At 66.3% G+C, this 55,678-nt stretch carries 59 protein-coding genes (1 of these 59 cut by a window edge); 24 read left to right on the top strand and 35 right to left on the bottom strand.

Translation table 11 applies throughout. The features are described from left to right. The 8 genes from ACZY0B_RS12260 to eccCa form a co-directional block, all read right to left on the bottom strand. A protein-coding gene (locus tag ACZY0B_RS12260) for a type VII secretion target (protein ID WP_463764378.1) crosses the window boundary here: on the bottom strand, positions 1 to 187 show its 5' portion. The gene continues 131 nt to the left of window position 1, outside the view; the window shows 187 of its 318 coding nt (coding positions 1-187); the start codon lies at positions 185 to 187; the stop codon falls past the left edge of the window. A gap of 47 nt (positions 188 to 234) precedes the next feature. Then, positions 235 to 1,572, bottom strand: a complete 1,338-nt coding sequence (gene glmM, locus ACZY0B_RS12255) for a phosphoglucosamine mutase (RefSeq protein WP_463764377.1) — start codon at positions 1,570 to 1,572, stop codon at positions 235 to 237. A 146-nt stretch (positions 1,573 to 1,718) separates the two neighbouring features. Then, positions 1,719 to 2,216, bottom strand: a complete 498-nt coding sequence (gene rpsI / locus ACZY0B_RS12250) for a 30S ribosomal protein S9 (protein WP_463764458.1) — start codon at positions 2,214 to 2,216, stop codon at positions 1,719 to 1,721. 38 nt (positions 2,217 to 2,254) lie between these two features. Next, a complete protein-coding gene (gene rplM / locus ACZY0B_RS12245) occupies positions 2,255 to 2,698 on the bottom strand; it encodes a 50S ribosomal protein L13 (protein ID WP_463764376.1) in 444 nt (147 codons plus the stop codon). 224 nt (positions 2,699 to 2,922) lie between these two features. Beyond that, positions 2,923 to 3,219 carry a WXG100 family type VII secretion target gene (locus tag ACZY0B_RS12240; RefSeq protein WP_463764375.1) on the bottom strand — a complete coding sequence of 99 codons (297 nt, stop codon included), beginning with the start codon at positions 3,217 to 3,219 and terminating at the stop codon, positions 2,923 to 2,925. A 12-nt stretch (positions 3,220 to 3,231) separates the two neighbouring features. Next, on the bottom strand, positions 3,232 to 3,558 hold the full coding sequence (locus ACZY0B_RS12235; RefSeq protein ID WP_463764374.1) for a WXG100 family type VII secretion target: 327 nt from the start codon (positions 3,556 to 3,558) through the stop codon (positions 3,232 to 3,234). An 84-nt stretch (positions 3,559 to 3,642) separates the two neighbouring features. After that, positions 3,643 to 4,887 (bottom strand): type VII secretion-associated protein, encoded by a 1,245-nt coding sequence (locus tag ACZY0B_RS12230; protein ID WP_463764373.1) that lies wholly within the window; start codon positions 4,885 to 4,887, stop codon positions 3,643 to 3,645. Next, entirely contained in the window at positions 4,884 to 8,591 is a 3,708-nt protein-coding gene (gene eccCa, locus ACZY0B_RS12225; RefSeq protein ID WP_463764372.1) for a type VII secretion protein EccCa, read from the bottom strand. The genes ACZY0B_RS12230 and eccCa overlap by 4 nt, the downstream gene beginning before the upstream one ends. Before the next feature lie 125 nt (positions 8,592 to 8,716). Between eccCa and eccD the strand changes: the two genes are divergently transcribed. Then, the gene (gene eccD, locus ACZY0B_RS12220; protein ID WP_463764371.1) at positions 8,717 to 10,096 is read left to right on the top strand and encodes a type VII secretion integral membrane protein EccD; all 1,380 of its coding nucleotides are present in this window, start codon (positions 8,717 to 8,719) and stop codon (positions 10,094 to 10,096) included. Further along, positions 10,087 to 11,403, top strand: coding sequence for a type VII secretion-associated serine protease mycosin (gene mycP, locus ACZY0B_RS12215; protein WP_463764370.1), 1,317 nt, complete (start codon positions 10,087 to 10,089; stop codon positions 11,401 to 11,403). The genes eccD and mycP overlap by 10 nt, the downstream gene beginning before the upstream one ends. Here the strand turns inward: mycP and eccB are convergent. Beyond that, positions 11,368 to 12,762, bottom strand: coding sequence for a type VII secretion protein EccB (gene eccB / locus ACZY0B_RS12210; protein WP_463764368.1), 1,395 nt, complete (start codon positions 12,760 to 12,762; stop codon positions 11,368 to 11,370). The two genes, mycP and eccB, sit on opposite strands and share 36 nt — an antisense overlap. A gap of 155 nt (positions 12,763 to 12,917) precedes the next feature. On the opposite strand from eccB, the gene ACZY0B_RS12205 reads away from it, so the two are divergent. From ACZY0B_RS12205 to ACZY0B_RS12195, 3 genes are all read left to right on the top strand, one after another. Beyond that, positions 12,918 to 13,793, top strand: coding sequence for a cutinase family protein (locus ACZY0B_RS12205; protein WP_463764457.1), 876 nt, complete (start codon positions 12,918 to 12,920; stop codon positions 13,791 to 13,793). Between the two features lie 108 nt (positions 13,794 to 13,901). Continuing rightward, on the top strand, positions 13,902 to 14,486 hold the full coding sequence (locus ACZY0B_RS12200) for a cutinase family protein (protein WP_463764456.1): 585 nt from the start codon (positions 13,902 to 13,904) through the stop codon (positions 14,484 to 14,486). 84 nt (positions 14,487 to 14,570) lie between these two features. After that, positions 14,571 to 15,215 carry a cutinase family protein gene (locus tag ACZY0B_RS12195; protein WP_463764367.1) on the top strand — a complete coding sequence of 215 codons (645 nt, stop codon included), beginning with the start codon at positions 14,571 to 14,573 and terminating at the stop codon, positions 15,213 to 15,215. Between the two features lie 15 nt (positions 15,216 to 15,230). Here the strand turns inward: ACZY0B_RS12195 and truA are convergent, their stop codons facing one another. The 8 genes from truA to infA form a co-directional block, all read right to left on the bottom strand. After that, positions 15,231 to 16,094: a tRNA pseudouridine(38-40) synthase TruA gene (gene truA / locus ACZY0B_RS12190; RefSeq protein ID WP_463764366.1), complete on the bottom strand. Its 864-nt coding sequence runs from the start codon at positions 16,092 to 16,094 to the stop codon at positions 15,231 to 15,233. Beyond that, positions 16,069 to 16,671, bottom strand: a complete 603-nt coding sequence (gene rplQ, locus ACZY0B_RS12185; protein WP_463764365.1) for a 50S ribosomal protein L17 — start codon at positions 16,669 to 16,671, stop codon at positions 16,069 to 16,071. The genes truA and rplQ overlap by 26 nt, the downstream gene beginning before the upstream one ends. 32 nt (positions 16,672 to 16,703) lie before the next feature. Beyond that, positions 16,704 to 17,747, bottom strand: a complete 1,044-nt coding sequence (locus ACZY0B_RS12180) for a DNA-directed RNA polymerase subunit alpha (protein WP_463764364.1) — start codon at positions 17,745 to 17,747, stop codon at positions 16,704 to 16,706. A 78-nt stretch (positions 17,748 to 17,825) separates the two neighbouring features. Beyond that, positions 17,826 to 18,431: a 30S ribosomal protein S4 gene (gene rpsD, locus ACZY0B_RS12175; RefSeq protein WP_463764363.1), complete on the bottom strand. Its 606-nt coding sequence runs from the start codon at positions 18,429 to 18,431 to the stop codon at positions 17,826 to 17,828. Positions 18,432 to 18,442: 11 nt separating this feature from the next. After that, positions 18,443 to 18,862: a 30S ribosomal protein S11 gene (rpsK, locus tag ACZY0B_RS12170; RefSeq protein ID WP_463764362.1), complete on the bottom strand. Its 420-nt coding sequence runs from the start codon at positions 18,860 to 18,862 to the stop codon at positions 18,443 to 18,445. 7 nt (positions 18,863 to 18,869) lie between these two features. After that, entirely contained in the window at positions 18,870 to 19,244 is a 375-nt protein-coding gene (rpsM, locus tag ACZY0B_RS12165) for a 30S ribosomal protein S13 (RefSeq protein ID WP_463764361.1), read from the bottom strand. A gap of 168 nt (positions 19,245 to 19,412) precedes the next feature. After that, positions 19,413 to 19,526: a 50S ribosomal protein L36 gene (gene rpmJ / locus ACZY0B_RS12160; RefSeq protein WP_003879483.1), complete on the bottom strand. Its 114-nt coding sequence runs from the start codon at positions 19,524 to 19,526 to the stop codon at positions 19,413 to 19,415. Positions 19,527 to 19,576: 50 nt separating this feature from the next. After that, complete coding sequence (gene infA / locus ACZY0B_RS12155) at positions 19,577 to 19,798, bottom strand: translation initiation factor IF-1 (RefSeq protein WP_046182346.1); 222 nt, start codon at positions 19,796 to 19,798, stop codon at positions 19,577 to 19,579. Positions 19,799 to 20,055: 257 nt separating this feature from the next. On the opposite strand from infA, the gene ACZY0B_RS12150 reads away from it, so the two are divergent. From ACZY0B_RS12150 to ACZY0B_RS12110, 9 genes are all read left to right on the top strand, one after another. Beyond that, positions 20,056 to 21,732 carry an NAD(P)/FAD-dependent oxidoreductase gene (locus tag ACZY0B_RS12150; RefSeq protein ID WP_463764360.1) on the top strand — a complete coding sequence of 559 codons (1,677 nt, stop codon included), beginning with the start codon at positions 20,056 to 20,058 and terminating at the stop codon, positions 21,730 to 21,732. Between the two features lie 8 nt (positions 21,733 to 21,740). Further along, complete coding sequence (locus ACZY0B_RS12145) at positions 21,741 to 23,261, top strand: ATP-binding protein (protein ID WP_463764359.1); 1,521 nt, start codon at positions 21,741 to 21,743, stop codon at positions 23,259 to 23,261. Positions 23,262 to 23,298: 37 nt separating this feature from the next. After that, positions 23,299 to 24,150, top strand: coding sequence for an LLM class F420-dependent oxidoreductase (locus ACZY0B_RS12140; RefSeq protein ID WP_463764358.1), 852 nt, complete (start codon positions 23,299 to 23,301; stop codon positions 24,148 to 24,150). A gap of 23 nt (positions 24,151 to 24,173) precedes the next feature. Beyond that, entirely contained in the window at positions 24,174 to 25,040 is an 867-nt protein-coding gene (locus tag ACZY0B_RS12135) for an LLM class F420-dependent oxidoreductase (protein ID WP_463764357.1), read from the top strand. A gap of 26 nt (positions 25,041 to 25,066) precedes the next feature. After that, complete coding sequence (rfbB, locus tag ACZY0B_RS12130; RefSeq protein WP_463764356.1) at positions 25,067 to 26,062, top strand: dTDP-glucose 4,6-dehydratase; 996 nt, start codon at positions 25,067 to 25,069, stop codon at positions 26,060 to 26,062. Position 26,063: 1 nt separating this feature from the next. Continuing rightward, positions 26,064 to 26,675, top strand: a complete 612-nt coding sequence (rfbC, locus tag ACZY0B_RS12125) for a dTDP-4-dehydrorhamnose 3,5-epimerase (protein WP_463764355.1) — start codon at positions 26,064 to 26,066, stop codon at positions 26,673 to 26,675. Between the two features lie 168 nt (positions 26,676 to 26,843). After that, positions 26,844 to 27,971: an acyltransferase family protein gene (locus tag ACZY0B_RS12120; protein WP_463764353.1), complete on the top strand. Its 1,128-nt coding sequence runs from the start codon at positions 26,844 to 26,846 to the stop codon at positions 27,969 to 27,971. Between the two features lie 152 nt (positions 27,972 to 28,123). After that, on the top strand, positions 28,124 to 29,200 hold the full coding sequence (locus ACZY0B_RS12115) for an acyltransferase family protein (RefSeq protein ID WP_463764352.1): 1,077 nt from the start codon (positions 28,124 to 28,126) through the stop codon (positions 29,198 to 29,200). A 76-nt stretch (positions 29,201 to 29,276) separates the two neighbouring features. Continuing rightward, positions 29,277 to 30,383: an acyltransferase family protein gene (locus ACZY0B_RS12110; protein WP_463764351.1), complete on the top strand. Its 1,107-nt coding sequence runs from the start codon at positions 29,277 to 29,279 to the stop codon at positions 30,381 to 30,383. Here the strand turns inward: ACZY0B_RS12110 and ACZY0B_RS12105 are convergent. From ACZY0B_RS12105 to ACZY0B_RS12080, 6 genes are all read right to left on the bottom strand, one after another. Then, the gene (locus ACZY0B_RS12105) at positions 30,334 to 30,741 is read right to left on the bottom strand and encodes a hypothetical protein (protein ID WP_463764349.1); all 408 of its coding nucleotides are present in this window, start codon (positions 30,739 to 30,741) and stop codon (positions 30,334 to 30,336) included. The two genes, ACZY0B_RS12110 and ACZY0B_RS12105, sit on opposite strands and share 50 nt — an antisense overlap. Next, positions 30,738 to 31,646: a metallophosphoesterase family protein gene (locus ACZY0B_RS12100; RefSeq protein WP_463764455.1), complete on the bottom strand. Its 909-nt coding sequence runs from the start codon at positions 31,644 to 31,646 to the stop codon at positions 30,738 to 30,740. Before ACZY0B_RS12100 ends, ACZY0B_RS12105 begins: the two co-directional genes overlap by 4 nt. A 35-nt stretch (positions 31,647 to 31,681) precedes the next feature. Continuing rightward, complete coding sequence (locus ACZY0B_RS12095; protein WP_463764348.1) at positions 31,682 to 32,080, bottom strand: cupredoxin domain-containing protein; 399 nt, start codon at positions 32,078 to 32,080, stop codon at positions 31,682 to 31,684. A 71-nt stretch (positions 32,081 to 32,151) separates the two neighbouring features. Continuing rightward, on the bottom strand, positions 32,152 to 32,847 hold the full coding sequence (locus ACZY0B_RS12090) for a Rieske (2Fe-2S) protein (RefSeq protein ID WP_463764347.1): 696 nt from the start codon (positions 32,845 to 32,847) through the stop codon (positions 32,152 to 32,154). Continuing rightward, positions 32,844 to 33,386, bottom strand: a complete 543-nt coding sequence (locus tag ACZY0B_RS12085; protein ID WP_463764346.1) for an RNA polymerase sigma factor — start codon at positions 33,384 to 33,386, stop codon at positions 32,844 to 32,846. The genes ACZY0B_RS12090 and ACZY0B_RS12085 overlap by 4 nt, the downstream gene beginning before the upstream one ends. A 43-nt stretch (positions 33,387 to 33,429) precedes the next feature. Further along, entirely contained in the window at positions 33,430 to 34,845 is a 1,416-nt protein-coding gene (locus ACZY0B_RS12080) for an NAD(P)-binding protein (protein WP_463764454.1), read from the bottom strand. A 121-nt stretch (positions 34,846 to 34,966) separates the two neighbouring features. Between ACZY0B_RS12080 and ACZY0B_RS12075 the strand changes: the two genes are divergently transcribed. The 4 genes from ACZY0B_RS12075 to ACZY0B_RS12060 are packed head-to-tail and all read left to right on the top strand — an operon-like array spanning position 34,967 to position 38,968. Continuing rightward, entirely contained in the window at positions 34,967 to 36,487 is a 1,521-nt protein-coding gene (locus ACZY0B_RS12075) for a CoA-acylating methylmalonate-semialdehyde dehydrogenase (RefSeq protein ID WP_463764345.1), read from the top strand. A 4-nt stretch (positions 36,488 to 36,491) separates the two neighbouring features. Further along, positions 36,492 to 37,661, top strand: a complete 1,170-nt coding sequence (locus ACZY0B_RS12070; protein WP_463764344.1) for an acyl-CoA dehydrogenase family protein — start codon at positions 36,492 to 36,494, stop codon at positions 37,659 to 37,661. 10 nt (positions 37,662 to 37,671) lie between these two features. Then, complete coding sequence (gene mmsB / locus ACZY0B_RS12065; protein ID WP_463764343.1) at positions 37,672 to 38,550, top strand: 3-hydroxyisobutyrate dehydrogenase; 879 nt, start codon at positions 37,672 to 37,674, stop codon at positions 38,548 to 38,550. A gap of 49 nt (positions 38,551 to 38,599) precedes the next feature. Beyond that, the gene (locus ACZY0B_RS12060) at positions 38,600 to 38,968 is read left to right on the top strand and encodes a SpoIIAA family protein (protein WP_463764342.1); all 369 of its coding nucleotides are present in this window, start codon (positions 38,600 to 38,602) and stop codon (positions 38,966 to 38,968) included. A gap of 1 nt (position 38,969) precedes the next feature. On the opposite strand, the gene ACZY0B_RS12055 is transcribed toward ACZY0B_RS12060, so the two are convergent. From ACZY0B_RS12055 to secY, 10 genes are all read right to left on the bottom strand, one after another. Further along, complete coding sequence (locus ACZY0B_RS12055) at positions 38,970 to 39,470, bottom strand: MarR family transcriptional regulator (RefSeq protein WP_463764341.1); 501 nt, start codon at positions 39,468 to 39,470, stop codon at positions 38,970 to 38,972. A 58-nt stretch (positions 39,471 to 39,528) separates the two neighbouring features. Then, positions 39,529 to 40,566: a pyridoxal phosphate-dependent aminotransferase gene (locus tag ACZY0B_RS12050; RefSeq protein ID WP_463764340.1), complete on the bottom strand. Its 1,038-nt coding sequence runs from the start codon at positions 40,564 to 40,566 to the stop codon at positions 39,529 to 39,531. Further along, positions 40,566 to 41,585, bottom strand: coding sequence for a 3-oxoacyl-ACP synthase III family protein (locus ACZY0B_RS12045; protein ID WP_463764339.1), 1,020 nt, complete (start codon positions 41,583 to 41,585; stop codon positions 40,566 to 40,568). Before ACZY0B_RS12045 ends, ACZY0B_RS12050 begins: the two co-directional genes overlap by 1 nt. Positions 41,586 to 41,592: 7 nt before the next feature. Then, positions 41,593 to 42,240: an SRPBCC family protein gene (locus ACZY0B_RS12040; RefSeq protein WP_463764338.1), complete on the bottom strand. Its 648-nt coding sequence runs from the start codon at positions 42,238 to 42,240 to the stop codon at positions 41,593 to 41,595. After that, positions 42,221 to 43,966, bottom strand: a complete 1,746-nt coding sequence (locus tag ACZY0B_RS12035) for a thiamine pyrophosphate-binding protein (RefSeq protein ID WP_463764337.1) — start codon at positions 43,964 to 43,966, stop codon at positions 42,221 to 42,223. Before ACZY0B_RS12035 ends, ACZY0B_RS12040 begins: the two co-directional genes overlap by 20 nt. 73 nt (positions 43,967 to 44,039) lie before the next feature. Next, complete coding sequence (locus tag ACZY0B_RS12030) at positions 44,040 to 44,810, bottom strand: zf-HC2 domain-containing protein (protein ID WP_463764336.1); 771 nt, start codon at positions 44,808 to 44,810, stop codon at positions 44,040 to 44,042. Positions 44,811 to 44,878: 68 nt separating this feature from the next. Beyond that, complete coding sequence (locus ACZY0B_RS12025; protein WP_463764335.1) at positions 44,879 to 45,412, bottom strand: sigma-70 family RNA polymerase sigma factor; 534 nt, start codon at positions 45,410 to 45,412, stop codon at positions 44,879 to 44,881. A 52-nt stretch (positions 45,413 to 45,464) separates the two neighbouring features. Beyond that, positions 45,465 to 46,265 (bottom strand): type I methionyl aminopeptidase, encoded by an 801-nt coding sequence (gene map / locus ACZY0B_RS12020; protein ID WP_463764334.1) that lies wholly within the window; start codon positions 46,263 to 46,265, stop codon positions 45,465 to 45,467. Positions 46,266 to 46,267: 2 nt separating this feature from the next. Then, on the bottom strand, positions 46,268 to 46,813 hold the full coding sequence (locus ACZY0B_RS12015; RefSeq protein WP_463764333.1) for an adenylate kinase: 546 nt from the start codon (positions 46,811 to 46,813) through the stop codon (positions 46,268 to 46,270). Next, positions 46,810 to 48,135, bottom strand: a complete 1,326-nt coding sequence (gene secY, locus ACZY0B_RS12010; RefSeq protein WP_463764332.1) for a preprotein translocase subunit SecY — start codon at positions 48,133 to 48,135, stop codon at positions 46,810 to 46,812. Before secY ends, ACZY0B_RS12015 begins: the two co-directional genes overlap by 4 nt. A gap of 284 nt (positions 48,136 to 48,419) precedes the next feature. On the opposite strand from secY, the gene ACZY0B_RS12005 reads away from it, so the two are divergent. Genes ACZY0B_RS12005 through ACZY0B_RS11995 form a run of 3 tightly spaced genes read left to right on the top strand, consistent with a single transcriptional unit; the run spans position 48,420 to position 51,198 of the window. Continuing rightward, positions 48,420 to 49,331 (top strand): class I SAM-dependent methyltransferase, encoded by a 912-nt coding sequence (locus tag ACZY0B_RS12005; RefSeq protein WP_463764331.1) that lies wholly within the window; start codon positions 48,420 to 48,422, stop codon positions 49,329 to 49,331. Between the two features lie 11 nt (positions 49,332 to 49,342). Continuing rightward, on the top strand, positions 49,343 to 50,266 hold the full coding sequence (locus ACZY0B_RS12000) for a class I SAM-dependent methyltransferase (protein ID WP_463764330.1): 924 nt from the start codon (positions 49,343 to 49,345) through the stop codon (positions 50,264 to 50,266). Between the two features lie 2 nt (positions 50,267 to 50,268). Beyond that, positions 50,269 to 51,198 carry a class I SAM-dependent methyltransferase gene (locus ACZY0B_RS11995; RefSeq protein WP_463764329.1) on the top strand — a complete coding sequence of 310 codons (930 nt, stop codon included), beginning with the start codon at positions 50,269 to 50,271 and terminating at the stop codon, positions 51,196 to 51,198. A gap of 3 nt (positions 51,199 to 51,201) precedes the next feature. On the opposite strand, the gene ACZY0B_RS11990 is transcribed toward ACZY0B_RS11995, so the two are convergent. Together ACZY0B_RS11990 and ACZY0B_RS11985 are read right to left on the bottom strand one after the other, a co-directional pair. Continuing rightward, a complete protein-coding gene (locus ACZY0B_RS11990; protein ID WP_463764328.1) occupies positions 51,202 to 51,867 on the bottom strand; it encodes a GNAT family N-acetyltransferase in 666 nt (221 codons plus the stop codon). Between the two features lie 34 nt (positions 51,868 to 51,901). Then, on the bottom strand, positions 51,902 to 53,263 hold the full coding sequence (locus ACZY0B_RS11985; protein WP_463764327.1) for a xylulokinase: 1,362 nt from the start codon (positions 53,261 to 53,263) through the stop codon (positions 51,902 to 51,904). Between the two features lie 30 nt (positions 53,264 to 53,293). Here ACZY0B_RS11985 and ACZY0B_RS11980 point away from each other — a divergent pair, with 30 nt between their 5' ends. The 3 genes from ACZY0B_RS11980 to ACZY0B_RS11970 form a co-directional block, all read left to right on the top strand. Beyond that, the gene (locus ACZY0B_RS11980; protein ID WP_463764326.1) at positions 53,294 to 54,274 is read left to right on the top strand and encodes an NAD(P)-dependent oxidoreductase; all 981 of its coding nucleotides are present in this window, start codon (positions 53,294 to 53,296) and stop codon (positions 54,272 to 54,274) included. Beyond that, a complete protein-coding gene (locus ACZY0B_RS11975) occupies positions 54,271 to 54,936 on the top strand; it encodes an L-fuculose-phosphate aldolase (protein WP_463764325.1) in 666 nt (221 codons plus the stop codon). The genes ACZY0B_RS11980 and ACZY0B_RS11975 overlap by 4 nt, the downstream gene beginning before the upstream one ends. Then, positions 54,933 to 55,678: MBL fold metallo-hydrolase (locus ACZY0B_RS11970; RefSeq protein WP_463764324.1), on the top strand; the 746-nt coding region annotated here is incomplete at its 3' end. The genes ACZY0B_RS11975 and ACZY0B_RS11970, both read left to right, overlap by 4 nt.

The following is a 55,678-nucleotide window of genomic DNA, read 5'->3' as shown; positions in this document are numbered from 1 at the left end:
CCCGCAATGCATCACCGCGCGCGGTGTAGGCCCGCCCAGCCGTCGCGCCGCTAAAAGCCAACGCCGCCAGATGATCACAGACAGCGCGGTCGACGAGTTCGGCGGCAGCCCGCAGTTGGTCGGCGACCCGGTGCACCGCCGCGACGTCGATCCCGGCGCGGTCAAAAGTAGCGTGTCCTATTCCCATGCCTAATCCGACGCCGGACACCCCGTTGGGGTTCCCGCGCAATCGGATTAACGCGCAGCACTGACCGCTTCGGCCACGCGGGTGGCCACCCGCTGAGCAATGTCTTCTTCGGAAGCTTCCACCATGACCCGGATCATCGGCTCAGTTCCCGAGGGGCGCAACAGGATTCGACCGGTGTCCCCGAGTTCGGCCTCGGCCTCGTCGACCGCGCTGCGCACCGACGGCGCGGCTGCCGCGGTGGTCTTGTCGGCGACCGCGACGTTGATCAGCACCTGCGGGAACGACTGCATCGGCGCGGCCAGGCCGGCCAGCGAGGAGCCGGTCTGCACCATGCGCGTCATCAAGCACAGCCCGGTGACGATGCCGTCGCCGGTGGAGCCGTGCGCGGGCATCACGATGTGGCCGGATTGCTCGCCGCCCAGACTGTACTCGCCGGAGCGCAGCTCCTCTAAGACGTAACGGTCGCCGACCCCGGTCGTGCGGACCGTGACCCCCGCCGAGCGCATGGCCTGGTGCAGCCCGAGATTGCTCATCACGGTGGTGACCAACGTGTTGGAAGCCAGTTCGCCGGCTTCCTGCATCGCCAGCGCGAGCACGACCATGATGGCATCGCCGTCGACGAGCTCGCCGTTGGCGTCGATGGCCAGGCACCGGTCGGCGTCGCCGTCGTGCGCGAGGCCCACGTCGGCGCCGTTCGCGAGCACCGCGGAGCGCAGCGAATCCAGGTGCGTCGATCCGCAGCCGTCGTTGATGTTGAGGCCGTTGGGCTCGGCGTTGATCGCGATGACCCGGGCACCGGCGGCGCGGTAGGCGCGCGGCGCAATCGAGGATGCGGCGCCATGTGCGCAGTCGACGACCACGGTCAGGCCGTCGAGCGGCTGCGTGCTGGCCTTGCCGACGTGGCGCAGGTAGCGATCGGCGGCGTCCTCGGCGTCAATGACACGACCGAGCGCGGCGCCAACGGGGCGCATGCCCGGGCCGGCTGCGACCAGTTCTTCGATCTGGTCCTCGGTGTCGTCGTCCAGCTTGCGGCCGCCGGGTCCGAAGATCTTGATGCCGTTATCGGGCATCGGGTTGTGCGACGCGGAGATCATCACGCCGAAGTCGGCGTCATAAGCGCCGGTCAGGTAAGCCACCGCGGGGGTGGGCAGGATCCCGACCCGCAACGCGTCAACACCCTGGCTGGTCAGACCGGCGATCACCGCGGCTTCCAGCATCTCGCCGCTGGCCCGCGGATCGCGGCCAATCACGGCGACGTGCCGGCCCGGTTTTCCCGGGCCCGCCAGGCGCCGCGCCGCTGCGGTACCCAGCGATAGTGCCAGCTCAGCGGTCAACTCGCGATTGGCGACCCCGCGAACACCGTCGGTGCCGAATAGTCGACCCATCGCACAAACCTCTCACAGTGACGTCACGCGCACAAAGTGCACTTACTTTTGTGACCGCAACCGCGCACGTTTATGCGACGACACGCCGAAGACGGCGGACAAAGACGCGCAAAGATGCGCAGTCGCGGCCAGAAAGTGATCCCTGATCAGCGCTTGCTGTACTGAGGGGCCTTACGGGCCTTCTTCAGGCCGTACTTCTTGCGCTCGGTGGCACGCGGGTCACGGGTGAGGAATCCGGCCTTCTTCAGCGGGGGCCGGTCCTCGGGCTGGACCAGAATCAGCGCCCGGGCGATGCCCAGACGCAGCGCACCGGCCTGCCCCGACGGGCCACCACCGTGCAGCAGCGCGTAGATGTCGAAGGTCTCCGCCCGATCGACGGTGACCAGCGGGGCCTTGATCAGCTGCTGGTGCACCTTGTTGGGGAAGTAGGCCTCCAGGCTGCGGCCGTTGAGGTCGAACTTGCCGGTGCCGGGCACCATGCGCACCCGCACCACGGCCTCCTTGCGGCGGCCGACGGTCTGGATGGGCCGGTCGAGCACGATCGGCGCGCTGGGCTGGGCCGCAGGAGTCTCCCCAGTGGTCTCGGCAGGAGTCTCCGCAGTGGTCTCGGCCGGGGTCTCGGCCGGGGTCTCCTCGGTGGTCACCTCGACGACCACCTCGGTCGTTTCGTCGTTGGTTTCGGTCACTGGGCCACCTGCTTGATCTCGAACGGAACCGGCTGCTGCGCGGCGTGGGGGTGCTGCGGGCCGGCGTAGACGTGGAGTTTGCGCTGGATCTGACGGCTGAGCTTGTTGTGCGGAAGCATGCCGACGATCGCGTTCTCGACGACGCGGGTGGGGTGCTTTTCCAGCAGCTCGCCGATGCTGCGGCTGCGCAGACCGCCGGGATACCCCGAGTGGCGGTAGGCCAGCTTGTTCTGCAGTTTGTCGCCGCTGAGGGCGACCTTGTCGGCGTTGATGATGATGACGAAATCGCCGCCATCAACATTGGGCGCGAACGTCGGCTTGTGCTTACCGCGCAACAGGGTGGCTGCCGCGACGGCAAGGCGTCCAAGCACTACGTCCGTGGCGTCGATGACGTGCCACGACCTCGTGGTGTCACCCGCCTTTGGCGCGTAGGTGGGCACAGCGCTTACCTTCTTCTCTCTCGGGTGGATCCCGGTTCGAGCCGGGTGCCGGTCAGGCGTCCACGGTTGGGGTTTGGTCTCGGCGACCGACATCGACCCGAGTCCCCGGCGTACCGCACGCCAACGGAGCAGCATACCGACCCACATCCCCGCAGGTCAAAATGACTGTGTGGTCCCGACGGCTCTCCTTCCGCCGGGACCACACAGGGGCTCAATGATTGCGGCTACCTTGCCCAGACGCCGGCCGCCCGGCGATCGGCGTTCGCTACCTCGTCCGCGCCGTCGCGGACGGCGTTTCCCAGGTCCACCAGGATCTCGTTCAACGCAGTGGCCGCCTGGTGCCACTTGAGCTGCTCGGCCTGGTACGCGGCCGCCGCTTCACGGGTCCAGAGCTGCTGCAACGGGGCGATTTGAGACCTGAGCTCGTCAAGCGCGGCATTGAGGCGAGCCGACGTGGTGTGGATCTCCTGGCGCACCGAGTATTCGATTTCGCCGAAGTTATAGGACAGCACTGGGTCCACAGGAACGCCCTCTCACAAATTTCCGCCGGCAGCGCCGATGTGGTGTGCATGGTTCTGGCCGGCGTCCTGGAGCGTGAGCTCGTTGTGCCGAATGGTGTCGGCGATCGTGTGCAAAACGTGGTAAAGCCGCAACGACTCGGCATTCCAGCGGTCCACCACTTCCTTGAACCGTGCAGCCGCAAGCCCGCCCCACACCGACGGCGGCACACTGCTCATCCGGCCGATGAACGCCTGCAGCATCGCCCGGATCTCTTCGTTGCGAGCGTCCGTCGTGCCGGCGACCGAGCGCATCAGATCAAAGTCGGTGCTCAGCGTGTTCGCACCTGGCGGTGTAGTCACCCTTCTCCTTCCCTTCTGATACCAAGTACGACCGCCCAGGGCTCCATTCGGTTCCAGCCGATTTTCTCGACTCGTCCCCGAGACTCATCCGATCGCGTGGGCGGAACGCACCGCCTGCTCGCACGGGATGCGGACGGCTTCCTCACCGCCAGGCCTGCTCTGGCATCCGACGCTGATCCGAACCGATCCATCAACCAACACCGTCCATCGCACGTGATGACTTGCGCGGACTTCGCGATAGCTCACCGCGGGCCGACCGGCGGTGACTCCGGATGGGTTGAAGTCGACAAACACACCGGGGGGCTCGGTGTCGATCGCACGTTTCAACCGGTCGGCAGTGGCACTGAGCGTTTCATCGGGAATAGGCGACTGTGTGATGTGCAGCGCCACTTCAGGATCTGATGGCGAAGTCACCTGCACCCGAGCCGAACCCGGCCCCGCGACCACGCGCGCTGTCCGCCAGGTCGCCGGCACGGTCAGCGCAACTCGTCCTTCCACCAGAAATGTCGTTGGCGCCGCATCGATGGACGACACGGCGCGATGCCCGACCGCGGTCATCGCCGGAACCGTTGCGGCCAGCACGACGGCAGCGGCTGCCAATCCACCACGTATCCCGACGCGCGATCGCACATGACGGGCATCGACAACCGACGGCGGACGGGGCGACTCATCCTGGGCCTTGGCAATCGCCGAGGCCGTCAGCCGCGACAGCCGCGCGTCGTCGATCTCCACTGCTCTGAGACCAGTTCGCCGCACTTTTTCGGCGATCAACGCCGCAAGCGGTTGCGCCCCGTCGACCGTGCCAGGGGCATCGATCAACACGGAAGCCGCTGTGCCGAAATCTATTTCGGTGAGAAGACGCGCAATCTCCTCGGCAACGGCGTCCGGGTCTCCCCGGCGCGGTACGGCAACGACTTCCCCAGCCGAGATCGCCACCAACCGCTCAGCGATCTCCACCACCGGCGCTTCCGGCTGTGCATTCGATGCCTGCCTGAGCAACCACGACCGCGGGCGTTGCTGCACATCTCCAGACAGGGTCGCTGCAGCCGCAGTCACGACATCGGTCCGCGACGACGGCCACCACGACGGATGCACCACCTGAATTACTTTCTGCGCGTGTAGGTTCTCGCAGACCAATGGCCGCAGCACGCTGCGCCACAACGAATCGACGGCTACCGGCCGCCCATCCACCAACGCCACCTGATCGTCAATCGCATCGAGCGCCGCGTGAAAAATTTCGGACGTTTCGTCGTCGACTCTTCCTGTACCACAACATAAGCGGCGGATCGTCCCCGGACCGGTCGCGATGATGGTGGGGTGCGTGCTCACGGCGCCGGACTCCAACCCACCTGGATTACCTGTTCGTCGCCGGCCTGACTGATCAAAACGCCACGTCCCGCAGGCAACCGTGCCGGACGTCCCGAAGCCAACAGGGAACCGTCCTCCGGACGCGCACTCATCATCAGTCCCAGGCAGCCGATCTCGCGCAGGCCCGCCAGCACCGGCTCGAAGACGCCGCGCGCTGCGCCTCCGCTGCGCCGCGCCACGACCATGTGCAATCCCAGATCGCGTGCATGCGGCAAGTATTCGAGCACGGATAGCAGCGGGTTTCCCGCCGGCGTAGCGACCAGGTCGTAGTCGTCGACCACGACGTAAACGTCTGGGCCCGACCACCAGGATCTGGCCCGCAGCTGCGCCTGAGTCACGTCTGGCGGGGGCATCCGGCGCCGCAGCACGTCGAGTAGATCCGGCATCAGCGACCTGAGCGCAGTCGGCGACATGGCATAGCCGCCGAGATGTTCTGACTCCACGACACCGAGCAGCGTGCGCCGAAAGTCGACGATCAGTATTTGTGCCTGCGCAGCCGTCTTGGTCCGAACAATTTCGCGGCACAAGGTGCGCAACGTGGTGGTCTTCCCGCACTCGTTGTCGCCGAGAACCAATAGATGCGAATTCCGTTCGAAATCCACTGCGACCGAGCGCAATCGCCGCTCTTCAAGACCGAGGAGGGTTTGCTTCCCGCCTTCGTCGCCCGCCTGGTCGACGACGACATGGTGGTCGATGTGCTTGGGCAGCAGCGGTATTGGCGGGGCGGCCAACTCACCATGACGACATCGCAGCGCGTCCACGTCGATAGGCGGGGAAATGACCATCTGCAGTCCGTCCCGGGACAGACCGCGGCCGGGTCGGTCGAGGGGCACCTCGCGTGCTCGTTTGCGGTCAAGCTCGGAATCGGCTGGATCGCCCAGCCGCAACTCGATGCGGGTGCCGAGCTGATCCTTCAGCGACGGCCTGATGTCTGCCCACCGCGACGCTGAAAGCACCACGTGCACTCCGAACGAAAGCCCCTGGGCCGCAATGGCAGCGATCGATTCCTCAACCTCCTGGAACTCATGGCGCAGGCTCGCCCAACCGTCGATGACAAGAAAAACCTCACCGAACGGATCTTCGCCGTCGATGCGCTGCCCGCAATAGTCAGGCTCCCGGGAGCGCACGAGGGACTCAATCTCGGCGATCACGCGGCCGACAAGCCGCGGCTCGGCTCTGCTGGCGACCGCACCCACGTGCGGCAATGCACGCAGCGACGCCATCGCTCCACCGCCGAAGTCCAGGCAGTAAAACTGCACCTGACCCGGATCGTGAGCGGCGGCCAACGCGGTGATCAACGTCCGCAGTGCTGTCGACTTGCCCGTTTGAGGTGCACCCACGATCGCGACATTGCCTGCAGCACCTGACAAGTCGACCATCAGCTCTGTGCGGCACTGCTCGAAGGGGCGGTCGACAATGCCGATGGGTACAGCCAGACGGGCCGATGCGGTGTCGCGTAACAGACTCTCCAGCGGCGGCGCCACGTCCAGCGGGGGTAGCCAGACGCGGTGCGCGCGCGGCCCGTGTCCGGACAGGCGGTCCAGGACGGTCCGCAGAATCGTGGGTGCGGGCGATCCATCCGGCTCGACGACGCGCGCGATCGGTCCGACGGCCTGGGTGGTGAACGTTCGCACCGATGCCGGCGTCTCCTGGTGTGCGGGTAGGTCGCCACGAGCCAGCCGTCCTGCCTGCAGCGGTCCCGACACGAACGCGGTTTGGAAGCGGATCAGCTCGCCGCTGCCGGAACGCAGAAAGCCCGCGCCGGGCATGTTCGGCAGCTCGTAGGCATCGGGTGTTCCCAAGACGATTCGTGATTCGCTCGCGGACAAAGTCTTCAAGCACACCCGATAAGACAGGTGGGCTTCCAACCCGCGCAGCCGGCCCTCGTCGAGCCGCTGGCTAGCGAGCAATAAATGCATGCCCAGTGACCGGCCCAGTCGACCGATCGCGACGAACATGTCGGCGAAATCGGGATGCTGGCTGAGCAGTTCGGAGAACTCGTCGACGATGATGAACAACGCGGGCAAGGCGGGCATCCGCATTCCGGATCTACGTGCGTGCTCGTATGCCGTCATGCTGACGCAGCGCGCCATCCGCAACAACTGTTGCCGACGGTTCATCTCACCGGCCAGTGCGTCTCGCATCCGCGCAACCAGGGGCGCCTCCTCCGAGAGGTTGGTGATGACCGCGGAAACGTGCGGCGCCTGCGTCAAGTCGAGAAACGTTGCCCCGCCTTTAAAGTCAATAAGGAGCAGGTTCAGTACTTCCGGGGAGTTTCGCACCATCATCCCGAGTGCGACGGTGCGCAGCAGCTCCGACTTGCCCGACCCGGTTGCGCCCACGCAGAGCCCATGTGGCCCCATGCCATTTTCGGCGGCCTCCTTGATGTCCAGCTCGAGAGGCACTCCGTCGACCGTGTTTCCGATCGGAGCGCAAAGGCGATCGCGGGGGTCTTGGCTGCGCCACAGCGTGATCGGGTCAACATGGGCAACGTCGTCAAGCCCGACAAGGCCCGGCCAGTCCTTGCCGCCGGCCCGTTCAGACGCGGCGCCTACCCGGTATCCGGCAAGCCGGCGCGCGCATATCTCCGCGTCGAGCAGATCCATCCGGTCGGGGTACGTCAACGCGTGAACCTCGTCGCCGTGCGTGATCGTCAACGGCGAGCCGCGGCGACAAGCGCCGGTCTCGAGCATCGTCGCACCCGTGACCACGCTGGCGCCATCGGCGTCGCCGCGGCGCGGTAGGTCGCAAATCACCACGACACGCGCCGGCAGTCCGGTACCGGCTAGCGCGGTCTGCGCCTCACCCGCGCTGCGGTACACCATGCGGGCGGGCCCCACCGAATCGCTGGCCACCGGATGTTGATTGTGCGGCAACCACTTCAACCAATCCCAGTGGGCTCGATACTGGCTCCCGACCACACCGACGATCAGCACCTGATCCGGAGGGTGTAGCACGGCCAGCTGGCAGATCATCGCGCGTAGCAGTCCGCGTACCTCGGCGGCATCGCCATCGATGGTCACGGATGACCCTGCACCCAAATCAACTGCGATTGGCACGTCCGCGATCGTGGCGTGTGTGTGGATGAACCGACCCGCGGCCGCGACGGTGACTGGATCGGAGCGCTCGTCGGCGTCGATTTCGGGTGCCACCAGGCGGGTCGAAAGCGCCTGATCACCGATCCCGATACGAACCCGACAGAAGTCGGGGTCGGATGCTCGCCGCTCCCACATTCGCGGGACGCCGATCAATGTCCACAGTGCGGCCGGATCAGGGTGAGCCCAGTTAAGTGATGCGCGCTGCGCCGCAGCGGTTTCGGTCACTGCCGCACGAAGGCGACCAAGGTAGCCCAGGTAGTCGGCTCGGTCAGCGTTGATCTCGCCTCCCCGCCGGTGGCCACGTCGGGTGACCGCAGTCAGCACCATCGAACCCAGCATCATCATCGGGAACGCCACAAATGCGGGGTTGCGGGTCACGGCCGAACCTGAAAGCAAGGTCACTGCCATGACGCCCAAAGTCGCGAAGGACATGCCGACTGGAAGCATGCGCACCAACAGGTTTGGAGAGTCGGGGCGCGGGAGCTCAGGCGGTGCGGCAACGACGATGTCTTCGGTCGCGGCTTGCGGTGGCAGCTGCCGCACGGCAGGCACGAACCCCTGAGTCATCCCGGCCCCTCTCAGCGTGCGACGACGGTAAGCAGCGGCGTAAACGTCCGCAACTCACCTGTGGACAAGCGAATACCGATGGATCGGAATCGCGTTAGCGTCTGGATCATCCGAATCTGAAGAGGGTGACGTTGTCTGTATCCGATCCGGGGCTATGCCGCGTATCCGTGCATGCCGGCACTGCCGTCGTCGACGTGGCGCTACCGTCCGGGATGCCTGTTGCCGCCCTACTCCCGCCGATCATCGACATCCTCAAAGCCCACGGGGTCAGCGATCTGGTCGGGGCGCGGTACCAGCTGACAATCCCCGGCACGGCCACTTTGGATTCCTCAATGACGTTGGCGCAAAACGGCGTCTGTGACGGCGATCTCCTCGTCGTGAGCAGGTCCGCAACCCCGCTGCCCGCCTTTCGCCACGACGACGTAGCGGAGGCGGTGTCGGAGACGCTAAACGGCCGGACCTCGAGTCCGTCCCGGATTCGCCGGGTTACGCGGCTCAGTGCCGCGCTGGCGGCCGGCAGCCTTACCGGCATTGGGGACCTGGCACTTATCCGAAACACTTTCACGGCCAACGCGGAAGGCTACTTTGGCGAGACCGCGGGAATCGCGGCACTTGTCGCGTTCGTCGCCGCGATGACGGCGACGCTGGCGCGGCGCGCCTATCGTGACGCGATGGCCGGGCTCACGCTGAGCCTGATTGCCACGGCATTCGCCGCGACAGCGGGCTTTCTGGCGGTGCCTGGCGCCCCGGGTCTGCCTAACGTGCTGCTGGCCGCTGCAGCAGCGGCGGTCGCGGCGGTGCTGGCGATGCGCGTATCAGACTGTGGGGAAATCACATTGACCGCAGTGTCGTGTTTCGCGACACTTGTTGCTGTCGCGGCGTTCGGGGGTGTGGCCACCGGCGCCCCGTTGTACGTGGTCGGCGCGGTATCGGCGTTGGTATCGCTGGGCCTGCTTGGCGTAACGGCACACGCTGCTGTCGTCCTGGCCGGATTGTCACCGAAGCAAGCCGGCTCCGCCACCGCTGGCTGCGATTTGGGCGCCAAGGCGCTCCGCGCTGATGCCTGGCTGTCCACTCTGCTGGCCGCATTCTCGTCCTTGGCAGCCATCGGCGCGATCGTCACCGTATTGGCGGGCACACCGCGATCTGGTTGCACTGCCTTCGCGGCGGCGACCGGCGCGCTACTGTTGCTACGCGCCAATTCGGCCGATACGAATCGGAACTTGGTGTGTGTCATCGGCGCGGTGGTGGCTATCGGAACAACGTTCGGCCTCAACGCGATCAGAGCCCCAGAGCACGGCCCGTGGATCGCCGCAGGGACCACGTTGGCGGTCGCCGCCACCGTCTACCTGGGGTTCGTCGCTCCCGGGATATCTTTCTCACCCATCGCGCGAAAGACTGTCGAGCTGTTGGAATGTTTGGTCCTGATCGCGATGGTGCCATTGACCTGTTGGATATGCGGCCTTTACGGCGCCGCTCGAGGTGTGCATCCGATATGGAGTTGAGCACTTCACGCGCCGTGCGGTTGATGGCGGTATCGGTGCTGACCGTGCTGTCGCAATTCGGAACACCATCGGCACAGGCGGTTTCGCCGCCGGAGATCGACGACAGGTTGCTGCCCAAGCCCGCGTTGCCGGCACCGCCGCGACCGACCGTGCAACGCGAGGTCTGCACCATGGTGGCAGGAGGCCCGGGGCCTGGCCGCAATCAGCTCGCGGACCTCGATCTTCCCCGTATCTGGCAGCTCACCCGCGGCGCGGGCCAACGGGTCGCGGTCATCGATACCGGTATTTCGCGACACCGACGGCTGCCGGATGTGGTACCGGGAGGCGACTATGTGTTCACCGGTGACGGCACCCAGGATTGCGACGCGCACGGAACTCTGGTCGCCGGAATCATCGCCGCCGCAGCCGATTCCAAAAGCGACACTTTCAGTGGTGTGGCGCCCGACGTCACGTTGATCAGCATCCGTCAGTCCAGCGGGAAATTCGCACCCGCAAGCGCCCCGGCGAGCCCGGGGATCGGTGATGTGGACACGATGGCGAGAGCGGTCCGGACCGCCGCGGACCTAGGCGCGTCGGTCATCAATATTTCGTCGGTGGCGTGCGTTCCAGTTGCCTCGGCTCTCGATGACCGGGAACTAGGCGCCGCGCTGGCCTACGCGGTCGACGTCAAGAATGCCGTTGTCGTTGCCGCGGCTGGAAATACCGGTGGCGGCGGGCAGTGTCCGCCGCAGCGCCCGGATGCGACCTGGCAGACCATCTCGGTCGCGGTCAGTCCGGCCTGGTACGACGACTACGTGCTGACGGTCGGTTCGGTGAACGCAGGCGGGGCGCCGTCGGCCTTCACCCTGGCGGGCCCCTGGGTCGACGTCGCGGCGACCGGCGAGGCGGTGACGTCGCTGAGTTCTGCACCGTTGTCCGGCACCAGCTACGCCGCACCAGTCGTCAGCGGGCTCGCCGCCCTGATCCGGGGGCGGTTCCCGGCGCTGACGGCCCGGCAGGTGATGCAGCGCATCGAGTCGACCGCGCACCATCCACCCGCGGGATGGAATCCGTTGGTCGGCAACGGCACTGTCGATCCCCTTGCCGCGGTGAGCACCGACTCGGGCGCGCCCGGCAACATCGCCAAACCACCGCCGGCGCGCGTGCCGATCGCCGCGCCACCGCCATCCAGTCCAACGAATTCTCGTGCGCGTGACACCGCGTTGCGCGGCGCAACCCTGTGCGTGGTCGCTTTGATGTGCGCGCTGATCGTCGGTGCGGCCAGGCGGCGGTTAGGGAAGTCCAGGGATGACGTCGCGGGCGACTGACGCGTTCGCCCGGCTGAGTTCCGGCCCGGACGGCAACACCGCAAGCATCGGCCACGGCACCGGGACAGCGTCCGTCCGCAGACCGAGATCGTGTGCGGCATCGTTGTCGTGAATCGCGAACCGTACCCCGGTGTCGGTGACGAGGTAGCGTGCCCCGGCTCCGCCACTTCCCCGCACGTAGGCGTTGCGGCCGGGCGGTATGTAGAAGCCATCGAGTGCAGGACCGCGACCGTCGGCTTGCGATAGGGCCACCGGCGCCTGACCGGCCGGCATCGGCAGACCGCTCCCGGCAAGCAAGGCGACCCCGGCATGGTCGGATGGCGGCGGCCCCGAACTCGCGCACACGGTGGTAGTGGTGCCGCTCGAGCTGCCGTCCCCGGGTGCGCGTTCGGGAAACGTGTCTACCGGCAGCGTGTTCGAGATCGGCGCGCCCCGCAGCACGTCTGGTGCCACGGCGATGACGTCGGCGGCGCCCCGCGAGTCGCGGAAACGCAAAAGATCCGCGGCCACCTGGCCCACGCGCTGGACCCCGGTGCTCAAGACGGCGTAATACTCGTCACCGTCTCCGCGCGTGATGCGCAGCACACTGCCGACTGGAAAGGCGGGAATTCCAGCCGCCTTGCTGCCCGCGCCGCGAATCCGTGGAGCCGTGATCGGGGGCGCCTCCGGGACCGCGTTCAGCAATGCCTGCGAGACGACGAGCGGCGCGTGACCTTCCAGTCGCAGTGCACGCACTACGGCGGTGTCCGCAAGGTCGACCACGGCGCGCTGCCCGTCGTAGAGCAAGTAGGCCGGCGGACCGGTACCCGGCGTGACCAGGAGTGCCTGATCGCGGGCGAGGCGATGGGCCATCAACCCCCCGGTCGACCCGACGACGACGGTCGTGGCCGTTCCGCCAGCCGTATCGCAGATCGTCCAGGCCGCTTCGTCGCCGGACAGTAGGGGGCCGAGAAGCTGCGGTGCGCCCGGAATGCCCAGCAGCGGACCGCGTTTGGTGCGCCCCAATTCTGACTCGGGCACGATCTGCGGATTGGCATCAGTCGCCGCGATCAACCGCGCCGAGGCCAGGTTCAGCGCCGGGTGCCAGGTATCGCCGACTCGCACGTACAGCGCTCCGGTTTCCTTGCCCATGACGATCTGAGCGTGATCCAGCCGTAACTGGGGCCGCAGCGCCCCAACAAACGCGCATCCCACCACCACGATCGCCGCCAGCACGCAGCCAACCGTCAGGGGTCCCGTCCGCGCCCGAAGCGGCTCACTGGACGCACGGGTATCCCCGCTCAGCAATGCGCGCTCGATGCGACGCAGCAGGAATCGGTAGCCGCTGACGTGCACCCAAGTCGTTGGTTGGTGGGGCACTGACCCTCCCAAAATCCGCGAACCCGCTGGTCACGTTAAACCGCGAACCAGCCCGCTTGCCGCCGGTTATCCACAGGCGGACAGGTTTCGGCAGGTCTCAAAGTGGGTAAAATTGCCGGGTGATTTTTCACCGCATACGTAGCCCTCGGGCGGGCATCGTGCGGTCAGCCGGTCGCTGGGTCGGCCTGGGCGCTGCCGCCCTGGTCACGGCCTCGGGCCTGCTCGCCACGCCGAGTGCCCCCGTCGCGCACGCCTTCGACTGCCCCGACGTCGAGGTCATCTTTGCCCGCGGCACCAACGAGCCACCCGGCCTGGGCCGAGTCGGGGATGCTTTCGTCGACTCGCTGCGCCAGCAGACCGGCGGACTGAACATCCTGCCCTACGGCGTGAACTACGCCGCCAGCAAACTGCAGCTGCACGGCGGTGACGGCGCCAATGACACCATCGACCGCGTCAAGAAGAGCGTGGAAACCTGCCCGAACACCAAGATCGTGTTGGGCGGCTACTCCCAAGGCGCGTCGGTGATGGACATCGTGGCCGGCGTTCCGATCGGCGGCATCAGCTGGGGCAGCTCGCTCCCGCCGCAGTACGCCACCAACATCGCCGCCGTGGCCACCTTCGGCGACGTGGCCGACCGCTCCGGCGGCACCCTGCCCAGCCAGAGCGCAATGCTGGGCTCCAAGGCGATCGACCTGTGCAACCCCAACGACCCGATCTGCCACGCCGGCCCCGGCAACGAGTGGAGCGGGCACACCGAGGGCTACGTCCCCGTCTACACCACCCAGGCGGCGGCGTTCGTCGCGTCCAAACTGATGGCCGGCACCGGTTCGTCAGTGCCCGGGTACGGGCCGTCGGCCCCGGGTGCTGGCCCGCAGACCCCCGGTTACGGCCCGCAGACCCCCGGGCAGGCGCCCGGTCCTGGGCCGCTGACGGCGGGCCCGCAGACACCGGGATCTGCCCCGCAGGCGCCCACCCCGCCGCTCCCCGGATCCACCACGCCGGGCACCGACGTGGTTGCCGCGGTTCACTGACGCACTGCCAGTAACCCGTACCATCGCGGCATGAGTTTTGCCGCAATAAGACCCCGGGCGCACAGATGTGCCAGCTTGGCGGCCGCCGCATTCCTCGCTGCGGCCGCAATGCTGTTCGCAGTCCCGCTGATCCCCCGCGCCTGGGCATCATGCCCGGACGTCGAGGTGGTGTTTGCCCGGGGAACCGATGAGCCACCCGGCGTCGGGAAGGTCGGCGGGGCCTTCATCAACTCCCTGCGCCAGAAGACTGGCCTAAATGTGGGGGCGTACGGAGTCCACTATCCCGCCAACGATGACTTCCTGGCCGCCACCGAAGGCGCGAACGATGCCAGCGCCCACATCCAGCACATGGCCGACAACTGCCCCAACACCAAGCTGGTGCTCGGCGGCTACTCCCAGGGCGCCGCCGTCGTCGACATCGTCACCGCCGCACCCCTGCCCGCCCTCGGTTTTCAGGACCCGCTACCGGCCGTGGCCGCCGATCACGTCGCGGCGGTCGCCCTGTTCGGGAATCCGTCGGGCCGGGCCGGTGGTCTGATGAGCGCCCTGAGCCCGGATTTCGGCGGCAAGATCATCGATCTGTGCAACAGTGGCGACCCGATCTGCTCCGACGGCGACCAGTGGCAGGCCCACCTCAACTACGTGCCCGGATTGACCAACCAAGCAGCACATTTCGTTGCCGACAAGATGTAGCGATGCAAAGATCCGGTCACATCGGGGTCGCGGAGTGGCCACAGCCGTTCACTAATCCCCGGCGATGATGCGTACCATCGGCTCATGGGGGTTAGACCGTTCGGCAACGCATTGCTCGCAGCTTTCATGACCATCGGCCCGGCAGCGGCCTTGGCTCCGGTCGCATCGGCGGCACCGCCGTGCCCGGGCGCCGAAGTGGTGTTCGCCCGCGGCCGCGAGGAACCGCCCGGCGCCGGGCTGGTCGGCGATGCGTTCGTCAATTCGCTGCGCTCCAAGACGCAGATGCCGGTCGGCGTCTACGGGGTCAACTACCCCGCCGACGTCGATCCCGCGAAGGGCTCCAACGACATGAGCGCCCACGTCCAGTACATGGCCAAACACTGCCCGGACACCCGCGAGGTGCTCGGCGGCTACTCGCTCGGGGCCGTGTCGGCCGACCTGGTGATCGCGGTGGCCCAGCCCTCGTTCGGGTTCAAGAACCCGCTGCCGCCCGGCATGGATCAGCACGTCGCAGCCGTCGCGTTGTTCGGCAACGGCACCCAGCGCGTTCTCGGCCCGGTGCCCGGCTTCAGCCCCGCCTTCGCCGGTAAGACGATCGAGGAATGCGCCCCCGGCGACCCGATCTGTTCGGGCACCGGCAAGGCGGTATGGGCGTCGCATCTGCAGCCGTCCTACATCGACTCCGGACTGGTCGATCAGGCCGCGGCCTTCGCCGCCGGCAAGCTGTAGCGATACCGAACGGCCCTAGCGGGTGCGCAGATCGCGGGTGATCAGGATGCGCGACGCGAGCTCGCCGTCGGGGGGGTAATCCACCCCTACCAGCGTCAGGCCCTGCGCCGGCGCGGCCGCGAAGTCGCTGGATCGTGCTGTGGCACTGAGCAATTCACCACACCACTGCGGTGTGCGCCGATGCTCGCCGACGGCCAGCAGTGCCCCGACCAGTGAGCGCACCATCTGCCAGCAGAACGCATCGGCGCTGACGTGCGCGGTGATCAAGTCACCCTCGCGTGTCCAGTCCAGGCGCTGCAGGTCGCGAATCGTGGTGGCACCGGGGCGATGACGGCAGAACGCGGCAAAGTCGTGCAGCCCCAGCAGATCTTGTGACGCGAGACTCATCGCGTCCACATCCAAGTCACGGGGCCAGGCGGTGATGTAGCGCGCCTGCTGCGGCGCCACACCGTAGGCGGCCGTCGACAACCGGTACTCGTAATGACGCCGCAGCGCCGAGAACCGCGCATCGAAACCCGATGGGGCGCGGGTAATTCCGAGCGCCCGCACGTCGGTGGGCAAAAAGCGGCCGAGGCGGCGCAGCAGCGGCAAAAACTCGGGCTCACCGGCGCGCGGCGATCGCGGGTAGGCATTCGGCAACGCGGCGGCGGGCACATCGACGTGGGCCACCTGACCGGTGGCATGTACCCCAGTGTCGGTGCGCCCAGCCGCCCACAGCCGTACCGGCGTGCGGAAAACCGTCGTCAGCGCGTCACCGATGACGCCGGCGACAGTGCGCTGCCCGGCTTGAGTTGCCCAGCCCGCGAAATCTGTTCCGTCATAGGCGATGTCGAGCCTAAGACGGACGTCTTCGCTACTTGTCGGTGGACTCGTCGTCACCCTCGTCGGCGGCCTCCGCCTTGGGCTCCTCGGCCGGTTCGGCCTCGGTGGCAGACTCAGCCTCGGTGGTCGTCTCTTCGGACTCGGCTTCGGTGACCTTGACCTCTTCGGCCTCAGCCTCGTCCGCCGGTGCCGTCGCCGCGACAGGTGCTTCTGCCTGTTCGGGAGCCTTCTTCGAAGACTTCACCCGACGCGCACGGTCGGCCTCCGACGTCACGGTCTTTTCCTGCACCAGCTCGATCACGGCCATCGGGGCGTTGTCGCCCTTGCGCGCCTCGACCTTGATGATGCGGGTGTAGCCGCCGTCACGATCGGCAAAGAACGGCCCGATCTCCGCGAACAGGGTGTGCACGACATCCTTGTCGCGGATCTTCTTCAGAACCTCTCGACGGTTGTGCAGCGTGCCCTTTTTCGCGTGCGTGATCAGCTTCTCCGCGTACGGCCGCAGCGCACGCGCCTTCGGCTCGGTCGTCTTGATGCGACCGTGCTCGAACAGCGACGTGGCCAGGTTGGCCAGCAGAGCCTTCTGGTGCGAAGACGACCCGCCGAGGCGAGGGCCCTTGGTGGGCTTGGGCATTGCAGACGCTCCTGTCTAGGGGTTCAAAAGCCTTAGAGCTGTTCGGTTTCGGCGTAGTCCTGGTCGTCGTAAGCACCCTCGGTGGACCAGGTGCCGGTGGCGACGTCGTAACCCGCGACCTCCGACGGGTCGAAGCTCGGCGGGCTGTCCTTGAGCGACAGGCCCAGCTGGTGCAGCTTGACCTTCACCTCGTCGATGGACTTCTGGCCGAAGTTGCGGATGTCGAGCAGGTCGGACTCGGTGCGGCTCACCAGCTCGCCGACGGTGTGCACACCCTCGCGCTTGAGGCAGTTGTAGGACCGCACGGTCAGGTCCAGGTCGTCGATCGGCAGCGCGAACGAGGCGATGTGGTCGGCCTCGGCCGGCGACGGCCCGATCTCGATACCCTCGGCCTCGACGTTGAGTTCGCGTGCCAGACCGAACAATTCGACCAGGGTCTTACCCGCCGACGCCAGTGCGTCACGGGGGCCGATCGAACTCTTGGTCTCGACGTCCAGGATCAGCTTGTCGAAGTCGGTGCGCTGCTCGACACGGGTGGCATCCACCTTGTAGGTGACCTTGAGCACCGGCGAGTAGATGGAATCGACTGGGATACGGCCGATTTCGGCACCCGAGGCACGGTTCTGCACGGCCGGCACGTAACCACGACCACGCTCGACGACGAGCTCGACCTCGAGCTTGCCCTTGTCGTTCAGCGTCGCGATGTGCATGCCGGGGTTGTGCACCGTCACGCCGGCCGGCGGCACGATGTCACCCGCGGTGACCTCACCCGGGCCCTGCTTGCGCAGGTACATGGTGACCGGCTCGTCCTCCTCGGAGGACACGACCAGACCCTTGAGGTTCAGGATGATGTCGGTGACATCCTCTTTGACGCCGGGCACGGTGGTGAATTCGTGCAGCACGCCGTCGATGCGAATGCTGGTGACGGCCGCGCCGGGGATCGACGACAGCAGCGTGCGCCGCAGCGAATTGCCAAGCGTGTAACCGAATCCCGGCTCCAGCGGCTCGATGACGAACTGGGACCGGCTGTCGGTGAGGATTTCCTCGGACAATGTGGGTCGCTGAGAAATCAGCATGGTGTTTCTTCTTCTCCTTCTCGGCACCCGCTATTTGATGCCGTTAGGGTTTCCGAACCGGCCGGCTCGGAAAGTCCGTTACTTCGAGTAGTACTCGACGATGAGCTGTTCAGTGAGCGGCACGTCGATCTGTGTCCGCTCGGGCAATTGGTGGATCAGGATGCGCTGACGCTCCCCCACCACCTGCAGCCAGCTCGGGGTCGGACGGTCGCCCGAAGTCTCCCGCGCTATCTGGAACGGCACCGTGTTCAGCGACCCGTCCCGCACGTCGATGATGTCGTACTGCGACACCCGGTAGCTGGGGACGTTCACGTGCACGCCGTTGACGCTGAAGTGCCCGTGGCTGACCAGCTGGCGGGCCATCCGGCGGGTGCGCGCCAGCCCGGCGCGGTACACGACGTTGTCCAGCCGGCTTTCCAGAATCTGCAGCAGGTTCTCACCTGTCTTGCCGGTGTGGCGCACGGCCTCTTCGTAGTAGCGGCGGAACTGCTTTTCCATCACGCCGTAGGTGAAGCGGGCCTTCTGCTTCTCCTGCAGCTGGAGCAGGTATTCGCTTTCCTTGATCCGCGCGCGGCCGTGCTGGCCGGGCGGGTAAGGGCGCTTCTCGAACGCTTGGTCGCCGCCGACGAGGTCGGTGCGCAGCCGTCGCGACTTACGGGTCATCGGTCCGGTGTAACGAGCCATGATCTACCTCCCTAGACCCTTCTCCGCTTGGGCGGACGGCAGCCGTTGTGCGGCTGCGGGGTGACGTCCGAGATCGCGCCGACCTCCAGGCCGGCGGCCTGCAGCGAACGGATGGCGGTCTCGCGGCCCGAACCCGGGCCCTTCACGAACACGTCGACCTTCTTCACTCCGTGCTCTTGGGCCTTGCGGGCGGCGTTCTCGGCAGCCAGCTGCGCGGCGAACGGCGTCGACTTCCGCGAGCCCTTGAACCCGACGTGACCCGACGACGCCCAGGCGATGACGTTGCCCTGCGGGTCGGTGATCGTCACGATCGTGTTGTTGAACGTGCTCTTGATGTGTGCAGCACCGTGGGGAACGTTCTTCTTTTCCCGGCGACGGGTCTTCTGCCCCTTCTTAGGGGCCGAGGCTGCTGCCTTCTTGGCTGGTGGCATGGGGCGGTTACCTGGCCTTCTTCTTGCCGGCGATGGTGCGCTTGGGGCCCTTGCGGGTACGCGCGTTGGTCTTGGTCCGCTGGCCACGCACCGGCAGGCCGCGGCGGTGCCGCAGACCCTGGTAGCAGCCGATCTCGATCTTGCGGCGGATGTCTGCCTGCACCTCGCGGCGCAGGTCACCCTCCACCTTGAGGTTGGCCTCGATGTAGTCACGCAGGTGGGTCAGCTGGTCGTCGGTCAGGTCCCTGGTACGTAGGTCCCTGTCGATCCCCGTTGCTTCCAGAATCTCGTTGGAACGGGTTCGGCCGACACCGAAGATGTACGTCAGCGCGATCTCCATCCGCTTGTCACGCGGCAGATCGACGCCTACTAGTCGAGCCATAGGTGGCGTTTCCTCTTTTTCTAGGCGGAGGTCTGTTCCCAGTCCGTTCCCGATCTGATCGGGGCCCGGCCTCCGACCGGACGTGGATGAGCTGGCCCATCTCTTTCAGATGCCAGCCGCTCAGTGGTGCTGGGAGGTCTGCATTCAGTTGTGGGTGCTGCGAGGCAATTAGCCCTGGCGCTGCTTGTGACGAGGATCGGAGCAGATCACCATGACCCGCCCATGCCGACGGATCACCCTGCACTTGTCACAGATTGGCTTGACGCTCGGGTTCACCTTCACGGCCGTATCGATCCTGTCTGTCTACTCGTAGGTTTTGCGGTTCGAGCTTTTTACTTGTACCGGTACACGATGCGGCCCCGGGACAGGTCGTAGGGAGACAACTCCACCACCACCCGGTCCTCGGGCAGGATGCGGATGTAGTGCTGCCGCATCTTGCCGCTGATGTGGGCAAGCACCTTGTGACCGTTCTCCAGCTCAATGCGGAACATCGCATTGGGCAGGGGCTCGACCACCCGGCCCTCGACCTCGATGGCGCCTTCCTTCTTGGCCATAACTTCTCGTCAAATCCCTCGTCGTTTAGTTTCGTTGCATCTGCGCCAACAACGGCACAGCATTCACACCGACTTTGGAACGTGAGCCGGTGACAGGAAATTCCTAGGGAACGGACACACAAGAAAGCCGGCGCGGATGACGCACCGTCGGTCCATGTTACCCGTTCCGACAGCATGGCCAAAATCCGTGATCACAGCGCTCGCGGGCGCCACCTCGACCCGCCACACGGCGCCTGACAAGCGCATACTTGAGCTCGATGACACGTCCCCTTGATGGCGCCGCGCAGTCGCGTAAGCCGGTGATACTGACCGTCGACGACGATCCCGCGGTCTCCCGCGCTGTGGCCCGGGATTTGCGGCGCAAATACGGCGAGGACCACCGCATCGTGCGCGCGGAGTCGGGTGCCGAGGCGCTGGACACCCTCAAGCAGCTCAAACTGCGGGGCGAAACGGTCGCGGCGATCGTCGCCGACTACCGGATGCCGCACATGACGGGCATCGAGTTCCTCGAGCAGGCGATGGACCTGTATCCGGCGGCGCGGCGCATCCTGCTGACCGCCTACGCCGATACCCACGCCGCGATCGACGCGATCAACGTCGTCGACCTCGACCACTACCTGCTCAAGCCGTGGGATCCGCCGGAGGAAAAGCTCTACCCCGTCATCGATGCGCTCCTGGAGGCCTGGCGCGCGGCGCCCGAACACCCGATCCCGCACACCAAGGTGATCGGGCATCGGTGGTCGGCGCGGTCCTGGGAGGTTCGCGACTTCCTGGCCCGCAACGGGCTGCATTACTCCTGGTTCATGGCCGACGAACCCGATGGCGAGCGGCTGCTCAACGCCGCCGGCGCCGACAGCCTGCGGCTGCCCGTCGTGGTCACCGAACACGGCGACCCGCTGGTGGAACCGTCCGACGCCGAGCTGGCCGACAAGCTGGGTTTGACCACCACGCCGTCGCAGGAGTTCTACGACCTGATCGTCATCGGCGGTGGGCCCGCGGGCCTGGCCGCCGCCGTGTACGGCGCGTCCGAGGGGCTGCGCACGGTGCTCATCGAACACACCGCCACCGGCGGCCAGGCCGGACAGAGTTCGCGGATCGAGAACTATTTGGGCTTTCCGGACGGCGTCTCGGGTGGCCAGCTGGCCGAGCGGGCGCGCAGGCAGGCCGAGAAGTTCGGCGCCGAGCTCATCACCGCGCGTAAGGCGATCGCCCTCGAGGTGAACGGGCCCAAGCGCACCGTGCGGTTCGGCGACGGCGGCTCCATCGACGCGCACGCGGTCATCCTGGCCACCGGGGTTTCCTACCGCCAGCTGACGGCCGAGGGATGCATAGAACTGACCGGCTGCGGCGTCTACTACGGGGCCGCTGTGTCGATCGCCTCCGATTGCGAAGGCGAAGTGGTCTACGTGATCGGCGGGGCCAACTCCGCGGGCCAGGCCGCCATGTATCTGTCGCGGACGGCCAAATCGGTCAACATCGTGGTGCGCGCCCCGTCACTGGAGGCGTCGATGTCGTACTACCTGATCCAGCAGATCGAGCAGAACCCGAAGATCAACGTTCTGACCTGCACCGAGGTGCAGCGCGCCACCGGCGACGGCCACCTGGAGAAGCTGACGCTGGTCAACAACCGGACCGACGAAACCGAGGAAGTCGCCTGCGCCCGGATGTTCATCTTCATCGGGGCCGCCCCGCGCACCGACTGGCTGGACGGGGTGCTCGCCCGCGACGACCACGGCTTCATCCTCACCGGCCCGGATCTGCGCAACGTGTGCGGTTGGACGCTCGACCGCCCACCGCATCACCTGGAAACCAGCGTGCCGGGCGTGTTCGCCACCGGCGACGTGCGCTCCACGTCCGCCAAACGGGTCGCGGCCGCCGTAGGTGAAGGGTCGATGGCCGTGATGCTGGTCCATCGCTACTTGGCCGAGAGCTAGGAAGGGCCATGACCGTCAACATGCCGTGTGAGCCCGACGAGCTGCGCAGCCTTTTCCTGTTCGAGGCCCTGACCGACGAGCAGCTCGCGGTGTTGTGCAGCCAGGGACACATCGAGAACTATCAGCCGGGCCCGATCTGCGTCGAAGGCGAACCGGCGACGTGCTTCTACGTGCTGATCGAGGGCGAGCTGATGATGTCCAAGCTCTCCGGCGGGCAGGACATCGAAACCAACCGCACCTCGCAGCGCGGCGTGTATTGCGGCGCCTGGCGGGCGTTCACCGGTGGGAAGCAGAAGAACTACGACGCCTCCGTTCACGTGACCAAGCCGTCGCGGTTCTTCGTGATGGACGCGCCCATCTTCGCGCAGTTCATGCGCGACCAGTTCCCGATGGCGGTGCACCTGCTCGACGGCATCGCCGTCGGCACCGACCGGACCCGCCGGATCATCGACAACCGGGAGAAGCTGCTGGCGCTGGGCCGGCTGTCGGCCGGGCTGACCCATCAGCTCAACAACCCGGCCGCGGCGATCTCGCGGGCCGCGTCGGATCTGCGCGAGCGGGTGGCCAACATGCGGCACAAGCTGGCGATGCTCGCCGACGGCACCGTCACACCCGAGGCGCTCAGCGCGCTGGTGCGGTTGCAGGAGCGGGTCGCCGAGCAGGTCGCCAAATCCGCGTCGCAGCACTTGAACGCGCTGGAGACCTCCGACCGTGAGGACGCCGTCGGCGACTGGCTGGAGGACCACGGCATCGACGGCGGGTGGGACATCGCCCCGACGTTCGTCGAGGGCGGCGTCGACACCGATTGGCTGGAGCGGATTTCCGCGGTCAGCGAAGAGCTCGCGTCGACATCGTTCGAGCAGGCGATCCGATGGATCAACTACACCATCGAGAGCGAGCTGCTGATGAACCAGATTCTGGAAGCCAGCAAACGGATTTCGGCACTGGTCGCCGACGCCAAGCAGTATTCGCAAATGGATCGGGCCCCGTTCCAGGTGGCCAACGTGCACGACCTGCTGTACAGCACGCTGGTGATGTTCGCCGACCGGTTGACCAAGGACCCGGGCAAGGAGGCCAGTAAGAACCCGGTGATCAACGTGGTCAAGGATTTCGACAAATCGCTTCCCGAAATCCCTTGCTATCCAGGCGATCTCAACCAGGTGTGGACCAACATCATCGACAACGCAATCGCCGCGATGCGTGATACGGGTGGCACGCTGACCGTCCGCACCTGCCGCTACGGCGAGAACATGGCCCGGGTCGAGATCTGTGACACCGGGCCGGGAATCCCCGCGGATATCCGCGAGCACATCTTCGAGCCGTTCTTCACCACCAAACCATTCGGCGAAGGCACCGGGCTTGGGCTGGATCTCGCCTTCAACATCGTCGTCAAGAAACATCGCGGGGATCTGCGCGTGGAATCGGTGCCCGGCGATACTCGGTTCGTCGTGTTGCTGCCGCTGGAGCGCCCGCCCGTCACGGATGTCGTCGCCGCGGACGACGACGTCGAAGAAGCCGACGCGGAATAGGCGGAATAGCGTCGCGATCGGCCCGGTTGGAGACGTCATGACCGACGCAGCTGCAAGCAAACCCAATCTCGGCCGGTTCGGATCGTTCGGGCGGGGCGTGACGCCCCAGCAAGCCAAAGAAATCGAGGCCCTCGGCTACGGAGCCGTCTGGGTGGGCGGTTCCCCGCCCGCCGAGTTGGCGTGGGTGGAGCCCATCCTGGAAGCGACGACCACGTTGCAGGTGGCGACCGGGATCGTGAACATTTGGACCGCGCCCGCCGAGGCGGTGGCCGAGTCGTTCCACCGGATCGACAAGGCCTACCCCGACCGCTTCCTGCTCGGTATCGGCGTCGGCCACCGCGAGGTGATCAGCGAATACCGCAAGCCCTACGACGCCCTGGTCGAGTACCTGGACCGCCTCGACGACTACGGCGTCCCCGCCCATCGCCGGGTGGTGGCCGCCCTGGGCCCGCGGGTGCTGGGACTCTCGGCGCAGCGCAGCGCAGGCGCGCACCCGTATCTGACCACCCCGGAGCACACCGCGCACGCACGTGAGCTGATCGGCCCGTCGGCGTTTTTGGCGCCCGAGCACAAGGTGGTGCTGACGACCGACGCCGAGAAGGCCCGCGCGGTAGGCCGCAAGGCCCTGGACATGTACTTCAACCTGGCCAACTATCGCAACAACTGGAAGCGGTCGGGTTTTGCCGACGACGAGGTCACCCGGCCGGGCAGCGACCGCCTGGTCGATGCGGTGGTGGCCTACGGCACCCCCGACGCGATCGCCGCACGGCTTAACGAGCACGTCGCCGCCGGTGCCGACCATGTGCCCGTGCAGGTCCTGACCAAAGATGAAAACCTGGTCTCGGCACTGGCTGAATTGGCCGGGCCACTTGGACTGAACCGCTCGTAGACCAACCGCGTAGGGGGACCTCGATGACCGACGCAGTTTCACTCAAGCCCGACCTCGGTCGCTACGGCGCCTGGCTGCCTACTCGTTCGGTGACACCCGAGTTGGCCGCCAAGATCGAAGAGCTCGGGTACGCGAGCGCCTGGATCGGCGGATCGCCGGACGCCGAACTGGATTGGGTGGAACCGGCTTTGGCGCAGACCAGCTCGCTGCAACTGGCCACCGGCATCGTCAACATCTGGACGGCGGCGGCCAAACCCGTCGCCGAATCCTTTAAGCGCATCGAAAGTGCTTACCCCGGAAGATTTCTGCTCGGCATCGGAGTTGGCCACCCCGAGCACACCCAGGAGTACGTGAAGCCCTACGCCGCGCTGGTCGGCTACCTCGATGCCCTCGACGAGGCGCTGGTGCCGACCAGCCGGCGGGTGCTCGCCGCGCTCGGGCCCAAGGTGTTGGCGCTGTCCGCGGAGCGCAGCGCCGGCGCCCACCCGTACCTGACCACGCCGGAACACACGGCCAAGGCTCGCGAACAGCTCGGCAATTCGGTGTTCTTGGCCCCCGAGCACAAGGTGGTCTTGACCACCGACCGCGATGAGGCGCTTGCCGCCGGCCGCGGGCTCGTCGAGCACTATCTGGGGCTGAGCAACTACGTGAACAACTGGCTGCGGCTGGGGTTCACCGAGAACGACGTGCGCAAGCCCGGCAGCGACAGGCTGATCGAAGCGGTGGTGGCCTACGGCACCCCGGAGGCGATCGTGAAACGCCTCAACGAGCACCTGGAAGCCGGCGCCGACCACGTAGCGATTCAGGTGCTGGGCGGCTACAACGAAGAGACGCTGCTGCCCGCGCTCAGTGAACTTGCCGAGCCGCTTGGGCTAACCCCCGCAAGCTGACCGCGCCCCTCGGTTAGGGTTTGACCATGCGTCTGCTGGTCACCGGTGGCGCCGGTTTCATCGGCGCGAATTTCGTACACAGCACCGTGCGCGAGCGTCCCGACGTTTCAATGACGGTGCTGGACGCCCTGACCTACGCCGGACGGCGCGAGTCGCTGGCCGACGTCGACGATGCCATCCGGCTGGTCGAGGGCGACATCACCGACGCCGAGCTGGTTTCCCGACTGATCTCCGAATCCGACGCGGTCGTGCATTTCGCCGCCGAGAGCCACGTCGACAACGCGCTGGACAACCCCGAGCCATTTCTGCACACCAATGTGGTCGGGACGTACACGATCCTGGAAGCCGTACGCCGCCGCGGCGTGCGGCTGCACCACATTTCGACCGACGAGGTCTACGGCGACCTGGAGCTCGACGATCCGCAGCGGTTCACCGAGTCGACGCCCTACAACCCGTCGAGCCCCTACTCGGCCACCAAGGCCGCCGCCGACATGCTGGTTCGGGCCTGGGTGCGGTCGTACGCGGTGCGCGCGACGCTGTCCAACTGCTCCAACAACTACGGGCCGTATCAGCACATCGAGAAGTTCATCCCGCGCCAGATCACCAATGTGCTGACCGGCAGACGGTGCAAGCTGTACGGCGCCGGCGCCAACGTCCGCGACTGGATCCACGTCGACGACCACAACAGTGCGGTCTGGCAGATCCTGGACAAGGGCCAGATCGGGGCGACCTACCTGATCTCCGCCGAGGGCGAGCGCGACAACCTGACCGTGCTGCGCACGCTGCTTTCGCTGATGGGTCGCGACCCCGACGACTTCGACCACGTCACCGACCGCGTCGGCCACGACCTGCGCTACGCCATCGACCCGTCGCTGCTGTATGACGAATTACATTGGGCGCCAAAGCATACCGACTTCGAAGAGGGGCTACGCGAAACCATCGACTGGTATCGGGCCAACGAATCGTGGTGGCGTCCATTGAAAGACGCATCGGAAGCCCGCTACGAAGAACGGGGTCAGTGAGATGGAAGTTCGCGAACTCAAAGTTCCCGGCGCCTGGGAAATCACCCCGAGAATTCACGGCGATTCCCGCGGAATGTTCTTCGAATGGCTCACCGACCACGGATTCCGGGACTTCGCCGGCCACGGGCTGAATGTGCAGCAAGCCAATTGCTCGGTGTCCGCGGCCGGCGTGCTGCGCGGCCTGCATTTCGCGCAGTTACCACCCAGCCAGGCCAAATACGTGACCTGCGTGCGCGGTGCGGTATTCGACGTGGTGGTCGACATCCGGGTCGGCTCACCGACGTTCGGTCAGTGGGACTCCGTCGTGCTCGACGACAAGGATCGCCGGACGATGTACCTCTCCGAAGGCCTCGGGCACGGGTTCCTTGCGCTCCAAGATAATTCGACGGTGATGTACTTGTGCTCGGCGGAATACAGCCCGCAGCGCGAGCACACCATCTGCGCCACCGACCCGGCCCTGGGCGTCGAATGGCCGCTGGTCGATGGCGCCGCTCCCAGTTTGTCCGACCGCGACGCCGCCGCCCCCAGCTTCGACGAAGTACGCGCGGCCGGCCTGCTGCCCACCTGGGAAGAGACGCAGAAATTCCTCACGGATCTGCGCAGTCAAGCCTGAGGTACTGATCGCCGCTGCCCGGCCTCGCCACCTGCCCGCAGCAAAGCGAAAACGTCGGGTTGGTATTAAACCGGACGTTTGCCGGGGGTTCATCGACTACCTTGGGGCATTCGGCGCCGATACTATGGCCGACGACGCGGGGGGCGACGACAGATACGGATAGTGCAGATGAAGCTAGCGGAGGTGTTCGATCCCCGATGTAACGCGCTGAACCTGTTTCGGCTGGGGCTGGCCGCCGAGGTCATGCTGTTTCACTCCTGGCCGATCACGGGCCACATGCCGCCGCACGCGCTGCTCCAGCTGATGTTCGCGGTGGGCGTCGACGGGTTCTTTGCGATCTCAGGGTTCCTGATTACCGCGAGTTGGCTGCGCGACCCGCGCGTGCGTGACTATCTCGCCGCCCGAGCCCTGCGCATCCTGCCCGGGCTCTATGTCTGCCTGATCATCACCGCGTTCGTATTCGCCCCGCTCAGCGTCGCGGTTCAGGGTGGTTCGGCCGCGAAATTACTGCAGTCCAGCGCGCCGTTCGAATATGTCCTGAAAAACGCCACACTGGTGTCGGTGCTTCAATTCGATGTCGCCGGGACACCGCGTGAGGTCGCATCCCCTGGAATCTGGAACGCTTCGCTGTGGTCTCTGATCTGGGAAGTGCTGTGCTACATCGCCATTGCTGTGATCGGCATAGTCGGGCTCGCCAACCGTCGATGGATTTCGCCGGCGATCTTGGCGCTCGCGGTAATCGGGGCGACACAGTTGCCGCCGCTCACCTTTCCCGGCGAATGGACCATCCCCCAGCTCGCCGTGCGCTCCGCGATCATGTTTTCCGCTGGCGCCCTGATGTTTCAATGGAAAGACGCGATTCCCGCTCGATGGTCACTCGTCGCGGTGAGCGTGGTCATCGTCGTCGTAGCCGCCGTCCTGCTGCCCGATTACCGCGTGGTCGCGGCTCTTCCGCTGGCGTATGCCGTCATCGTTTCCGGTGCGCTCATCCGCAAGAAGCGCCTGACGTTACGTACGGATCTGTCCTACGGCTACTACATTTACGCATTTCCGACTCAGCAGTTGCTGGTCGTTTTTGGGCTGGGCACCCTGCACCCGGCGGTGTTCTTCGTCGTTGCGGTCACCGCGACGCTGCCGCTAGCCGCGATGAGCTGGTTCTGCATAGAGAAACCTGCGATGTCGCTGAAGTCTCGTCTCAAACGGAAGTGGGGTGCTCCCGCCCGCACCGAAGCTGACGGCACGCAAGACGCCTCCGTGGTCGAGCAACCGACTCCAGGGGCCCACCGCGCGGGGTAGTTTCGTTCGCTACCGCCCCCTCGTCGGGGTCGCGAATCGCCTCTCGACTCAACCGCGTTGCCACGCCGCAGATACGGGTGCAAACGCGGGGTGAATGCGCTTAGATGCAGAGACAGGGGAGCGCCGGGAGCGCGGACGACTGGTGACAACGTATGAAACTCGGGCAGGTACTTGATCCGCGAAGTAATGCACTGAATGCGTTGCGGCTAGCCATGGCCGCCGAAGTGATCCTCTGGCACTCCTTCGCCGTCACGGGTCGCGTCCCGCCATCCGCGCCGGTACGACAGCTGCTGTTCGGGGTGGGGGTCGACGGCTTCTTTGCGATCTCGGGATTCCTCATCACCCGGAGTTGGATCAACAACCCCCGCGTCCGTGACTATCTCGTCGCTCGAGCTCTTCGCATCCTCCCCGGGCTCTACGTGTGTCTGGTGGTGACCGCGTTTGTCATCGCGCCGATCGGCGTGGCGATCCAGGGTGGATCGGCCGCAAAGCTGCTCTTGTCCCCCGCGCCATTCGAATTCGTCGTGGAAAACAGCGCAGTAGTGGTGCTCAAGTTCGATGTCGGTGGAACGCCAACCGGAGTTCCATATCCGGGTTTGTGGAACGGTTCGCTGTGGACTCTCATCTATGAGGTGCTGTGCTACGTCGCCGTTCTACTTCTTGGACTAGTGGGACTGGCTCACCGCCGATGGACTTCTGCGGTGGTGTTCGCACTGGCAGTGTGTTTGGCTGCGTACTTGCCGCCCATGACATTCCCCGGGACATGGAGCAACGAGCAGTGCATAGCCCGCTTCGCCATCATGTTCGCGGCCGGGGCGCTGCTCTATCAGTGGCAAGACGTGATTCCCGCTCGATGGTCACTCGTCGCGTTGAGCGTGCTCATCGTTCTCGCGGCCGGCCTGCTGCCCGACTACCGTGTTCTTGGCGCTATTCCGTTGGCGTACGCCCTCATCGTTTCCGGCGCGCTCGTCCACAACAAGTACTTGAGGCTGCCGACGGATCTGTCCTATGGCACCTACATTTACGCGTTTCCGATGCAGCAGTTGCTGGTTATCTGCGGGCTGGTCCGTCTGAATCCATTCGTGTTCGCGATCATTGCGACGATAGCTACCCTGCCGCTGGCCGCGCTGAGCTGGTTCCTGATAGAGAAGCCCTCTCAGTCGCTCAAATCGCGACTCAAGCGGAAGCGGTCGGGCTCTGAGCTCGCTGAAGTCAGGCGTCCGGCCTAGTCGCTGTCGTTGCTGCGTCCGAAGGCGCGCCGCGGACGCCGAGCCAGTCCCGACAATCACGTTATGATGGCGCCACATGGGGTGTGGGACCGCGGCTCGACCGCGAACGAGACTGGCGCAGGCATTCGATCCACGAAGCAACGCACTGAACGCGTTCCGGTTGGCGTTGGCGGCCGAGGTGATCCTGTGGCATTCCTTCTCCGTCACCGGCCACAGCGTGTCGTCCAAGCCGGTTCTGCAGCTTCTTTTCTCGGTCGGGGTTGACGGGTTCTTTGCGCTTTCGGGATTCTTGATCACGTCGAGTTGGCTTCGGAACCCGCAACTGCGTGACTATCTCCTCGCTCGAGCACTTCGCATCCTCCCCGGGCTCTACGCCTGCCTGGTGGTGACCGCATTTGTGTTCGCACCGCTCAGTCTGGCAATTCAAGGTGGCCAGGCAAAAAAGCTTCTATTGTCCAGCGCGCCAATCGAGTACGTCTTGAAAAACAGCACACTGGTGTCGGCGCTTGCGCTGGATGTCGGCGGAACACCGAAAGGGATTCCGGAGCATGGAGTGTGGAACGCCTCGGTGTGGACCCTGATGTGGGAGGTGCTGTGCTATCTCGCCGTTGCCGGCATCGGCCTGGTCGGACTCGCGAAGCGCCGTTGGCTTTCTCCGGTAATCTTTGCACTCGCCGCGCTTGGGGCGACATTGTTGCCGCCGCTTACCTACCCCGGCGAATGGACCAACTTGCAGCTGGCTGTGCGCTTTACGATCATGTTTTCGGCTGGGGCGCTGCTGTATCAGTGGAAAGACGTGATTCCCGCTCGGTGGTCGTTCGTCGCGGTGAGCGTCCTCATCGTTCTAGCGTCGAGCCTGCTGCCTGACTATCGGGTGGTCGGTGGCCTTCCGCTGGCGTATGCCGTCATCGTCTCGGGTTCGCTGATCCGCAACAAGCGGTGGAGTTTGCGCACGGACCTGTCCTACGGCACTTACATATATGCATCCCCGACTCAGCAATTGCTGGCCGTCGGTGGGCTTGCCGGTCTGAACCCCTTGCTGTTCTTCGTCATTGCGACCACCGCCACGCTGCCGCTCGCCGCGCTGAGCTGGTTCCTGGTCGAGAAGCCCGCACAGTCGCTCAAATCCCGGCTCAAGCCGAAGTGGTCTGCTCCCGAGCTCTCCGAAGTCTCCCGAACCTGACGCCACCGGGGTAGTCGCTCAGCGTCCAGAGCAGCACGGTCAGCACTTCGGCTGCCACGCTGATGGCCGCGTAGGGCGATGGGTCCCACCCACGCTCGGTAAAGCCGAACAGCCCAGCGGTTCTGGACAGAGCGAACGCGACCAGAGATCCGCCGGCTATGGCGGCCGCGGCCCAGCGCAGCCACCACGGACCGCCGAGCAGGATCAGCACGGCCAACGCGAACGAGGCACTGGCCTGGATCAGGAAGCTGGTGCCGATCATCGGAATGTGCTGGTAACCATGGACATAGAGGTAGGCGTGGCTGGCGGCGCTGCCCAGCAACGATGCAGCGAAGCCGATCCGGACCAGGATATTCATTGCAGCCTCTGCTCTTTCAAAGCCAGCGCGGTCTCACCCTTGGTGTAGCTGACCTCGCGGATGCCGAGCGCGTCGTGCAGCTTTCCGGCCGGCAACGTGATCGGCTTGGGCGCCGGCCCATCGCCGGGATGGGGCAGCGGATAAGCGGTCGTCGTCCCGCTGTAGAACGAGACGTTGCCCTCGGTCTTGGAAAACAATTGGTGGACATGCCCGTTGATACAGGTCACCGAGGCGAACCTGCGCAAGTAACCGAGCGCCTGGGTGGCGTCGTCGGTGCCCCAGCCCCAATCCGGGTACATCGCGAACAACGGGATGTGGCTGAACACAATGATCGGCGTATCGCTCGACAGCCGCGCGACGTCCTTCTCGACGAACTCCAGCTGATCGACACCAAGATGCCCGAGCTTGCGCAAGTTCAACGTGTTGACAAGTGCGATCACGTGAACGCCGGCGATGTCGAAGCTGTACCACCCGTCCCCCACCGATCCCGCGCCGAAGGCGCTCCGGTACTTCTGCCCCGCATCGTCGACCGAGTCGTGTTCTCCGGGCACGGTGAACACATGCGGCGTCCTCAGGCCGCTCATCATCTGCTTCACCTGGTCGAACTGGCCGGGGCTGGACAAGTGCGTGAGGTCGCCGGTGTGAATGACGAAATCCGGTGTGTAGCCGAGGTTGTTGACCTGGTCGATCGCGTGGGCGAACGTGCCGGACACGTCCGGGTTGGGGGCGCCGGTAAAGCCGATGTGACTGTCGCTGATCTGAGCGAACCGCAGGGCGGGCAGGACTTTTGCGCGCTCGGCCGCCTGGGCACCGGCGACATGCGAGATCACCTCGCCGCCGGCCACCGCGAAACCGACCGCCGCCCCGAACCATGCGCCATGCCGGATCAGCTGACGGCGACTCATCGTGTTCGGACCGCGGTTCGGGTCTATGTCTGAATTCACTGGGTCACCACCACGGTGCCGCGCATCATCGGGTGAATCGAGCAGACGTAGTCGAAAGTCCCTGCGGTGGCGAAGGTGTGGGTGAAGGTGGCCCCGGTCCCCATGCCGGGCGAATGAAACGAGCCGTCGCTCGCGGCCACCGTGTGGGGTTCTTCGTCACGATTGGTCCACGTGACCGTGGTGCCCGCGCTCACCGTCAGCGTGGCGGGGGCGAACGCGAAGCCATCGATGGCGACCTGGTTACCGTTCGCCGGCGGCGGCGGTGCGGTGACCGACGGCGTCGCAACGGCATCCGGCCTCATCGTGACCGACGGGTGCGCGTCGGGCCGCGACGCCGAGCACCCGGCCAGCAAGAGTAGGCCGGCCGCGAGCAAGGCGCGGTGTTTTCGAAACATGGCGATAGGCATAACGACCCTCCCGGGGCTGTGGAACTGTCGCCAACAGATAGGAGGGGTGGTTACACCGCTCAGGTCGGCTGTTCGGGTTTCGGCGGGGCGAGCACCTCGATGACCCCGTCGACCTCGCGAACCATCAGCGTGGGCAACGGCTTTGGGGCGATCGGCAATTGATGGGTGAGCACCTCGCCCGCAGGCGAGAACGACGTCGAGTGGCAAGGGCAGCGCAGTCTGTCATCGGGTGCGTCGAACCACAACCGACACCCCTGATGGGTGCACACCCCGGATACGGCCTGGGGCTTGCCTTCGACGCGGCGGACGAATCCGCTGACCGACCCGAGATCGAACGCATGCATCCGCCCGTCCGGCACCTCCGAACTGGTCGCGACCCGCTGCCAGCTTCCGTCATTGGGCTTCAATTCTCCCGCGACGGCGGGGCCTTCGATGACGCTTCCGGTCACGGCGCGATCGATGGAAACCGCGGTGACCGCGGCGGCCGCCGCGGCCGACGTGCCGACGATGACCTGGCGGCGCGTCGTGTTCGGCTTGTGCTGCGGTTGCGCGGGTGCGCCGGCCATTTGTTCGGCGAGGCGGCGGTGCAGGTCGTCAAGGAATTCGGGGCGCGGGATGTCGTCACCCTGCCCGGCCGCCCGTAGCTCGATCGCCGTGCGGATCTGCGCGGCCTCAAAGTCGTCGGGCGCAAACGGTTTTGGCCGACGGCCTCGCAGCAGATCGTCGACGTAGCGGCGCAATCCTCGCGCGTTCATGACTGGCCCCCATCGTTGACCTGCGCCGCCAGCCGCAGAGCTCGATGCTGGAGCACTTTGGCATTGGCGACGCTGATTCCGAGTTCCGCGGCAGACTCCTTAACCGAATTACCTTGCAGGAAACGCAGTTCCAGAATTTGACGATAGCGGTCCGGCAGATTGTCGAGAACCTGGGCGACGCGCGCCGGAGCGGTGCTGATCGCTTCCTCGCTATCGGGTGGTTGCTCGATGTCCTCCTCGATCGAGGTTATCTCCCGCCCCAGGGTCTCGCGCCAGTGCGCGGCCAGCACGGTTCGCGCCGTCGCCCGAAGGTATGCGCGCACCTCGCCGACGCTTGCGGTCAGCCGCAGTGGCCGCAGCGCGGCGAGGAACACCTCGGCGGTGAGGTCCTCGGCGTCCGCCCGGTTGCCGACCCGGGCGAACAGCGTCCGGTACACCCAGGCCGCGTTGTCCTGGTACACGGCTTCCCAGTCGGTGTAGCCGTCGTTGGGTACCGCGCGCAGGGGGCGCGGGCCCGCGGGTTCATTTTTCGCCGTCACATACCTCCCTCACCCGATCAATATCAGCGGGGGTTACACCCGGTCAGGGCGCGGCGAGCGAAGCATCGTCGACGACCAGCTCGTCGAGCTTCGCGGCGGTGGCGGATAGGACTGTCTTGGCCACGCCCAGAATCCGATCGCGCACCCGGGGCTTTGCCGAGGCGGGCGGCAACAATTGGCCCACCAGATGACCGAAGAGATCCAGGCGCGAGGCGGACAGCCAGGCGGTCAGGTCGGGGTCGTCGAACCACCGCAGTTGATTGCCGTAATCGGCCAGCGCGAGGCGCAGCCAGTCCAGGTCGGTGTCGGGGTGCGGCAACGGCACACACAGTCGGTTGCGGGTGGCGTCGTCCGAATAAGCCGCCTCCACGTGGGCGATCAGCGATGCGCTGAATATTTGTTGGCATCCGCGCACGCTTTGCAGCGTGATGCGGCCGGTGTCGAAAATCGGAGTAGCAGGCCGCTTTTCGGCGCCGTCGGCGGTGCAGTCGATGTAGAGCGCGCGCCCGTCCATCGCCCGTGCGCCGCCGTCGAGGACCATCTTGTCGGCTTCGACCTTGCGCAGGTGGCCCATCCGGACGACGTCGTCGATGCGGCGCAGCTGGTCGAGCTCGGCCTGGGTGACGGTCGCGCAGCGGTACATGGTGGGCCGGACCGTCGGATCGATCCGCAGCAGGGTGCCGGCTTCCTCGAGCCGGGCGAACAGATCGTCAGGTGACGTGGCGTCCCTGATCGCGCGCAGCTGTGCGATGAAGCCGGCCTTGATCAGGTCGGCGAACATCGAGCCGGGCTGCATTGTCGCGCGATCCAGCAGCCAGGAATCACGGGGCATGATCCAGGTCAGCCGTTCGGGCGCGATGCCATGGCCCAGCAGCCACAGGCAGGTGTCGATACCGGTTTTGCCGGAACCGACGACGACATAGCGCTCGTGGGCGGTGTGGCCGGGCAGGTCGTTGGGCGCGACACAGGCGATACCCGGAGCGACCGGATACGGCGGCGGACGCATCGCGGGCACCGTCACGCGCATGTAGGTGGCATCGACGACCCGGTGCGCCACGTCAACGGTGTAGTCGGCACCGGCCAGCGTGGAGAAGCGGCCCGCGCCGCGGTATTCGCTCATCGGGAAATAGCGGACCCGCCCGGTCGGCACCAGCTGCTGGCGCATCACGTGGTCGTAATAGGCGCAGACTTCCCCGGCGGTCGCCAGCTCGTAAAGGCCTTTGTTCCAACCGGCCTGGTCGATGGTGTCGCGCCCGAGCCGAAGCGAGTTGACGCCGTAGAACACCGAAGGCTGATGCAACCGGACGAACGGGTAAGCGGCGGTCCAATGACCACCCGGCACATCGTTGCGGTCCACCACCACGACGCTGGCCTCTGTCTCAGAGACCAGCGTGTCGACGAACGCCAGGCCCATGGCGCCCGCTCCGATGACCAGGTAATCGGCCTCGATGCTGTGCATACCGGCCTCAACGCTAGCCCGCGCGGTCACGGCAGGTAACCCACCTTGCCAAGGTCAAGACCCAGTTACTAGGATATGCAAGTATCCGCTTTTTATACGCGAACGACACCCAAGGGCACCCATGACCACACAGATCCCGCACTTCATCGACGGGAAGCGCGTTGCCGGCCAGTCCACCCGCACCGCCGACGTCTTCAACCCCAGCACCGGCGAGGTGCAGGCGAAAGTCCCGATGGCCTCCTCGGCCGACATCGACGCCGCGGTGTCATCGGCGGTTGAGGCCCAAAAGGGCTGGGGTGCAACGAATCCGCAGCGACGCGCGCGGGTGATGATGAAGTTCATCGAGCTGGTCAACAAGAACATCGACGAGCTGGCCGAGCTGCTGTCCCTGGAGCACGGAAAGACGGTTCCCGACGCGCGCGGCGACATTCAGCGCGGTATCGAGGTCATCGAGTTCGCCATAGGCATCCCCCACCTGCTCAAAGGGGAATACAGCGAGGGTGCCGGCCCGGGTATCGACGTCTACTCGCTGCGCCAGCCCCTGGGCGTGGTCGCGGGCATCACCCCGTTCAACTTCCCGGCGATGATCCCGCTGTGGAAGGCCGGGCCCGCACTGGCTTGTGGAAACGCGTTCGTGCTCAAGCCGAGCGAGCGCGACCCGTCGGTACCGGTGCGCCTGGCCGAACTGTTCCTCGAGGCCGGTCTGCCGCCCGGTGTGTTCCAGGTCGTCCATGGCGACAAGGAAGCCGTCGACGCGATCCTGCACCACCCCGACATCAAGGCGGTCGGCTTCGTCGGCAGCTCCGACATCGCCCACTACATCTATTCGACGGCCGCGGCCAACGACAAGCGGTCGCAGTGCTTCGGCGGCGCCAAGAACCACATGATCGTGATGCCCGACGCGGATCTCGACCAGGCGGTCGATGCGCTGATCGGCGCCGGGTACGGCAGCGCCGGCGAGCGCTGCATGGCGATCAGCGTCGCAGTGCCGGTCGGTGAGCAGACCGCGGATCGGTTGCGCGCCAGGCTGGTTGAGCGGATCAATCAGCTGCGGGTCGGGCACAGCCTGGACCCCAAGGCCGACTACGGCCCGCTGGTCACCGAGGCCGCGCTGGCCCGGGTGCGCAATTACATCGATCAGGGTGTGGCCGCGGGCGCCGAGATCGTGATCGACGGCCGCGAGCGGCGCAGCGACGACCTGACGTTCGGTGACGCCAACCTCGAGGGCGGCTTCTTCATCGGGCCGACCCTGTTCGACCACGTCACCACCGACATGTCGATCTACACCGACGAGATCTTCGGGCCGGTGTTGTGCATCGTGCGGGCCCACGACTACGAGGAGGCGTTGCGGCTGCCGTCCGAGCACGAATACGGCAACGGCGTCGCGGTCTTCACCCGCGACGGTGACGCCGCACGCGATTTCGTGGCACGTGTGGAGGTGGGCATGGTCGGTGTCAACGTGCCGATCCCCGTCCCGGTGGCCTATCACACCTTCGGCGGCTGGAAGCGCTCCGGCTTCGGCGACCTCAACCAGCACGGCCCGGCGTCGATCCAGTTCTACACCAAGGTCAAGACCGTGACATCGCGGTGGCCGTCCGGCATCAAGGATGGCGCCGAATTCGTCATCCCGACAATGGATTAGGTTCATGTTCGCCCTGAATGACGACGAACGGGTCATCACCGAAACGGCGGCCGCGTTCGCCGCCAAGCGGATTGCCCCGTACGCCCTGGAATGGGAAGCCAGCAAGCACTTTCCGACCGACGTGTTGCGCGAGGCCGCCGAGCTCGGCATGGCCGCGATCTATTGCCGCGACGACGTCGGCGGCAGCGGGCTGCGCCGGCTCGACGGGGTTCGGATCTTCGAGCAGCTGGCCATCGCCGATCCCACCACCGCTGCGTTCCTATCGATCCACAACATGTGCGCGTGGATGATCGACAGCTTCGGCACCGACGAACAACGCAAGGAATGGATTCCGCGGCTGGCGCCGATGGATGTCATCGCCAGCTACTGCCTGACCGAGCCCGGCGCCGGATCCGATGCCAGCGCATTGAGCACCCGCGCCGTCAAGCAGGGCGGCGACTATGTGCTCGACGGAGTCAAGCAGTTCATCTCCGGCGCGGGCGCCTCGGACGTCTACGTGGTGATGGCCCGCACCGGCGGCGAGGGCCCGCGCGGGATTTCAGCGTTCATCATCGAGAAGGGCACCGAAGGACTGAGTTTCGGCGCGCTTGAGGAGAAGATGGGCTGGCACGCCCAACCGACCGCCCAGGTGATCTTGGAGGGCGTGCGGGTTCCCGCCGACGCGATGCTGGGCGGCGCCGATGGCGAGGGCGCCGGCTTCGGCATCGCGATGAACGGCCTCAACGGCGGCCGGCTCAACATCGCGGCGTGCTCGCTCGGCGGCGCGCAGTCGGCCTTCGACAAGGCGGGGGCGTACGTGCGGGATCGGCAGGCGTTCGGCTCCGCACTGCTCGACGAGCCGACCATCCGCTTCACCCTGGCCGACATGGCGACGGGCCTCGAGACCTCGCGAATGATGTTGTGGCGGGCGGCAAGTGCGCTGGACACAGGTGACCCCGACAAGGTCGAGCTGTGCGCGATGGCCAAACGCTATGTCACCGACACCTGCTTCGACGTCGCGGACAAGGCGCTGCAACTGCACGGGGGTTACGGTTACCTGCGCGAGTATGGTCTGGAAAAGATCGTCCGCGATCTTCGGGTGCACCGAATACTGGAAGGGACCAACGAAATCATGCGGGTGGTCGTCGGTCGCGCCGAGGCCGTCCGGTTCAGAGCTTCTCAAGCCCCCGCTTAGAAAGGCAGCAATGACAGAGCCTGTTGAGATCGCATTTCTCGGGCTGGGGAACATGGGCGGGCCGATGTCGGCGAACCTGTTGAGCGCGGGCCACACCGTGCGCGGGTTCGACCCGGTGCCCGCGGCGGCGGCGACCGCGGCCGAAGGCGGCGTCGAGTTATTCGACAGCGCCGCCGACGCGGTGGCCCAGGCCGACGTGGTGATCACGATGCTGCCCAACGGGGACATCGTCAAACGCTGCTACGCCGAGGTGCTGCCGGCCGCGCGCGCCGGTGCGCTGTTCATCGACAGCTCCACGATCTCGGTCAACGACGCCCGCGAGGTGCACTCGCAGGCAGAGTCGCACGGGGTTTCGCAGCTGGACGCACCGGTCTCCGGCGGGGTGAAGGGTGCTGTCGCCGGGACGCTGGCGTTCATGGTCGGGGGCGACGAGTCGGCGGTGCATCGAGCGCGGCCGGTGCTGGAACCCATGGCGGGCAAGATCATTCACTGTGGCGCCGCCGGAGCCGGCCAGGCCGCCAAGGTGTGCAACAACATGGTGCTGGCGGTGCAGCAGATCGCGGTCGGCGAGGCGTTCGTGCTTGCCGAGAAGCTCGGCCTGCCGGCGCAATCATTGTTCGACGTAATCACCGGTGCCACCGGCAACTGCTGGGCGGTGCACACGAATTGCCCTGTGCCGGGCCCGGTTCCGACATCGCCGGCCAACAACGACTTCAAGCCCGGCTTCGCGACCGCGCTGATGAACAAGGACCTGGGCCTGGCGATGGATGCGGTGACGTCAACCGGCTCGGCCGCGCCGCTGGGCCGCCACGCCGCCGAGATCTACGCCAAGTTCGCCGCAGAGCACGGCGCCCTGGATTTCAGCGCCGTGATCGAGATGCTGCGCTGAGCCGGGGCTAACGGCCTTCCGCAATACGGTTGGCAGGAGGGAGTATTCGATGATCGAAGTGCTGGACGACATGCCGGTGGGAGTGACCGGCATCCGGGTATCGGGCCGGTTGAACGGTGGCGATCTGCGCAATTTCAAGCCGGCCATGGATGACTTGGTGAAAGGTGACGAGATCAGGATCGTGGAGGTCATCGCCTCCGATTACGAGGGCTTCGGTCCCGGTGGGTTGGTCGAGGATCTGAAGCTGGGGCTTGGCAGCGTGTTCAAGCATCATTCGGCGTTCAAGCGAATCGCCGTGGTGTCCGACAAGGAATGGGTCGCCCACACCCTTCATGCGCTGGCGTGGATGGTCCCCGGCGAGATCGCCGTGTTCGGGCTTGACGAACTCGAGCGCGCCAAGGAGTGGGCCGCCGGCTGACTCAGAAGTCACCGGCGTTGCGGCGCAACGTTTCAATCGACTCCACCAGCGCCTGCGATTCGGCAGTGTCCATGCCGATATCGGCGAACACCTGCTCGTTGAGCGTGACGGTGGCGTCCTCGACCGTGGACCGGCCGAGGTCGGTGATCTGCACCAGCGTCGTGCGCCCATCGGTGGGGTGTGGCACCCGGGCAACCAGCCCGTCGGCCTCCAGCCGGCGGATCGCGTGGGTCACGCTGGTGACGTGAACCTGCAGCCGGTCGGACGCCTTGGTGATGGGCAACGCTCCGGTCCGGCTGAACGCCAGCAGCCGCAGCAACTCGTAGCGCGAGAAGCTCAGGTCGTAGGGTCGCAGCGCCGTCTCGACGCGGCCCAGCAGGATCTGATGCGCACGCATCACCGACGTCACCGCGACCATGCCCTGCGAGACATCGCCCCAGCCCGCGCGCTCCCAGTTGGTCCGTGCCGCGGCGATCGGGTCACGCTTGTTATTCGGGGCCACGCCTTTTCATACCGCACTTGCGGCCAAAACGCGTCAACCCCCCCGATTCAGCGCGTGATCACTTGCCCACCGCGGCCAGCACCGCCAGCGTGGATGCGCGGCTGCCCACGGTAATCCGCGCGCCGCCGTCCGGATAGCAGCGCACCCGAAGCCCGCTGTCGGCGAACACCTCACTCCACTGCCGATCCTGCCCAACCCTCGAAGGCAGGTACATGAAGTTCGCGTGCGCGTCGGTGGTGTACACCCCCAGCGCGCTCAGCCGCATCCGGAGATAGCGCCGCTCGGAGGTGATCAGCCTAATCCGTTGCAGCAGTTCGTCTTCAGCGTTATACGACGCGGCAACTGCGGGCAAGCTGGTCATCGCGATGCCGAACGGCAACTGTTGGGACCACATCGTCGCGGCCAGCTCCGGAGCGGCCACGCCGTAGCCGATTCGCAGCCCGGCCAGCCCGTACGCCTTGGAGAAGGTCCGCACCACGACCACGTTGGGGAATCGCCGCGCCAGCGCCGCGACGTCGATCTGGTGCTCGGGTGCGGCGAATTCGATGTACGCCTCGTCGAGCACCACGATGGTCTCGCGAGGCACCCGGCGCAGGAACCGAAACAGGTGCGTCGCCGGCTCCAGGGTGCCGGTGGGGTTGTGCGGCCGGCACACCACCACGACGCGGGCGCTCGCGGCCTCGGCCGCCAGCCGGTCGAGGTCGTTGTGGCCGCCCTTATCCAGGGGTACCGTCACCGAATTCAGCCGCGCCATCTGCGCGATGATCGGATAGCCGTCGAAGGTGGGTGTCGCCATGACCATCGTGTCGCCCGGAACGGTCAGAGCCTGCAGGGCCTGCAGCACCACACCCGTCGCACCGGCACCGAGCACCACCTGATCCGCGGCGACCCCGATGCGACTCGCGATCAGGTTGCGCAACCGCTCGGGCAGGAACTCCGGATACCGGTTGGCCGCGTCGATCGACTTGACCAACACCGACCGCACCGCCGGAAGCGGAGGGAACGGATTCTCGTTGAGCGACAAGGCGAGTGGATCGATCCCGGACGCGACCGCGTCATCGGCCTCCGCCGTCGCGGAACTTGCCAGCGGTTGCATCAGCCTCGCCCGCCCCAGCGCACCGCCGCCGCACCGGCGAAATCGCCGGCATGGGCAAAGCCCGCCATCAGCACCACATCACCGGACTTGAGCTGACCGTCGGATATCGCGCGATCCAGGTTGACCGGAATCCCGGCACCGAACAGGTTGCCACATTCTTCGAAGGTGTCCCGGTGGCGTTCCTGCGGCAATTCGAGCGCTTCGCGCCAGTTGCGCAGAAACGCCCTGTTGGGCTGGTTGGTGACCAGCATGTCGATGTTCTTGGCGGGCAAGCCGATTCGGTCACATACCGCGAACGCCACCTCGGGAACCTGCCGGTTGCCGCGGGCCAGCACCTTGGTGATCTTGCTTTCGGTGAAGCCGATGCTCCCCTCGCCGGGCCCCGCCGCCCACCACTTGCGCGGCGGGTCGTAGGAAAGCGTCATCTCGCCCGCGAATTCGCCGTAGGTGCGGCACTCGACATCCAGAATCGGCGACTGGTCGCTCACCGTGACCAGCCCGACCGCGGCGCCGTCGCCGGGCACCGCCGACTGCGCCTTGCGGCGGATCGTCGGCTGATCGAAGAATTGACCGGCCGCGTTCTGCGCGATGGCGATCAGCGCGGTGTGCCCCTCGCCCGACGACAGCAGTTTACGGGCCACGTTGAGCGCCAACACGAATGCGGCACACCCGCCGTTGTTCAGGTCGAGCACCCAGGACGGTCGCAGCCCCAACCGGTGCGCGATGCCACCACCTTGGCCGTAGAAGGCCATGTCGGGCACCTGGGTGTGGGTGATCAGCACGTCGGCGCCTTCGACGACGTCGTGGCCCTGCCGCTCGATCAGTCCCTGCACCGCACGCTCGATCATGTCGATCGAACTCTCGTCCGGCGCGACGTGGTGGCGAAACTTCGGGGCGCGGAACATGATGTTCTCGCGCAGCTCGTCGGATTCGGCGAACTGTGCGTAGTAGTCGGCGGGGATCGGCTCGCCGGGAAGATAGGTCGAGACGTCGATCAGGCTGACGGTTGGCTTATCCATGGCGCGCTCATCTCATCCATTCGGGGGTCACCGGCAGGCCATTGCGGTGCCGGTACTCGGCGATTGCCTTGAGGTTCTTCATTTCCAGCTCGTGGCCCGCGCCGAACATGTCCCAGAAGTCGCCGACCCACACCGGGCGCTGCGCCGGTGCGGTCTCCGGATACGGGTTGTGGTCGTAGAACGGGTGATGGCAATTCGTCCACAGCACAACCGAACCCGGCTTGTCGAGGACCACCTGGGCGTCGATGACGCGCATCAGATAGATCATCCACAGGTGCTTGCCCTGATCCCACGCGCAGTGGTAGTCGACGGTGCGGGCCTGCTCATTCGCGACGGTGCGGGTGTAGATCTCGGTCTCCGAGCCGAGCCGGTCGTAGGCCAGCCACAGACCGGGTTCATCGGTCGGGGTGAATCCGCGCAGACTGTAGGTCCACTCTTCCAGGCTGCGGGTGTCCGACAAGTACTCGTACAGCTCGTCGGGCGGGCAGTCGATGTATTCGTTGACGGTGCAGTATTCGCCGAAGACCTGATCGTGCGGGTACACCGACCGCATCATGTCCATGATGATCGGCGTGGCCTGCTCTCTGGGGCTGGTTTCGATGCGGGTGACCCCATCGATGACGTCGGGAATATCCTCAAGCGCTGGCAGCGACATTGGTGCATTTCTCCTTAACCGTGGGAATCTCTTCAAGGGCAATGGGTTCGGTCTTCCCCGTTGAGAGGAAAGGAGCGAACGGCGGGATCTCGTCGGCGGCGCACTCGACGGTGACCACCGCCGGGCCGTCGATGTCGAGCGCGGCGCCCATCGCTGTGGCGAGTCCGTCGGTGTCGCTGACGTCCATCGACGTCAGGCCCGGGAACATGGCCGCCAGCCCGGCACCGAGCCGGCTGGGCCGGAATCGGTTATAGCTGTACAGATTGTCGTAGAAGAGCTGTTCGCGGGTCACACACATGGCGTGTGCATTGTTGTTGAACAACACGAACGTCACCGGCAGCCGGTATTGGACCGCGGTGTGAACTTCCATGCCGTGCATGAAAAATGCGCCATCGCCGGCGATCACCACGGTGCGCCCGCGCGGCCGTCCACTGTTGGACCGTCCTAGAGCCATTCCGATGCCGGCGCCGAAGCTGTAGCCCATGCCGCCCATACCGAGTGCGACGGCGAACCTGCCGCCCCGCCGCGCCGGCAGGTAGTGCACGGCCGAGGCACCGGTGTTGCCCGCGTCGACCACGATGTCGGCCCCTTCGGGCAAGACGCCGTCAAGCACCGCCATGGCGTCGCGGTAGCGCACACCTTCGCCGGCCCACGACGGGGGCGTCAGCTCGGAGCGACGCACGGTGTCGGGAACCCGCACGCCCGTGGGGCGTCCGCTGCCCGATAGGGCCTCAGTCAGCATGCGCAGCGACGTACGAAGGTCGTCGGTGTGCACGTGCGCACACGGAACGTAGGGCCGCGCGGAGCCGATCGAAGCTGTGCGCACCGTGGCCAGCGCGTCGTCGAGGCCGGCGCGAGCGGTGACCGACAGTCGGGTGCCGACCACCAGGCACACGGCGCTTGCGGCCACCGCTTCGGCCACGTCGGGGTGGCCCATCACACCGGTTACCCCCAGCGCGGACGAACAGCCGAATCCCGGTGTGCCGGAAGTATCTTTGGCGTCGGGCACCGTGGCCACCCGGGCACGCAACAGCGCGCGCAGCTCCTCGAGCTCGGCCCGGGCGTCGTCGCGGGCCACCTGCTCGCCGGCGATGATGGTGATCGGCCCATTGGCGTTGCGCAGCAACGGGATGATCGGATTGGGGTTCCCGATCGGCCGCGGGTCGGTGGCCAGTGCATCCGCCCGGGCGTCGTCATAGACGTAGGCCTGCTGAATATCCTTGGGCAGCAACAACACTGCCGGTCCTCCCGTGCGCGCCGCGTCGACGGCCCGAGACAATGCGGCACCGATGTCGGCCGGGCGCAGCACTCGCTCGCAATACACCGACACGGCCGAGAACACTGCCTCTGCGTCCAGCGACCCGTTGTTGCCACTGGTGTCCTGAAAGCTGCCGCGGCCGTCCATCGTGGTCGGGGTCTGACCGACCAACGCCAACACCGGCACCCGGCTTGTCAGCGACTCCCCAAGGCCCGCTACAAGATTCAGCGCGCCGCCGCCCGAGGTCGCGGCCACCACACCCAGACCGGCGCCGCTGCGGCTGTACCCGTCGGCCATCGTGGCGGCGGAGAACTCGTGCTTGGCCAGTATTGCGGTGATGCCGGACCGGAAATGCGCGGCGTCGTAGAGATCTTCGATGTTGGCGCCATCCACACCAAAGATGTGGTCGACCCCGATTGACGCTAGACATCCGACGATGTGGTCAACCACCCGGTGCTTCCGAGGCATCTGCTCACCTAAGTTCGATTGAGACGATGCCTATTGCACGAGTCAGGTGAGCCTACGGTTCACCCGACGGGCTTTACAGGGAACGCTGCAACAGAACCTGGCCGCTGTCGGCGGCGACCACTTGCACGGCGGCAATCTGCTCGATCGGCGTCGAGATGCTCGCGGCGGGCGTCGCGGTGTGGCCGGGTTCGGCCACCCAGGTCGCCAGCCGAGTCTGGCTGCCGTCGCGACCGACCACAACCATCGCCAGCGTGTCGTGGTGCGCATACGGCGGAGCCAGGCAGACGCACTTCAAGTTGATGGCCGTCCCCCAGTGCTGGCTGGACAGCTGCACCGTGGACGTCAGCAGGTTGGTACCCACCTGCGCCATCTCCGACGAGGCAGCCACCGACTGGGCAGGCGTCGCCGACGGGGAATGACCCTGAATGCCGACGAAGACGCCGACGGCCAGCACCGCGGCCGCGGCGGACGAGGCCACCCAGGTGATCACGCGCGCGCGGCGCCGCCGCCAAGCCACCTTCGCCAGCAAGGACGGCAACAACTCGGGTGACATCTCCGGTGTCGCCGGTGGGATATCGCCCGACTCGGCGATCGCGGCGAATTCTTCACGATCAAGCTGCGAAAGCAGGGCCGGCACTCCACTGAGCTCGGCGACGGCGTTCCGGCACGCCGGGCACTGGGCCATGTGGCCCTCGAATTCGCGGCGGTCGACGGACGACAACGATCCCAGCACGTACGCGGCATCCCACATCGCGTAGCGGTGATTGTCACCCATGATCAGACCAAAAACCTCGTTGTCGCCGGGCGGACCCACACCTCGTAGCGGCATCTTCATTTCATCCATCTCCTGTCACCCTTCAAGCATTCGGAGCCGGTGACCACACGGATTGGTGCCCGAACCAGGTCCCGCGCTCATCGAGTAACTCCGAGTTCCTGCAGAGTGAGCCGCAAAGCCCGCACGGCATAGTGTAGTCGCGACTTCACAGTTCCCTCGGCAATCTCGAGGTCCCCAGCAATCTGCGCGGTGGTCCATCCGCGGTAGTAAGACCGTTCGATGACGGCCCGGTGCTCCGTGGAGAGTTGCGTCATCGCTTCGGCGATCAGCAGCCGGTCCAGCGCCGCATTGACCTCGTCGGGCGTGGCCTGCTCCGGCGCCCCTGCTACGTCGAGCGAACCGACCACGTTGCGATACCGCGCGCTGCGCCGATCGTCGATGATCATGTTTCGGGCGACGGTGAACAACCAGGCACGCGCCGAGCGCTCGGTGTCGCCGACGACTTCCGGGTGCTGCCACGCCCTCAGCAGGGTTTCCTGGACGACGTCCTCGGCGTGCGCGGCGTCGCCGGTGAGCCGCAGCGCGTAGCGCCACAGCACGGCGGCGTGCTCGTCGTAGAGCGCCTTCATGAGCGCGGCCTCCGCAGCCGCGGTACCAGCAGCCCGAGCCACTCGATCACCTCCTGCCCATTGACACGAGTCGAGTAGGTGTTTGGTTCGAGATTCAGCTCAGGGTGAGAACGCGGGGCCCGTCGTCGGTGACCGCCACGGTGTGCTCCCAGTGCGCCGCGCGCGACCCGTCGGTGGTGGTGACCGTCCAGTCGTCGTCGAGTACCCGTGTTTTGCCTGTTCCAAGCGTCAGCATCGGTTCGATGGCGAGCACCGAACCGGGCGCCAGCAGCGGTCCGCGGCCCGGAGATCCCTCGTTGGGCAGGAACGGGTCCATGTGCATCTGCCGGCCGATGCCGTGGCCGCCGTAGCCCTCCACGATCCCGAATGCGCGCCCGTGGCGAGCCTCGGCCGCCCGCGTGCCCATTTCGATGGCATGCGCGACGTCGGTCAACCGGTTACCGGGGATCATTGCCGCGATTCCGGCTTCCAGCGACTCTCGGGTCGCCGCGGAGAGCATCTCGTCGGCGGGTTCGAGTGCGCCTACCCCGAACGTGATCGCGGCATCACCATGCCAGCCGTTCAGCACCGCGCCGCAGTCGATGGAGACCAGGTCACCGGGGGCGAGGATCTCGGCCGCGGAGGGGATGCCGTGCACCACCCGGTCGTTCACGGACGCGCAGATCGACGCCGGGTAGCCGTGATAGCCCAAAAACGACGGTGTCGCGCCGGCCTCTCGGATCACCGACTCGGCGATTTCGTCGAGGCTCAGCGTCGACGCACCACAGACAGCGGCCGCGTGAACCGCGTGCAGTGCTGCGGCAACGACGGCACCGGCCGCGGCCATCGCGTCGAGTTCGCCGGCGCTGCGCTGCGGCACTACCTTGCGACTCCGCAGCCGCGCCAGCGGGTTCATCGCTACTTGCCCAGCGCCCGCAGCGCGCGGGCGAATACCTCATCCATCGTTCCGATGGCGTCGACGGTCTTCAGTTCGTCGCGGTAGTACTCGAGCAGCGGTGCGGTTTCGTCGCGGTAGACCTTCATCCGGTTGAGGATGACGTCATCGGTGTCGTCGGCGCGGCCGCGGCCCTTGAGCCGCTGCAGCAACTCGTCCTCCGACACCCGGAATTCCAGCACCGCGTCGATGTCGGTGCCCCGGCGTCCGAGCATGTCGTGCAGCGCCTTGGCCTGCTCGATCGAGCGGGGGTACCCGTCCAGAATGAAGCCGTTAGCCGCGTCCGGGTCATCCAGCCGGCTGTCGACGAGCTGATTCGTCAACTCCGACGGCACCAAGTCGCCGGCATCCAGGTAGCCCTTGGCCTCCAGGCCCAGCTTGGTGCCCTGCCCGATGTTGCTCCGGAACAGATCCCCGGTGGAGATCTGCGGGATCCCGAGCTTCTCGCTGAGCTTTTCCGACTGCGTGCCCTTACCTGCTCCCGGTGGCCCCAGCAAAACGACTCTCACTTGAGGAACCCTTCATAGTTGCGCTGCATCAGCTGACTCTCGATCTGTTTGACGGTATCCAACCCGACACCAATCATGATCAGAACCGCCGTTCCACCGAATGGCAGATTCTGCACCGCCCCGGCATTGCCGATCTGCAGGAACAGGTTGGGCAGCACCGCGATCGCACCTAGATAAATCGAGCCCGGCAGCGTGATCCTGCTCAGCACATAACGCAAGTAGTCGGCGGTGGGCTTGCCCGGCCGGATCCCGGGGATGAAGCCGCCGAACTTCTTCATTTCGTCCGCACGTTCGTCGGGATTGAAGGTGATCGACACGTAGAAGTACGTGAAGAAGATGATCAGCCCGAAGTAGATGCCGATGTAGACCGGATCGCTCGGGTCGGACAGATAAGTTCCGACGAACTTGTCCCACCAGCTGTTGCCCACGCCTCCGCTGCCGCTGCGGATCAGCTGGGTGATCAGGTGCGGAATGTAGATCAGCGAGGACGCGAAGATCACCGGGATAACACCGGCCTGGTTGACCTTGAGCGGCAGATACGTCGAGGTTCCGCCGTACATCCGACGGCCCACCATGCGCTTGGCGTACTGCACCGGGATCCGGCGCTGGCCCTGCTCGACGAAGACCACGCCGACGATGATGATCAGCGCGGCCACCAGGACGGCGGTGAAGATCATGCCGCCGCGGCTGTCCAGGATGGTCTTGCCCTCAGAGGGAATGCGTGCGGCGATACCGACGAAGATCAGCAGCGACATGCCGTTGCCGATGCCGCGTTCGGTGATCAGCTCGCCCATCCACATCACCAGCGCCGCGCCGCTCGTCATGACCAGCACGATGACGACCAGGGTGAAGATGCTCTGGTCGGCGATGATGTCCAGCGAGCAGCCCTGCAGCAGACCGCCGTTGGCCGCCAGCGCGACGATGCTGGTGGCCTGCAGAACAGCCAGCGCGATCGCCAGATAACGCGTGTACTGCGTCATCTTGGCCTGGCCTGACTGGCCCTCCTTGCGCAGTTCCTCGAACCGCGGGATGACCACTGTGAGCAGCTGCACGATGATGCTGGCGGTGATGTAGGGCATTACGCCCACCGCGAACACCGTGAGCTTGAGCAGCGCTCCACCGGAGAACAGGTTGATCAGCGAGTAGATCTGTCCGGCCTCGCCACCGCTGGCCTCTTTGATGCACTGCTGCACGTTCGGGAAGTTCACGCCGGGCGACGGCAAAGCGGCGCCGACGCGATACAGCACGACAATGCCAAGCGTGAAGAGGATCTTCCGTCTCAAGTCGACTGATCGCAGCGACGAGATGAAAGCGGAAAGCACTCTATCCTCCTGCGCGGGGTCATCCTGCGTTACGCGCGCTCAACACCCGCAGGCCAGGACGTACGGCGTCACGCGTCAAATCGTGTACGAGACTAACAGCTGGTCGGACTGGATCCTTAAAAGGGCGTCATGGAGCCGTACCAAAAGGGCTCAAAAAATTAAGGAAGCCGACAGCCACAAGGCGTAGAGTTTGGTCAGCTCGTTGCATTTGCTAAGTATCAAAGCTGGGTGCCGAGGGCAGCATGGTGACGGCCGAGGCCAGCTCAGACTGACAGAGGAGCACCATGACACGCACTGACCAAGACAGTTGGGATCTGGCCTCCAGCGTCGGCGCCACGGCAACCATGGTCGCCGCTGCCCGCGCGGTAGCAAGTAACGAGGACAACCCGATCATCAACGACCCGTTCGCCGCGCCCTTGGTGCGGGCGGTCGGGCTGGATTTCTTCCGCCGGGTGGTCGACGGTGAGCTCACCACCGAGGAAACGCCCGAAGGCGGCCTGGGGGACCTTCAGGTAGAGACCGACTCGATCGCGGTGCGCACCCGGTTTTTCGACGACTTCTTCCTCAACGCCGCGCGCGACGGGATCCGGCAAGCGGTGATTCTGGCCGCGGGCCTCGACGCGCGCGCCTACCGGCTGTCCTGGCCGAACGGCAGCGTGGTCTACGAAGTCGATCAGCCCCAAGTCATCGAGTTCAAGACCACCACGATGTCGAGCCTGGGCGCCGCACCGTCGGCCGAGCGCCGCACCGTCAGCATCGATCTTCGGGAGGACTGGCCGGCGGCCTTGCGCAGCAGCGGGTTTGACGTGACCCAGCCGACTTCGTGGAGCGCCGAGGGGTTGCTGATGTATCTGCCCCCCGAAGCCCAGGACCGGCTCTTCGACAACATCACCTCGTTGTCCGCGCCCGGAAGCATGCTGGCCACCGAGTTTCATCCCGAGTCCGACACGACGATGTCCGAGCGTGCCCAGGAATTCAACCAGCGGTGGCTCAATTTGGGCTGCGACATCGACCTGTCGGGATTGTTCTTCGACGGTGACCGCAGCAACGTCGTCGAGTACCTGAGCGGCCATGGCTGGCAGGTGAACTCGCGGCCACGGCGCGAACTGTTCGCCGACTACGGCCGCGACTTCCACGACAGCGAAGCGCTGTCCCAACTACGCAACATCGTCGCCGTTACCGCAACTCTCAGCTAGGAGCGCACGCCATGACGAGCACCGACAGCAAGCGATTCGACGGAGACAGTTGGGATTTGGCGTCCAGCGTCGGAGCCACCGCCACCGCGGTGGCGGCCCGGCGGGCCATGGCGTCCAAGGGTCCCAACCCGTTGATCAACGATCCCTTCGCCGAGCCGCTGGTCAACGCCGTCGGCGTCGACGCCTTCATACGGATGATGAACGGTGAGGTCGAAGTCTCGCAGGACGATCCCGCGTTCACCCCGCAGCGGCTCAGCGAGGGCATGGCCGTGCGCACCCGCTACTTCGACACCTTCTTCCTCCAGGCCGCCGAGGCCGGTGTGCGCCAAGCGGTCATCCTCGCGTCCGGGCTGGACACCCGCGCTTACCGGTTGCCCTGGCCGGCCGGAACCGTGCTCTACGAGATCGACCAGCCGCAGGTGATCGAGTTCAAGACTCGCACCCTGGCCGACCTTGGCGCGGCCCCGACAGTCGATCGCCGCACGGTGGCGATCGACCTGCGGGATGACTGGGTAGGTGCGTTGCGCGGCAACGGATTCGATACGGCGCAGCCGACGGCCTGGATCGCCGAAGGACTGCTCGGATACTTGCCGCCGGACGCCCAGGATCGCCTGTTCGACAACATCAGCGCGCTGTCCGCCCCCGGCAGCCGCATCGGCACCGGCTACGTTCCCGACATGCGCGACCGCGTCGAAAAGCGGGGACGCGAGATGAGCGAACGCTGGCGCCGGATGGGCCTGAATCTCAACTGGTCCGAACTGGTCTACACCGGTGAGCGCAACGACGTGGCGGCCTACCTCACCGAACGTGGCTGGCAGACCACGGTGCGTAGCACACCGGAGATGTACGCGCACAACGGTTTTGAATTCCCCACCGAACCATCCACGGTTGCCTTCGGCGACATCAAATACCTGTCCGCGACCCTAGGAGCCTGAGCATGACACGCACCGAACAAGACACCTGGGATCTGGCCTCGAGTGTGGGGGCGACCGCGACCTGGGTCGCGGCCTGCCGGGCTCTTGCCGGCAAGCAAGCAGGCGCCCTGATCGACGATCCGTTCGCCGACCCGCTGGTTCGCGCGGTGGGTGCGGACTTCTTCATCAAGGTGCTCGATGGCGAAATCACCGATGAGACAGGCGGTCTCGGCCCCGACGCGGACCCCGACGTGGAGTTCAACTTGGCGCGGATGGTCAACATGATGGCGGTACGCACCCGGTACTTCGACGATTTCTTCACCGACGCGGCCGCGGCCGGTATCCGCCAGGTGGTGATCCTGGCCTCCGGCCTGGACTCGCGCCCGTACCGGCTGGCCTGGCCGCAGGGCACCGTCGTCTACGAAGTCGACCAACCCGCGGTGATCGAGTTCAAGACCACCGCGTTGGCGAACCTGGGCGCCCAACCCACCGCGGAGCGCCGGACCGTCGCCGTTGACCTGCGTGACGACTGGCTAAACGCGTTGCGGCAAGCCGGTTTTGACGAGACCAAGCCCGCAGCGTGGAGTGCCGAGGGCCTGCTGATGTACCTGCCCCCGGAGGCGCAGGACCGGTTGTTCGACGCCATCACCACGCTCAGCGCCCCGGGCAGCCGGCTGGCCACCGAATACCACCGCGACGGCATGCCCCTGCTGCAGAAACGCGCCAAGGCGATGGCCAGGCGCTGGGGACAATTCGGCTTCGACACCGATGTGTCCTCGCTCGTGTATCACGGTGAGCGCACTCCGGCCGCCGACTACCTGAGCGCGGCCGGCTGGCAGATTACGGCGCGTACCCGAGCTGACCAGTTCGCCACGGCCGGGCTCCCCGTGCCGCCAGGCCAAGGCCGCACGGCGCTGGAGAACCACATTTCGGTGATTGCCGTCTTGCAGTAGCGGTCAGCTGGGTCTGGCCGCCGGCGCCCGGACCACCAACGGCACGGCGGGAAAACACCACGCCAGCTCCGAGCGCGACTTACGCAGAGCGGCGGTGCCGTAACCCCTCTTCCGATGCTCGGGGTGAATCCAGATCCGCACGTTTACTTCGCCGCGGGCAAGCTCGCCGAAGACCATGCCGACCTTCTCGCCGGAATCGACCGCGACGAACCAGGCGGCCTCTTCGTCGTCGACACGGCTCAGCGCCGCGCGGATCTCGTCGTCGAGGTTGCCCGCCGGTCCGCCGGATCCGTCCCCGGCGGCGCCGATGTCCTCGGTGCGGGCCGCGAACAGGTCGCGGTCCTCGTCGGCGGAGAACGGCCGCAGCTCCAGGCTCTCCCCCGAGCTGGCGGGGCGCTCCCCGAGCGTAAAGCTCAGTTGCTTGTTCAGGTCCTCGAGTTCGGCGAGGATCTTGCGGCGTGAGTCGATGGTGAGCTGCTCGAAGCACATGCCCATCACCGCTTCGGCGGCGAGGTGGGAGGTGTCGAGCAATGCGACGATCGACTCGACCGCGGCTTGCTTGTTTTCCGACTCCACCACGACGTCGGCAATTTCATGCCGGCGTTCAAGAGCTTTCAACAGGGCGTCTGCGATCTCTCGCCGGGCGGCTTTGCGGTCCTGGTCAGTCATTGCACCAGACTAGAACGCCAAGCCGCCTACCGCGCTACATCCTCGAGTCCGATGCCCGCGACGGCCGGTCGCCCAGCTCCAGGAACCGCCGGTAGCGGTCCTCGACGGCGGACGCCCAGGCGCGATCGGGGTCGACGACGCGATCGGTGGAAACCCAGCGGTCGGCGTCGGCGATCGACGTCTCCAGCCCGGCCGCCATCCGGCCCAGGAAGGCCGCACCCAGCGCGGCGCCCTCGGACACCCCGGATACCGCCACCGGCCGGCCGGTGGCGTCGGCGAGGGCCTGCATCCACGGCTGCAGCCGCGTTCCGCCGCCGGTGGCCACGATGCGCGACACCGGGGCTCCGCTGAGCTCGATGAGCTGACGGACGACGAAGCCGGACGCCTCGTAGGCGGCTCTGCGCAGCGCCGCGGGGCCGTGGGTGAGATCGACGCCGTCAAGCACGGCCCGCCGGTCCGGGTCGTGGAACGGAGTGCGTTCCCCGCGAATGTAGGGCGACCACACCGGGACCCGGAGCGGATCGACCGCGCCGGGGTCGCCGGGTCCGATCACGCGATCCACCCAGCCGAGGAACAGTCCACCGGCGTTGCTGGCTCCACCGATCAGGCTCTTGCCGGGCTTGGTATGCGGAATGGTCCACAGCCCCGGCACCTGGCGGGCCTCGGGGACGGTGACCCACACGATCAGCGTGGTGCCGCACATCACCAGCACTTCGCCGTCGCGATCGGCGCCGGCCACCATCTGCTCGCACAGCGCGTCGACGGCCCCTATCGCCAGCACGGCCGCGGTGCCGTGGACCTGCCCGGCGGCGGCTCCGATCGTCTCGACCCTCGGCATCTGCCCGGCGCTCGCGCCGCGCTCGGCGCACGCCTCCGGATTCCAGCCGGTCCCGTCGAACAGGGGGTAGGAGGTGGCCGCGGTGGCGAAGTCGATCACCGCCTCGCCCGCCAGGGCGTGGTTGGCCACCGCCGGTGCCGGCCAATATCCGGCCGCCGCGGGAACTTCGGCGGCCATCCAGCGCAGGAACTCGGCGGCCTCGCCCAGCGCGGGCAGCGGTTGCTCGCCGGCCACCCGCCCGCGCTCGTCGCCGTACAGCAGTCCCGCAGTGATCGGCCGGCCCGCGGCGTCGACGGCGGTCAGCGAGGGAACCATCGCCGAAACAGCCACCGCGCGGACTTTGGGCCCGGGGGCCAGCCGCCGCACCTGGTCCAGGGCCGCCAAAGGACCGCGCCGCCACGCCTCGTCGGCGTCGTGCTCCAGCCGGTTGGGGGTCGGCACCCGCAATTGATGCGGGATGCGCACCCGCGCCGTCACCCGGCCGTCGGCGTCGGCGGCGACCGCTTTGACCGCCGTGGTCCCGATGTCGATGCCGATCGTGACGCCGTTACGTGACACGGGCGTCACCGTACGCCAGCATTGGCATTCGTGACATCAAGACCGCGAGCCCTGGTGACGGCGCCGCTGCGTGGTCCGGGGTTCGCCAAACTCCGGCAGCTGGCCGATGTGGTGTACGACCCGTGGATCGATGCGACCCCGCTACGGATCTACAGCCCCGAGCAGTTGGCGCAGCGGATCAGCGCCGAAGCCGCCGACGTTGTTGTGGTGGAAAGCGACTCGGTGCGCGGCCCGGTGTTCGACCTGGGTCTGCGCGCGATCGCCTCCACCCGCGGCGACCCCAACAACGTCGACATCGCCGGAGCCACCGCGGCGGGCATCCCGGTGCTGAACACGCCGGCCCGCAACGCCGACGCGGTCGCCGAGATGGCGGTGGCGCTGCTGCTGGCCGCCACCCGCCACCTGTTGACCGCGGACGCGGATGTGCGCAGCGGCAACATCTTTCGCGACGGCATCATCCCCTATCAGCGGTTCCGGGGTGCCGAGATCGCCGGGCGCACCGCCGGGTTGGTGGGCCTGGGTGCCGTCGGCCGAGCGTTGCGGTGGCGGCTTTCCGGGCTGGGCATGCGGGTCATCGCCCACGACCCGTACCACGACGAAGCCCACCACAGCCTCGACGAGCTGCTGAGCGAGGCCGACGTCATCTCGCTGCACGCACCGGTCACCGACGACACGACGGGAATGATCGGCGCCGAGCAGTTCGCGGCCATGCGCGACGGCGTGGTCTTCGTCAACACCGCCCGCGCACAGCTGCACGACACCGACGCGCTGGTCGACGCGCTGCGCAGCGGCAAGGTCGCCGCGGCGGGCCTGGACCACTTCGTGGGCGAATGGCTGCCGACGGATCATCCGTTGGTGAGCATGCCCAACGTCGTACTGACCCCGCACATCGGCGGGGCCACGTGGAACACTGAGGCGCGGCAGGCGCAGATGGTCGCCGACGATCTGGAAGCGTTGCTGTCCGGCAACACGCCCGCCCATATCGTCAACCCGGAGGTGCTCGGCCCATGACGTCCGTGAAATCCGTTGATAACGCGGAAACCGCGGTTCTGGACGCGGCCAAAGACATGCTGCGCCGCGGTCTCGTTGAGGGAACCGCCGGCAACATCTCGGCGCGGCGCCCCGACGGCAACATCGTCATCACCCCGTCGTCGGTCGACTACCGCGACATGGAGCTCGACGATCTGGTTCTGGTCGACCCGGAAGGCGCTGTGCAGCACGCCAAGGACGGACGGGCACCGTCGTCGGAAATGAAACTGCACCTGGCGTGCTATCAGGCGTTCGACGACATCGGCAGCGTCATCCACAGCCACCCGGTGTGGGCGACCATGTTCGCCATCGCCCACGAGGCGATTCCGGCCTGCATCGACGAGTTCGCGGTCTACATCGGCGGCGACGTTCGGTGCACCGACTACGCCGCGTCCGGCACACCCGATGTCGGGATCAACGCGGTCAAGGCGCTGGAAGGCCGGGGTGCCGCGCTGATCGCCAACCACGGCCTGGTCGCGGTGGGGCCGCGCCCCGACAAGGTCCTGCACATCACCGCACTGGTCGAACGCACCGCGCAAATTGTTTGGGGTGCAAGGGCTCTCGGTGGACCGGTACCGATTCCCGAAGACGTGAACCGCAATTTCGCCAGCGTCTACGGCTACCTGCGCACCAATCCTTTATGAGCCGCGTACAGGTGGGGCGCGCCTGCGTGACCCGCATCCTGGAGTTTCAATTCGATTTGGGGACACAGTCTTTCGCCAACACCCCGCCGTCGGGATGGCTCGACAACGCTGACCTGCTGGTGCCGGACTTCTTCGACCCGGACACCGATAAATGGCGCATCGCCGTGCAAAGCTGGGTCGTCGAGGTCGACGGACTGACCGTCGTGGTGGACACCGGCGTCGGCAACGACCGTCAGCGCCCGCACATGCCGCCGCTTGATCACCTGAACACCGGGTTCCTCGGCGCGTGGGAATTGGCCGGCATCGACCGCGGCGCCGTGGACGTGGTGATCAACACCCACATCCACTCCGACCACGTCGGGTGGAACACCATGCTTGATGGCGGCACCTGGGTGCCGACCTTTCCCAACGCCCGATATCTCGCGCCCGCAGCCGATTACCGCTATTTCGCTCCCGACGGGCCCGCGGCGCGGCCATCGCCACGCACCGAGGCCGAAGCGGCCCAGCAGCACGGCGATCAGCTGGTGTTCGCCGACAGCGTGCTGCCCGTGGACGAAGCCGGACAGCTCGTCTGTTGGTCGGACGACTATCAGATCAGTCCGTCGCTGCGACTGCGGCCCGCTCCCGGGCACACCCCCGGCTCCTCGGTGCTGTGGCTGGACGCGGGTCAGCCCGCGGTGTTCGTCGGGGACATCACGCACAGCCCGTTGCAAGTGCGCCGGCCCGCCGACCCGTGCGCCTT

The organism is Mycobacterium sp. IDUB_19 (assembly GCF_055419445.1).
This window is presented reverse-complemented; position numbering and strand designations above follow the sequence as displayed.

Excerpts from the sequence above, each read along its gene's own strand:
- ACZY0B_RS12070 (WP_463764344.1), top strand. The coding sequence starts at position 36,492 with ATGTTCGCCCTGAATGACGACGAACGGGTCATCACCGAAACGGCGGCC.
- ACZY0B_RS11990 (WP_463764328.1), bottom strand. The coding sequence starts at position 51,867 with ATGACTGACCAGGACCGCAAAGCCGCCCGGCGAGAGATCGCAGACGCC.
- ACZY0B_RS12050 (WP_463764340.1), bottom strand. The coding sequence starts at position 40,566 with ATGCAACCGCTGGCAAGTTCCGCGACGGCGGAGGCCGATGACGCGGTC.
- rpsK (WP_463764362.1), bottom strand. The coding sequence starts at position 18,862 with ATGCCACCAGCCAAGAAGGCAGCAGCCTCGGCCCCTAAGAAGGGGCAG.
- ACZY0B_RS12105 (WP_463764349.1), bottom strand. The coding sequence starts at position 30,741 with ATGAATATCCTGGTCCGGATCGGCTTCGCTGCATCGTTGCTGGGCAGC.
- ACZY0B_RS12005 (WP_463764331.1), top strand. The coding sequence starts at position 48,420 with ATGACACGCACTGACCAAGACAGTTGGGATCTGGCCTCCAGCGTCGGC.
- mmsB (WP_463764343.1), top strand. The coding sequence starts at position 37,672 with ATGACAGAGCCTGTTGAGATCGCATTTCTCGGGCTGGGGAACATGGGC.
- ACZY0B_RS12045 (WP_463764339.1), bottom strand. The coding sequence starts at position 41,585 with ATGGATAAGCCAACCGTCAGCCTGATCGACGTCTCGACCTATCTTCCC.
- ACZY0B_RS12180 (WP_463764364.1), bottom strand. The coding sequence starts at position 17,747 with ATGCTGATTTCTCAGCGACCCACATTGTCCGAGGAAATCCTCACCGAC.
- ACZY0B_RS12075 (WP_463764345.1), top strand. The coding sequence starts at position 34,967 with ATGACCACACAGATCCCGCACTTCATCGACGGGAAGCGCGTTGCCGGC.
- rpsD (WP_463764363.1), bottom strand. The coding sequence starts at position 18,431 with ATGGCTCGTTACACCGGACCGATGACCCGTAAGTCGCGACGGCTGCGC.
- ACZY0B_RS12080 (WP_463764454.1), bottom strand. The coding sequence starts at position 34,845 with ATGCACAGCATCGAGGCCGATTACCTGGTCATCGGAGCGGGCGCCATG.
- ACZY0B_RS12145 (WP_463764359.1), top strand. The coding sequence starts at position 21,741 with ATGACCGTCAACATGCCGTGTGAGCCCGACGAGCTGCGCAGCCTTTTC.
- glmM (WP_463764377.1), bottom strand. The coding sequence starts at position 1,572 with ATGGGTCGACTATTCGGCACCGACGGTGTTCGCGGGGTCGCCAATCGC.
- ACZY0B_RS12100 (WP_463764455.1), bottom strand. The coding sequence starts at position 31,646 with ATGAGTCGCCGTCAGCTGATCCGGCATGGCGCATGGTTCGGGGCGGCG.
- ACZY0B_RS12135 (WP_463764357.1), top strand. The coding sequence starts at position 24,174 with ATGACCGACGCAGTTTCACTCAAGCCCGACCTCGGTCGCTACGGCGCC.
- ACZY0B_RS12030 (WP_463764336.1), bottom strand. The coding sequence starts at position 44,810 with ATGGATGAAATGAAGATGCCGCTACGAGGTGTGGGTCCGCCCGGCGAC.
- ACZY0B_RS12150 (WP_463764360.1), top strand. The coding sequence starts at position 20,056 with ATGACACGTCCCCTTGATGGCGCCGCGCAGTCGCGTAAGCCGGTGATA.
- ACZY0B_RS12140 (WP_463764358.1), top strand. The coding sequence starts at position 23,299 with ATGACCGACGCAGCTGCAAGCAAACCCAATCTCGGCCGGTTCGGATCG.
- ACZY0B_RS12040 (WP_463764338.1), bottom strand. The coding sequence starts at position 42,240 with ATGTCGCTGCCAGCGCTTGAGGATATTCCCGACGTCATCGATGGGGTC.
- ACZY0B_RS12200 (WP_463764456.1), top strand. The coding sequence starts at position 13,902 with ATGCTGTTCGCAGTCCCGCTGATCCCCCGCGCCTGGGCATCATGCCCG.
- ACZY0B_RS12060 (WP_463764342.1), top strand. The coding sequence starts at position 38,600 with ATGATCGAAGTGCTGGACGACATGCCGGTGGGAGTGACCGGCATCCGG.
- ACZY0B_RS12195 (WP_463764367.1), top strand. The coding sequence starts at position 14,571 with ATGGGGGTTAGACCGTTCGGCAACGCATTGCTCGCAGCTTTCATGACC.
- eccCa (WP_463764372.1), bottom strand. The coding sequence starts at position 8,591 with ATGACTCAGGGGTTCGTGCCTGCCGTGCGGCAGCTGCCACCGCAAGCC.
- ACZY0B_RS12120 (WP_463764353.1), top strand. The coding sequence starts at position 26,844 with ATGAAGCTAGCGGAGGTGTTCGATCCCCGATGTAACGCGCTGAACCTG.
- ACZY0B_RS12090 (WP_463764347.1), bottom strand. The coding sequence starts at position 32,847 with ATGAACGCGCGAGGATTGCGCCGCTACGTCGACGATCTGCTGCGAGGC.
- ACZY0B_RS12095 (WP_463764348.1), bottom strand. The coding sequence starts at position 32,080 with ATGTTTCGAAAACACCGCGCCTTGCTCGCGGCCGGCCTACTCTTGCTG.
- mycP (WP_463764370.1), top strand. The coding sequence starts at position 10,087 with ATGGAGTTGAGCACTTCACGCGCCGTGCGGTTGATGGCGGTATCGGTG.
- ACZY0B_RS11995 (WP_463764329.1), top strand. The coding sequence starts at position 50,269 with ATGACACGCACCGAACAAGACACCTGGGATCTGGCCTCGAGTGTGGGG.
- rfbB (WP_463764356.1), top strand. The coding sequence starts at position 25,067 with ATGCGTCTGCTGGTCACCGGTGGCGCCGGTTTCATCGGCGCGAATTTC.
- ACZY0B_RS11975 (WP_463764325.1), top strand. The coding sequence starts at position 54,271 with ATGACGTCCGTGAAATCCGTTGATAACGCGGAAACCGCGGTTCTGGAC.
- rpsM (WP_463764361.1), bottom strand. The coding sequence starts at position 19,244 with ATGGCTCGACTAGTAGGCGTCGATCTGCCGCGTGACAAGCGGATGGAG.
- rplQ (WP_463764365.1), bottom strand. The coding sequence starts at position 16,671 with ATGCCCAAGCCCACCAAGGGCCCTCGCCTCGGCGGGTCGTCTTCGCAC.
- rfbC (WP_463764355.1), top strand. The coding sequence starts at position 26,064 with ATGGAAGTTCGCGAACTCAAAGTTCCCGGCGCCTGGGAAATCACCCCG.
- ACZY0B_RS12035 (WP_463764337.1), bottom strand. The coding sequence starts at position 43,966 with ATGCCTCGGAAGCACCGGGTGGTTGACCACATCGTCGGATGTCTAGCG.
- ACZY0B_RS12000 (WP_463764330.1), top strand. The coding sequence starts at position 49,343 with ATGACGAGCACCGACAGCAAGCGATTCGACGGAGACAGTTGGGATTTG.
- ACZY0B_RS12110 (WP_463764351.1), top strand. The coding sequence starts at position 29,277 with ATGGGGTGTGGGACCGCGGCTCGACCGCGAACGAGACTGGCGCAGGCA.
- ACZY0B_RS12115 (WP_463764352.1), top strand. The coding sequence starts at position 28,124 with ATGAAACTCGGGCAGGTACTTGATCCGCGAAGTAATGCACTGAATGCG.
- map (WP_463764334.1), bottom strand. The coding sequence starts at position 46,265 with ATGAACCCGCTGGCGCGGCTGCGGAGTCGCAAGGTAGTGCCGCAGCGC.
- infA (WP_046182346.1), bottom strand. The coding sequence starts at position 19,798 with ATGGCCAAGAAGGAAGGCGCCATCGAGGTCGAGGGCCGGGTGGTCGAG.